At 60.8% G+C, this 57,277-nt stretch carries 52 protein-coding genes (2 of these 52 only partly in view); 16 read left to right on the plus strand and 36 right to left on the minus strand.

Annotation, left to right across the window (positions count from 1 at the left end):
- The 5 genes from GV819_RS18155 to GV819_RS18175 all read left to right on the plus strand — a co-directional run.
- Window positions 1-1,089: the final stretch of a translocation/assembly module TamB domain-containing protein gene (locus GV819_RS18155; RefSeq protein ID WP_161757428.1), read on the plus strand. Its footprint begins 2,583 nt before the window's first position; the window shows 1,089 of its 3,672 coding nt (coding positions 2,584-3,672); the start codon falls outside the window, past its left edge; it ends in the stop codon at window positions 1,087-1,089.
- Window positions 1,090-1,405: 316 nt separating this feature from the next.
- Complete coding sequence (locus GV819_RS18160; RefSeq protein ID WP_161757429.1) at window positions 1,406-1,879, plus strand: MarR family winged helix-turn-helix transcriptional regulator; 474 nt, start codon at window positions 1,406-1,408, stop codon at window positions 1,877-1,879.
- On the plus strand, window positions 1,876-3,345 hold the full coding sequence (locus GV819_RS18165) for an efflux transporter outer membrane subunit (RefSeq protein WP_161757430.1): 1,470 nt from the start codon (window positions 1,876-1,878) through the stop codon (window positions 3,343-3,345). Before GV819_RS18160 ends, GV819_RS18165 begins: the two co-directional genes overlap by 4 nt.
- A gap of 15 nt (window positions 3,346-3,360) precedes the next feature.
- The gene (locus GV819_RS18170; RefSeq protein WP_161757431.1) at window positions 3,361-4,560 is read left to right on the plus strand and encodes an efflux RND transporter periplasmic adaptor subunit; all 1,200 of its coding nucleotides are present in this window, start codon (window positions 3,361-3,363) and stop codon (window positions 4,558-4,560) included.
- A 68-nt stretch (window positions 4,561-4,628) separates the two neighbouring features.
- Window positions 4,629-6,158, plus strand: a complete 1,530-nt coding sequence (locus GV819_RS18175) for a DHA2 family efflux MFS transporter permease subunit (protein WP_161757432.1) — start codon at window positions 4,629-4,631, stop codon at window positions 6,156-6,158.
- Between the two features lie 483 nt (window positions 6,159-6,641).
- Here GV819_RS18175 and lpxH read toward each other — a convergent pair whose 3' ends face one another.
- On the minus strand, window positions 6,642-7,394 hold the full coding sequence (lpxH, locus tag GV819_RS18180; protein WP_161757433.1) for a UDP-2,3-diacylglucosamine diphosphatase: 753 nt from the start codon (window positions 7,392-7,394) through the stop codon (window positions 6,642-6,644).
- Window positions 7,391-7,894: a peptidylprolyl isomerase gene (locus GV819_RS18185; RefSeq protein WP_161757434.1), complete on the minus strand. Its 504-nt coding sequence runs from the start codon at window positions 7,892-7,894 to the stop codon at window positions 7,391-7,393. Before GV819_RS18185 ends, lpxH begins: the two co-directional genes overlap by 4 nt.
- Window positions 7,895-8,164: 270 nt before the next feature.
- Here GV819_RS18185 and GV819_RS18190 point away from each other — a divergent pair, with 270 nt between their 5' ends.
- Window positions 8,165-9,862 (plus strand): glutamine--tRNA ligase/YqeY domain fusion protein, encoded by a 1,698-nt coding sequence (locus GV819_RS18190; RefSeq protein WP_161757435.1) that lies wholly within the window; start codon window positions 8,165-8,167, stop codon window positions 9,860-9,862.
- An 18-nt stretch (window positions 9,863-9,880) separates the two neighbouring features.
- Window positions 9,881-11,263, plus strand: a complete 1,383-nt coding sequence (gene cysS / locus GV819_RS18195) for a cysteine--tRNA ligase (RefSeq protein ID WP_161757436.1) — start codon at window positions 9,881-9,883, stop codon at window positions 11,261-11,263.
- 72 nt (window positions 11,264-11,335) lie between these two features.
- On the opposite strand, the gene GV819_RS18200 is transcribed toward cysS, so the two are convergent.
- From GV819_RS18200 to GV819_RS18315, 24 genes are all read right to left on the minus strand, one after another.
- Window positions 11,336-11,653: a helix-turn-helix domain-containing protein gene (locus GV819_RS18200; protein ID WP_161757437.1), complete on the minus strand. Its 318-nt coding sequence runs from the start codon at window positions 11,651-11,653 to the stop codon at window positions 11,336-11,338.
- Window positions 11,640-11,990: a toxin gene (locus GV819_RS18205; RefSeq protein WP_161757438.1), complete on the minus strand. Its 351-nt coding sequence runs from the start codon at window positions 11,988-11,990 to the stop codon at window positions 11,640-11,642. Before GV819_RS18205 ends, GV819_RS18200 begins: the two co-directional genes overlap by 14 nt.
- Window positions 11,991-12,227: 237 nt before the next feature.
- Window positions 12,228-13,691 carry an NADH-quinone oxidoreductase subunit NuoN gene (nuoN, locus tag GV819_RS18210; RefSeq protein ID WP_161757439.1) on the minus strand — a complete coding sequence of 488 codons (1,464 nt, stop codon included), beginning with the start codon at window positions 13,689-13,691 and terminating at the stop codon, window positions 12,228-12,230.
- Between the two features lie 7 nt (window positions 13,692-13,698).
- On the minus strand, window positions 13,699-15,231 hold the full coding sequence (nuoM, locus tag GV819_RS18215) for an NADH-quinone oxidoreductase subunit M (protein ID WP_161757440.1): 1,533 nt from the start codon (window positions 15,229-15,231) through the stop codon (window positions 13,699-13,701).
- 39 nt (window positions 15,232-15,270) lie between these two features.
- Window positions 15,271-17,124: an NADH-quinone oxidoreductase subunit L gene (gene nuoL / locus GV819_RS18220; protein ID WP_161757441.1), complete on the minus strand. Its 1,854-nt coding sequence runs from the start codon at window positions 17,122-17,124 to the stop codon at window positions 15,271-15,273.
- Window positions 17,121-17,429 carry an NADH-quinone oxidoreductase subunit NuoK gene (gene nuoK, locus GV819_RS18225; protein WP_161757537.1) on the minus strand — a complete coding sequence of 103 codons (309 nt, stop codon included), beginning with the start codon at window positions 17,427-17,429 and terminating at the stop codon, window positions 17,121-17,123. The genes nuoL and nuoK overlap by 4 nt, the downstream gene beginning before the upstream one ends.
- A 19-nt stretch (window positions 17,430-17,448) precedes the next feature.
- Entirely contained in the window at window positions 17,449-17,949 is a 501-nt protein-coding gene (gene nuoJ, locus GV819_RS18230) for an NADH-quinone oxidoreductase subunit J (protein ID WP_161757442.1), read from the minus strand.
- A 9-nt stretch (window positions 17,950-17,958) separates the two neighbouring features.
- Entirely contained in the window at window positions 17,959-18,507 is a 549-nt protein-coding gene (gene nuoI, locus GV819_RS18235; RefSeq protein ID WP_003223795.1) for an NADH-quinone oxidoreductase subunit NuoI, read from the minus strand.
- 11 nt (window positions 18,508-18,518) lie between these two features.
- Window positions 18,519-19,526 carry an NADH-quinone oxidoreductase subunit NuoH gene (nuoH, locus tag GV819_RS18240; protein ID WP_161757443.1) on the minus strand — a complete coding sequence of 336 codons (1,008 nt, stop codon included), beginning with the start codon at window positions 19,524-19,526 and terminating at the stop codon, window positions 18,519-18,521.
- Window positions 19,523-22,237 (minus strand): NADH-quinone oxidoreductase subunit NuoG, encoded by a 2,715-nt coding sequence (nuoG, locus tag GV819_RS18245; protein WP_161757444.1) that lies wholly within the window; start codon window positions 22,235-22,237, stop codon window positions 19,523-19,525. Before nuoG ends, nuoH begins: the two co-directional genes overlap by 4 nt.
- Before the next feature lie 135 nt (window positions 22,238-22,372).
- Entirely contained in the window at window positions 22,373-23,728 is a 1,356-nt protein-coding gene (gene nuoF / locus GV819_RS18250; protein ID WP_161757445.1) for an NADH-quinone oxidoreductase subunit NuoF, read from the minus strand.
- Window positions 23,725-24,222, minus strand: a complete 498-nt coding sequence (nuoE, locus tag GV819_RS18255) for an NADH-quinone oxidoreductase subunit NuoE (RefSeq protein ID WP_161757446.1) — start codon at window positions 24,220-24,222, stop codon at window positions 23,725-23,727. The genes nuoF and nuoE overlap by 4 nt, the downstream gene beginning before the upstream one ends.
- Before the next feature lie 2 nt (window positions 24,223-24,224).
- Complete coding sequence (nuoC, locus tag GV819_RS18260; protein WP_161757447.1) at window positions 24,225-26,006, minus strand: NADH-quinone oxidoreductase subunit C/D; 1,782 nt, start codon at window positions 26,004-26,006, stop codon at window positions 24,225-24,227.
- A 65-nt stretch (window positions 26,007-26,071) separates the two neighbouring features.
- Window positions 26,072-26,746 carry a NuoB/complex I 20 kDa subunit family protein gene (locus GV819_RS18265; RefSeq protein WP_123335519.1) on the minus strand — a complete coding sequence of 225 codons (675 nt, stop codon included), beginning with the start codon at window positions 26,744-26,746 and terminating at the stop codon, window positions 26,072-26,074.
- Window positions 26,747-26,756: 10 nt separating this feature from the next.
- Window positions 26,757-27,170: an NADH-quinone oxidoreductase subunit A gene (locus GV819_RS18270; protein ID WP_011062185.1), complete on the minus strand. Its 414-nt coding sequence runs from the start codon at window positions 27,168-27,170 to the stop codon at window positions 26,757-26,759.
- Between the two features lie 627 nt (window positions 27,171-27,797).
- On the minus strand, window positions 27,798-29,123 hold the full coding sequence (gene aceA, locus GV819_RS18275; RefSeq protein ID WP_161757448.1) for an isocitrate lyase: 1,326 nt from the start codon (window positions 29,121-29,123) through the stop codon (window positions 27,798-27,800).
- A 516-nt stretch (window positions 29,124-29,639) separates the two neighbouring features.
- Entirely contained in the window at window positions 29,640-30,395 is a 756-nt protein-coding gene (locus GV819_RS18280) for a secretin N-terminal domain-containing protein (RefSeq protein ID WP_161757449.1), read from the minus strand.
- 177 nt (window positions 30,396-30,572) lie between these two features.
- Window positions 30,573-30,995 (minus strand): GNAT family N-acetyltransferase, encoded by a 423-nt coding sequence (locus GV819_RS18285; RefSeq protein WP_161757450.1) that lies wholly within the window; start codon window positions 30,993-30,995, stop codon window positions 30,573-30,575.
- Window positions 30,988-32,154 (minus strand): cupin domain-containing protein, encoded by a 1,167-nt coding sequence (locus tag GV819_RS18290; protein ID WP_161757451.1) that lies wholly within the window; start codon window positions 32,152-32,154, stop codon window positions 30,988-30,990. Before GV819_RS18290 ends, GV819_RS18285 begins: the two co-directional genes overlap by 8 nt.
- An 83-nt stretch (window positions 32,155-32,237) precedes the next feature.
- Complete coding sequence (gene purB, locus GV819_RS18295; protein ID WP_161757452.1) at window positions 32,238-33,608, minus strand: adenylosuccinate lyase; 1,371 nt, start codon at window positions 33,606-33,608, stop codon at window positions 32,238-32,240.
- A gap of 130 nt (window positions 33,609-33,738) precedes the next feature.
- Window positions 33,739-34,362 (minus strand): high frequency lysogenization protein HflD, encoded by a 624-nt coding sequence (gene hflD, locus GV819_RS18300; protein WP_161757453.1) that lies wholly within the window; start codon window positions 34,360-34,362, stop codon window positions 33,739-33,741.
- Window positions 34,359-35,492 carry a tRNA 2-thiouridine(34) synthase MnmA gene (gene mnmA / locus GV819_RS18305; protein ID WP_161757454.1) on the minus strand — a complete coding sequence of 378 codons (1,134 nt, stop codon included), beginning with the start codon at window positions 35,490-35,492 and terminating at the stop codon, window positions 34,359-34,361. Before mnmA ends, hflD begins: the two co-directional genes overlap by 4 nt.
- Before the next feature lie 71 nt (window positions 35,493-35,563).
- Window positions 35,564-36,010: an NUDIX hydrolase gene (locus tag GV819_RS18310; RefSeq protein ID WP_161757455.1), complete on the minus strand. Its 447-nt coding sequence runs from the start codon at window positions 36,008-36,010 to the stop codon at window positions 35,564-35,566.
- A 173-nt stretch (window positions 36,011-36,183) separates the two neighbouring features.
- Window positions 36,184-38,409, minus strand: a complete 2,226-nt coding sequence (locus tag GV819_RS18315) for an NADP-dependent isocitrate dehydrogenase (protein ID WP_161757456.1) — start codon at window positions 38,407-38,409, stop codon at window positions 36,184-36,186.
- 504 nt (window positions 38,410-38,913) lie between these two features.
- Between GV819_RS18315 and icd the strand changes: the two genes are divergently transcribed.
- Window positions 38,914-40,170 (plus strand): NADP-dependent isocitrate dehydrogenase, encoded by a 1,257-nt coding sequence (gene icd, locus GV819_RS18320; RefSeq protein WP_161757457.1) that lies wholly within the window; start codon window positions 38,914-38,916, stop codon window positions 40,168-40,170.
- Between the two features lie 79 nt (window positions 40,171-40,249).
- Here icd and cspD read toward each other — a convergent pair whose 3' ends face one another.
- Entirely contained in the window at window positions 40,250-40,507 is a 258-nt protein-coding gene (gene cspD, locus GV819_RS18325) for a cold shock domain-containing protein CspD (RefSeq protein ID WP_161757458.1), read from the minus strand.
- 224 nt (window positions 40,508-40,731) lie between these two features.
- Between cspD and clpS the strand changes: the two genes are divergently transcribed.
- Window positions 40,732-41,094 (plus strand): ATP-dependent Clp protease adapter ClpS, encoded by a 363-nt coding sequence (gene clpS, locus GV819_RS18330; protein WP_011062173.1) that lies wholly within the window; start codon window positions 40,732-40,734, stop codon window positions 41,092-41,094.
- A gap of 29 nt (window positions 41,095-41,123) precedes the next feature.
- A complete protein-coding gene (clpA, locus tag GV819_RS18335) occupies window positions 41,124-43,394 on the plus strand; it encodes an ATP-dependent Clp protease ATP-binding subunit ClpA (protein ID WP_161757459.1) in 2,271 nt (756 codons plus the stop codon).
- 209 nt (window positions 43,395-43,603) lie between these two features.
- Here the strand turns inward: clpA and infA are convergent, their stop codons facing one another.
- The 4 genes from infA to trxB form a co-directional block, all read right to left on the minus strand.
- The gene (gene infA / locus GV819_RS18340) at window positions 43,604-43,822 is read right to left on the minus strand and encodes a translation initiation factor IF-1 (RefSeq protein ID WP_002553999.1); all 219 of its coding nucleotides are present in this window, start codon (window positions 43,820-43,822) and stop codon (window positions 43,604-43,606) included.
- 100 nt (window positions 43,823-43,922) lie between these two features.
- Window positions 43,923-44,630: an arginyltransferase gene (locus GV819_RS18345; protein WP_161757460.1), complete on the minus strand. Its 708-nt coding sequence runs from the start codon at window positions 44,628-44,630 to the stop codon at window positions 43,923-43,925.
- Window positions 44,631-44,688: 58 nt separating this feature from the next.
- Entirely contained in the window at window positions 44,689-45,369 is a 681-nt protein-coding gene (aat, locus tag GV819_RS18350) for a leucyl/phenylalanyl-tRNA--protein transferase (protein WP_161757461.1), read from the minus strand.
- A gap of 72 nt (window positions 45,370-45,441) precedes the next feature.
- Complete coding sequence (gene trxB, locus GV819_RS18355; protein ID WP_161757462.1) at window positions 45,442-46,392, minus strand: thioredoxin-disulfide reductase; 951 nt, start codon at window positions 46,390-46,392, stop codon at window positions 45,442-45,444.
- Between the two features lie 295 nt (window positions 46,393-46,687).
- Between trxB and GV819_RS18360 the strand changes: the two genes are divergently transcribed.
- The 6 genes from GV819_RS18360 to cysG all read left to right on the plus strand — a co-directional run bounded on the left by GV819_RS18360 (window position 46,688) and on the right by cysG (window position 54,210).
- Window positions 46,688-49,096, plus strand: a complete 2,409-nt coding sequence (locus tag GV819_RS18360) for a DNA translocase FtsK (protein ID WP_161757463.1) — start codon at window positions 46,688-46,690, stop codon at window positions 49,094-49,096.
- 68 nt (window positions 49,097-49,164) lie between these two features.
- On the plus strand, window positions 49,165-49,788 hold the full coding sequence (gene lolA, locus GV819_RS18365) for an outer membrane lipoprotein chaperone LolA (protein ID WP_161757464.1): 624 nt from the start codon (window positions 49,165-49,167) through the stop codon (window positions 49,786-49,788).
- Between the two features lie 33 nt (window positions 49,789-49,821).
- Window positions 49,822-51,147 (plus strand): replication-associated recombination protein A, encoded by a 1,326-nt coding sequence (locus GV819_RS18370; RefSeq protein WP_161757465.1) that lies wholly within the window; start codon window positions 49,822-49,824, stop codon window positions 51,145-51,147.
- On the plus strand, window positions 51,144-51,518 hold the full coding sequence (gene crcB / locus GV819_RS18375) for a fluoride efflux transporter CrcB (RefSeq protein ID WP_161757466.1): 375 nt from the start codon (window positions 51,144-51,146) through the stop codon (window positions 51,516-51,518). Before GV819_RS18370 ends, crcB begins: the two co-directional genes overlap by 4 nt.
- Window positions 51,519-51,534: 16 nt before the next feature.
- Window positions 51,535-52,815, plus strand: coding sequence for a serine--tRNA ligase (gene serS, locus GV819_RS18380; RefSeq protein ID WP_161757467.1), 1,281 nt, complete (start codon window positions 51,535-51,537; stop codon window positions 52,813-52,815).
- Complete coding sequence (cysG, locus tag GV819_RS18385; RefSeq protein ID WP_161757468.1) at window positions 52,816-54,210, plus strand: siroheme synthase CysG; 1,395 nt, start codon at window positions 52,816-52,818, stop codon at window positions 54,208-54,210.
- A 66-nt stretch (window positions 54,211-54,276) separates the two neighbouring features.
- Here the strand turns inward: cysG and GV819_RS18390 are convergent, their stop codons facing one another.
- The 5 genes from GV819_RS18390 to tusC form a co-directional block, all read right to left on the minus strand.
- On the minus strand, window positions 54,277-55,278 hold the full coding sequence (locus tag GV819_RS18390; protein ID WP_161757469.1) for a glutathione S-transferase family protein: 1,002 nt from the start codon (window positions 55,276-55,278) through the stop codon (window positions 54,277-54,279).
- An 88-nt stretch (window positions 55,279-55,366) separates the two neighbouring features.
- Window positions 55,367-56,368 carry a glycosyl transferase family protein gene (locus tag GV819_RS18395; RefSeq protein WP_161757470.1) on the minus strand — a complete coding sequence of 334 codons (1,002 nt, stop codon included), beginning with the start codon at window positions 56,366-56,368 and terminating at the stop codon, window positions 55,367-55,369.
- Window positions 56,365-56,700: a TusE/DsrC/DsvC family sulfur relay protein gene (locus GV819_RS18400; RefSeq protein ID WP_161757471.1), complete on the minus strand. Its 336-nt coding sequence runs from the start codon at window positions 56,698-56,700 to the stop codon at window positions 56,365-56,367. The genes GV819_RS18395 and GV819_RS18400 overlap by 4 nt, the downstream gene beginning before the upstream one ends.
- The gene (tusB, locus tag GV819_RS18405; RefSeq protein WP_161757472.1) at window positions 56,697-56,993 is read right to left on the minus strand and encodes a sulfurtransferase complex subunit TusB; all 297 of its coding nucleotides are present in this window, start codon (window positions 56,991-56,993) and stop codon (window positions 56,697-56,699) included. The genes GV819_RS18400 and tusB overlap by 4 nt, the downstream gene beginning before the upstream one ends.
- Window positions 56,993-57,277 carry the 3' portion of a sulfurtransferase complex subunit TusC gene (tusC, locus tag GV819_RS18410; RefSeq protein ID WP_161757473.1) on the minus strand. It continues 78 nt past the right edge of the window, so only the last 285 of its 363 coding nucleotides appear in the window; its start codon lies off the right edge, out of view; the stop codon is at window positions 56,993-56,995. Before tusC ends, tusB begins: the two co-directional genes overlap by 1 nt.

The raw sequence follows: 57,277 nt of genomic DNA on the forward strand, positions 1-57,277 counted from the left end.
AGTGGCGGACAGGTTTCAGGCTCCGAATTGCCTACCAGTCTCGAAGACTTGCAACTGACCGCGCAGATCGTCGGTGAAAGCGTGCAGCTCAACGGTGGCTGGAAAGCTGGCAAGGCCGGGCAGGGCAGTCTCAGTGGCAGCATCGCCTGGGGCCATGCGCTGATGGTCGACCTGAGCCTCAAGGGCTCGCAGTTACCCGTCACCGTCGAGCCTTATGCGGCACTGGAAGTTGCTCCGGACCTGAAGATCTCGCTGCAGGGCGACAAGCTGGCGATCGACGGCAAGGTGCTGATTCCCAAGGGCCAGATCACCGTGCGTGAACTGCCGCCGTCAACGGTCAAGGTTTCCGATGACACGGTCATCGTCGGCCAGCAGACCGACGAGGGCAAGAAACCCATGGCGATGGCGATGAACATCGATGTGGAAGTCGGTCAGGACAAGCTCAGCTTCGCCGGCTTCGGCCTCACCGCCAACTTGCAGGGGCATGTGCACATTGGCGACAACATGGACACCCGCGGCGAGCTGTGGCTCAACGACGGGCGTTATCGAGCCTATGGCCAGCGCCTGACCGTGCGTCGTGCGCGCCTGCTGTTTGCCGGCCCCATCGACCAGCCGTACCTGGATATCGAAGCGGTGCGCCAGACTGACGACGTGATTGCCGGCATCCGCCTGAGCGGCAGTGCCGAGCAACCGGCGACACAGATCTTCTCTGAGCCGGCCATGAGCCAGGAGCAGGCGCTGTCCTACCTGGTGCTGGGACGGCCACTGAGCTCCACAGGTGAAGATAACAACGTGCTGGCCCAGGCCGCACTTGGTCTGGGATTGATGGGCAGCTCGGAGATCACCGGCGACATCGCGAAGAGCCTGGGGATCCAGGATTTCCAGCTGGATACGCAAGGCAGTGGCAACAACACCAGTGTGGTGGCCAGCGGCAATATTTCCGAGAAGCTCAGCCTGCGTTATGGGGTTGGGGTCTTCGAGCCGGCCAGTACCATCGCCTTGCGCTACAAGCTGAGCAAGAAGGTCTATCTGGAGGCCGCCAGTGGCGTTGCCAGCTCTCTGGACATCTTCTACAAACGCGATTTTTGAGCCTCTGGTGCAGGTAGCGATACACGCGCTACTGCCTGCGGGGTCGGGGCGTGCCGCCCAGCAGGGCCTTTCGAGGCCCTGAGGGCCGCGCCTGCTACCCAGCCAATCAGCGCCGGTGACAGCCGGCAGGGTTTGTCACGGACCCATTCATCAGGTTTGCCTTTCTCGAACATGATCTCCACCGGCTTGCAGGCCGGTGGCGCTGGGCCTTTTGTCGTGAAAATAAATAGCATGCTAATTATTGCGTTGACATTGGCTGCTTAGGCAGTAATATTTCGACACATTCTCCCTGCCTAGGCAGCTAATGGGTGGTCAGATGAAGCACTTCGAACCAGTCGACTTTCACAATTGCCACCTTGGTCTGCTGTTGGGGCGCGCCGCCTTGCTCAAGGACCGGATCCTCGATACCCACATGGAACCCCACGGCATTACCGCCGCGCAGTTCAAGGTGCTGATCATCATGGCCCAGTTCGGCGTCGATACTCCGGCCGAGTTGTGCCGCCACCTGTCCCTGGACAGTGGTTCCATGACCCGGATGCTTGACCGCCTGGAGCAGAAGGACTTTCTCGCCCGTCGGCGCTCCGAAGGTGACCGCCGCCAGGTGCAGCTTGTATTGACGGAAGAAGGGCAGAAGCTCGCCGACCGGTTGCCGCAGATCGGTGCCGACGCGATGAACGAGCTGGCCGGCGCCATTACTCACCAGGAACTGCGGACCCTGGAACAGATTCTCAAGAAAATTTTGCTGGCAGCCGGTGACCCGATCACCGTATTGCGGGTAGGTGATAAATGAGCAGTAGAACCTTGCGTACGCGGGCCAGCCTGGTGCTGCTGGCCATGAGCCTGGCCGGGTGTGCCAGTTACAGCGGCCTGAACACCGAAGGCGTCAGCCTGGAAGCGAAAAGCCTCAAGGCCGGGCAGTCTCTCAGCGGTGTGGCCCTGTCGCCGGCGGCCTGGCCGCAAAGTGACTGGTGGAAAAGCCTTGGCGACAGCCAGCTCGACGGCCTGATCCAGGAAGCCCTGCGGGACAGCCCGGACATGCAGATCGCCAGTGCCCGGGCTCATCAGGCTAGCGCAGCGGCCTACGCCGCAGATGCCGAGCGGATGCCGACCCTGGATGCCAGTGCCGGCATCAGCCGTTCGCGCCTGGCCCGCGATCAAGACCCCTCGGGCATCGGCGGTACCTACGCCACCGTGCGCAATATCGGCGCCAGCTTCAATTACAACTTCGACCTCTGGGGTGGCCAGCGTGCTGCCTGGGAAGCGGCGTTGGGCCAGGCCCGGGCTGCGGAAGTCGATCGTCAGGCCGCCAGCCTGACCCTGGCCGCCGACGTGGCCCGGGCCTACAGCGATCTGGGACGTGCGCACATCGTCCATGACCTGGCGGCCGAAGACCTCAAGCGTACCCGGCAGATGCTCGACCTGAGCCAGCGGCGCTTGAGCTCGGGGATCGACAGCCAGTACCAGTACCAACAGACCGAAAGTCTTGATGCCAGCGCCCAGGCCAGTTTGATCGATGCTGAAAAGCAGCTGCAGAGTGCCAAGATCGCCCTCGCAGTGTTACTGGGCAAAGGACCGGACCGGACCAACGACATTCCCCGGCCCAAGGTGCTGCAAGCCAGCGCAGTGGCGTTGCCATCAACCCTGCCTGCCGAGCTGCTGGGACGTCGCCCGGACCTGATCGCTGCACGTTGGCGGGTCGAGGCCGCGAGCAAGAGCATCGACGCCAGCAAGACCCGCTTCTATCCCAATCTCAACCTGAGTGCCAGTGCGGGTGCCGAGTCGTTGCTGGGGGACGCGATGTTCGGCTCTGCCAGCCGTTTCTTCAGCATTGCGCCGACGATTTCCCTGCCAATTTTCGATGGGGGTCGTCTACGCGCCAGCCTGGATGCGCGGGACGCCGACTATGACCTTGCCGTAGCGCAGTACAACAAGACGCTGGTCACGGCCCTGGGAGATGTCAGCGACAGCATCTCCCAACTGCGTGATATCGGCCGGCAGATTGCTGCCCAGCAGCACGCCACTGATATCGCCCAGGACTCCTACAACACTGTGGTCCAGCGCTTCGGTTCCGGTATCGGCAACTACCTGGACGTGCTGAGCATCGAGCAGCAACTGCTGCAGGCCCAGCGCCAGCTAGCCACGTTGAATGCTCAGCAGATCGACCTGTCGATCCAACTGATGCAGGCGTTGGGGGGCGGTTTCAATACCCAGAACCTGGCCTCGGCCAACTCGACCCCAGCCCCGCAGACTAAATAATTCGAGGTATTTGTCATGGCCACCGCCGACACTCAAGTAACTGAAAACACCCCGGACGCTGGTAATTCCCGCAAGCGCAAAGTCATGCTGCTGGGGCTGGCAGCCATCGTCATACTCGGCGGCCTGGGCGTGTTCGCCTGGCATGAACTCTACGGACGCTGGAATGAAAGTACCGACGATGCCTATGTGAACGGCAACGTGGTGGAAATTACTCCACTGGTCAGCGGCACCGTGGTCAGCATTGGTGCCGATGACGGTGACCTGGTGCATGAAGGCCAGGTGCTGATCAACTTCGACCCCAATGATGCCCAGGTTGGCCTGCAAAGCGCCGAGGCCAATCTGGCCCGCACCGTGCGCCAGGTGCGCGGCCTGTACAGCAATGTCGATGGCATGCGTGCCCAAGTGGCGGCGCAGAAGGCCGCGGTGCAGAAAGCCCAGGACAACTTCAACCGGCGCAAGAACCTGGCCGCCAGCGGGGCGATTTCCCAGGAAGAGCTGTCTCACGCACGTGATGACCTGACTACGGCGCAGAACGCCCTGGCCAATGCCCAGCAGCAACTCAACACCACCAATGCCTTGGTGGATGACACGGTGGTCTCCAACCATCCAGATGTGCAGGCCGCGGCCGCGCAACTGCGCCAGGCCTACCTGACCAATGCCCGCAGCACCCTGATTGCACCGGTTACCGGTTATGTGGCCAAACGCACCGTGCAACTGGGCCAGCGGGTCCAGCCGGGCACCGCGTTGATGGCGGTGATTCCTCTGGACCAGCTGTGGATCGATGCCAATTTCAAGGAAACCCAGCTGCGTGACATGCGCATTGGCCAGCCGGTGGACATCGAAGCGGACATCTACGGCAGTGAGGTGAAATACAGCGGCACTATCGACAGCCTCGGCGCCGGTACTGGCAGTGCCTTTGCCCTGCTGCCGGCGCAGAACGCCACCGGCAACTGGATCAAGATCGTGCAGCGGGTGCCGGTGCGTATTCACGTGAATGCCGAAGAGCTGGCCAAGCACCCGCTACGGGTCGGCCTGTCGACCCTGGTGAAGGTCAACCTGCGGGATCAGAGTGGCCCGGTATTGGCCCAGCAGCCACCGCAAAAAGCCTCTTTCAGCACCAACGTATATGACCGTCAGCTGGGTGAGGCCGATACCCTGATCGCCCGCCTGATCCACGACAACAGCGCGACCATTGGCAAGACTGCCCAGCGCTGATTCGCTAATCCGTCAGCCCCGGCCTCGTCTAGAGGCCGGGGTGCCAGCCTAGCTCCAAAGGATTCGCGATGAGCAATAACGCGTCTTTCACGCCTCCCAGCCTGCTACTGAGTACCATCGGCCTGTCCCTGGCGACCTTCATGCAGGTGCTCGACACCACCATCGCCAACGTGGCGTTGCCGACCATCTCCGGTAATCTCGGGGTGAGTTCGGAGCAGGGCACCTGGGTCATTACCTCGTTCGCCGTGAGCAACGCGATTGCCTTGCCGCTGACCGGCTGGCTGAGCCGGCGTTTCGGTGAGGTGAAGCTGTTTATCTGGGCCACCATCCTGTTTGTGCTGGCCTCGTTTCTCTGTGGTATTGCCACTTCGATGCCGGAGTTGGTGGGTTTTCGTGTGCTGCAAGGGGTGGTGGCGGGGCCGCTGTACCCAATGACCCAGACGTTGCTGATCGCTGTCTATCCGCCAGCGAAAAGGGGCATGGCCCTGGCATTGCTGGCGATGGTCACAGTGGTGGCGCCGATTGCCGGGCCGATACTCGGCGGCTGGATCACCGATAGCTATAGCTGGCCGTGGATCTTCTTCATCAACGTGCCAATTGGCCTGTTTGCCGCGTGGGTAGTCAGGCAGCAATTGAAGGCGCGACCGGTGTTCACCAGTCGTCAGCCTATGGACTACGTCGGATTGCTGAGCCTGATCGTCGGCGTGGGCGCCTTGCAGATCGTCCTCGACAAGGGCAACGATCTGGACTGGTTCGAATCCAACTTCATCATCATCGGCAGCCTGATTTCGGTGATCGCCCTGGCGGTGTTCGTGATCTGGGAAATGACTGATCGTCATCCGGTGGTCAACCTGCGGCTGTTCGCCCACCGCAATTTCCGCATCGGCACCATTGTGCTGGTGGGCGGTTACGCCGGCTTCTTCGGGATCAACCTGATCCTGCCGCAGTGGTTGCAGACGCAGATGGGCTACACCGCGACCTGGGCCGGCCTGGCGGTGGCGCCGATCGGTATCCTGCCGGTGCTGATGTCACCCTTTGTCGGCAAGTACGCCCACAAGTTCGACCTGCGCCTGCTGGCTGGCCTGGCGTTCCTGGCCATCGGTTTGAGCTGCTTCATGCGTGCCGGCTTTACCAGTGAAGTGGATTTCCAGCACATCGCCCTGGTGCAGCTGTTCATGGGGATTGGCGTGGCGCTGTTCTTCATGCCGACCCTGAGCATCCTGATGTCGGACCTGCCGCCACAGCAGATTGCCGATGGTGCGGGGCTGGCGACCTTCCTGCGGACTTTGGGCGGGAGTTTTGCCGCGTCGCTGACGACCTGGATCTGGATTCGCCGGGCGGATCAGCATCATGCCTACATGAGTGAAAGCATGAGCACCTTCGACCCGGTCACTCGGGAGGCACTGAACAATCTTGGTGGTGCCAGCACCAAGGCTTATGCACAACTGGACCAAGTCCTCACCAGCCAGGCGTACATGCTCTCGACGGTGGACTACTTCACCTTGTTGGGGTGGGTGTTCATGGGGCTGATTTTGCTGGTCTGGCTGGCCAAGCCGCCGTTCGCCGCCAAGGCTGGTCCGGCGTCGGCGGGGCATTGATAGTCTTCGTCGCAGGCGCTGGCGTGCGACCGGGCAATGCAAGGCTTTCTGGCCCCTTCGCCGGCAAGCCGGCTCCTACGGTAGGGAATCTGTTGTAGGAGCTGGCTTGCCAGCGAAGGCGTCCGATAGGGCAGTGCAAGGCTTGCGGCCTCTTCGCCGGCAAGCCGGCTCCTACGGTAGGGAATCTTTTGTAGGAGCTGGCTTGCCAGCGAAGGCGTCCGACAGGGCAGTGCAAGGCTTGCGGCCTCTTCGCCGGCAAGCCGGCTCCTACGGTAGGGAATCTGTTGTAGGAGCTGGCTTGCCAGCGAAGGCGTCCGACAGGGCAGTGCAAGGCTTGCTGGCCTCTTCGCCGGCAAGCCGGCTCCTACGGTAGGGAATCTGTTGTAGGAGCTGGCTTGCCAGCGAAGGCGTTCGACAGGGCAGTGCAAGGCTTGCTGGCCTCTTCGCCGGCAAGCCGGCTCCTACGGTAGCGAAGACGTCCGTTCAGGGCGAACCGGGCAACGCCAGTTGCGTCGGTACAAAATCGAACGCTGCCAGCTGAAAACCCTGTTCATCCACCTGCAACGCCCAACCTTGACGGTCCCAGTCCCCCAGCACGATGCGCTTGGCGGCTTGCTCACCAATCTGCAGCTTGTGAATCGCCGGGCGGTGGGTGTGGCCGTGCACCAAGGTGCGTACGCCATGCTCTTGCATCACCCGCGGCACTTCGTCCGGGGTCACGTCGACAATGTCGTTGGCTTTCATGCGGGTCTGGGCGCGGCTCTCGTTACGCAGCTTGCGCGCCAGTTTGCGCCGGGTACGCAGCGGCAGATGCCGCAGAATCCACAGGCTCAGCGGGTTGCGCAGGTAACGACGCATGCGCATGTAGGCCTCGTCACGGGTGCACAGGCTGTCGCCGTGCATCAGCAATACCGGCTCACCGTAGAAGTCGACGACGCTGGGGTCTTTGAGCAGGGTGGCGCCCGCCGCCTTGCAAAAGGCCTGGCCGAGCATGAAGTCGCGATTGCCATGCATCAGGAATACCTGTGTACCGCTGTCGCTGAGCTCGCGCAGTGCCTGGCAAATGGAAAGCTGGTAGGGGGTCATGGCATCGTCGCCGATCCATACCTCGAAGAAGTCCCCGAGGATGTACAGCGCCTCGGCGGCGCGGGCGCGCCCACCGAGTAAATCCAGAAACGCCCGGGTAATATCCGGGCGCGCATCGATCAGATGCAGATCTGAAATCAGCAATATCACTCAACGATCTCGGCTTTCTCGATGATCACGTCGTCTGCTGGTACGTCCTGGTGGCCGGACTTCATGGTGGTGGCCACGCCCTTGATCTTGTCGACCACTTCAGTGCCGGCGATCACTTTGCCGAATACCGCATAGCCCCAGCCCTGTACGGTCTTGCCGCTGTGGTTGAGGAAGCTATTGTCGGCAACGTTGATGAAGAACTGCGCGGAAGCCGAATGCGGCTCCATGGTGCGAGCCATGGCAACGGTGTACTTGTCGTTGGAGAGGCCGTTGTCAGCTTCATTCTGGATGCTTGGGCGCTTGTCTTTCTTTTCCTTCATGCCAGGTTCGAAGCCGCCGCCCTGAACCATGAAGTTACCGATGACGCGGTGAAATACGGTGTTCTCATAGTGACCGGCTTTCACGTACTCGATGAAGTTGGCCACGGTCAACGGGGCTTTCTCGGCGTTCAGTTCCAGCACGATTTCGCCGTGGTTGGTGGTCAGTTTGACTTGGGTCATGGTCGGTACTCTTTATAAGGAAAAGCGTTTTCAAGAAAATCCTGGGTGTCGGGACACGCGAGTGCTCCGAGCCGGTATGGCCATCCTGCAGCCAAGGAGCGCAGTTTAGCGTGACAGCCACGAATTTCGAGGCTGTTTTTTCACTTGCCGGCTATTAATCGCCGCAGTTTTAAAGTTCCGCTCTGTCAGGCGCTTGACAGCATCGGCTATGATATCCGTTTTGATTTGTCAGGCCGCATCCGGCCGCGCACTTGTACGTTCAAGGATCCTATGAGCAAGCCCACTGTCGACCCTACCTCGAATTCCAAGACTGGACCGGCCGTTCCGGTCAACTTCCTGCGCCCGATCATCCAGGCGGACCTGGACTCGGGTAAGCACACGCAGATCGTGACCCGCTTCCCGCCGGAGCCCAACGGCTACCTGCACATCGGTCACGCCAAGTCGATCTGTGTGAACTTCGGTCTGGCCCAGGAATTCGGCGGCGTCACTCACCTGCGTTTCGACGACACCAACCCGGCCAAGGAAGACCAGGAATACATCGACGCCATCGAAAGCGACGTCAAGTGGCTGGGCTTCGAATGGTCCGGCGAAGTGCGCTATGCCTCGCAGTATTTCGACCAGTTGCACGACTGGGCGGTGGAGCTGATCAAGGCGGGCAAGGCCTATGTCTGCGACCTGACCCCTGAGCAAGCCAAGGAATACCGCGGCAGCTTGACCGAGCCGGGCAAGAACAGCCCGTTCCGCGAGCGCTCGGTAGAAGAGAACCTGGACTGGTTCGCACGCATGCGTGCCGGTGAGTTCGCTGATGGCGCACGGGTACTGCGGGCCAAGATCGACATGGCTTCGCCGAACATGAACCTGCGCGACCCGATCATGTATCGCATCCGTCACGCTCACCACCACCAGACCGGTGACAAGTGGTGCATCTACCCGAACTATGACTTCACCCACGGCCAGTCGGATGCCATCGAAGGCATCACCCACTCGATCTGCACCCTGGAGTTCGAAAGCCATCGCCCGCTGTACGAATGGTTCCTCGACAGCCTGCCGGTACCGGCGCACCCGCGCCAGTATGAGTTCAGCCGCCTGAACCTGAACTACACCATCACCAGCAAGCGCAAGCTCAAGCAATTGGTGGACGAGCAGCACGTCAACGGTTGGGACGACCCACGCATGTCGACCCTGTCGGGTTTCCGTCGTCGTGGCTACACGCCCCAATCCATCCGCAACTTCTGCGAGATGATCGGCACCAACCGTTCCGACGGCGTGGTGGACTTCGGCATGCTGGAATTCAGCATCCGTGACGATCTGGACCACAGTGCGCCGCGCGCCATGTGCGTGCTGCGTCCGCTGAAAGTCGTGATCACCAACTACCCGGAAGGCCAGGTCGAGAACCTCGAACTGCCGCGTCATCCGAAAGAAGACATGGGCGTGCGTGCACTGCCATTCGCCCGTGAGATCTATATCGACCGTGACGACTTCATGGAAGAGCCGCCAAAGGGCTACAAGCGCCTGGAGCCGGCCGGTGAAGTGCGCCTGCGTGGCAGCTACGTGATCCGTGCCGACGAGGCGATCAAGGATGCCGACGGCAATATCGTCGAGCTGCGTTGCTCGTATGATCCGGACACCCTGGGCAAGAACCCTGAAGGCCGCAAGGTCAAGGGCGTGGTTCACTGGGTGCCGGCTGCCGCCAGCGTCGAGTGTGAAGTGCGCCTGTACGATCGTCTGTTCCGTTCGGCGAACCCTGAAAAGGCCGAAGACAGCGCCAGCTTCCTCGACAACATCAACCCTGACTCCCTGCAAGTGCTCACTGGTTGTCGTGCTGAACCCTCCCTGGGCAACGCACAGCCGGAAGACCGTTTCCAGTTCGAGCGCGAAGGCTACTTCTGCGCGGATATCAAGGACTCGAAACCAGGTGCTCCGGTATTCAACCGTACTGTGACCCTGCGCGACTCCTGGGGTCAGTGATTCAGTCAAGGAACTAACGTGCTTACGATCTACAACACGCTCACCAAGAGCAAAGAAGTCTTCAAGCCGCTGGATGGCAACAATGTGCGCATGTATGTCTGCGGGATGACCGTGTACGACTACTGTCACATCGGCCATGGCCGCAGCATGGTGGCGTTTGACCTGGTAACCCGCTGGCTGCGGTTCAGCGGTTACAACCTGACCTATGTGCGCAACATCACCGACATCGAAGACAAGATCATCAATCGGGCCCGCGAGAACGGCGAGCCGTTCGATGTGCTGACCGAGCGCATGATCACCGCGATGCACGAGGACGAGGCGCGCCTCAACATCCTCAAACCGGACATGGAGCCGCGGGCCACGGATCATATCCCGGGCATGTTGACGATGATCCAGACCCTGATCGACAAGGGTTACGCATATGCTCCAGGGAATGGCGACGTGTACTACCGCGTCGCCAAGTTCATGGGCTACGGCAAGCTGTCGCGCAAGAAGATCGAAGACCTGCGCATTGGTGCACGGATCGAAGTCGACGAGTCGAAACAGGACCCGCTGGACTTTGTACTGTGGAAAGCCACCAAGCCGGGCGAGCCGAGCTGGGAGTCGCCGTGGGGCGCCGGACGTCCGGGTTGGCACATCGAATGCTCGGTGATGTCCACCTGCTGCCTGGGCGAGACCTTCGACATTCATGGCGGCGGCAGCGACCTGGAATTCCCGCACCATGAAAACGAAATTGCCCAGAGCGAAGCGGCCACCGGCAAGACCTACGCCAACGCGTGGATGCACTGCGGGATGATTCGCATCAATGGCGAGAAGATGTCCAAGTCCTTGAACAACTTCTTCACCATTCGCGATGTGCTCGCCAAGTACCATCCGGAAGTGGTGCGTTACCTGCTGGTAGCCAGCCACTACCGCAGCGCCATCAACTACTCGGAAGACAACCTCAAGGACGCCAAGGGCGCCCTCGAGCGTTTCTACCACGCGCTCAAGGGCCTGCCGAAAGTGGCGCCGGCCGGTGGTGAAGCCTTTGTCGAACGTTTCACCCAGGTGATGAACGACGACTTCGGCACCCCGGAAGCCTGCGCCGTGCTGTTCGAAATGGTGCGCGAGATCAACCGCCTGCGCGAGAGTGATGTCGATGCGGCGGCCGGTCTGGCGGCTCGCCTGAAAGAGCTGGCCAGCGTCCTGGGCGTGCTGCAACTGGAGGCCGATGATTTCCTGCAGGCCGGTGCCGAAGGCCGGGTCGATGCTGCAGAAGTCGAGGCGCTGATTCAGGCTCGCCTGGCGGCCCGTGCCAACAAGGACTGGGCCGAGTCCGACCGGATCCGTGACCAGATCACCGCAATGGGTGTGATCCTGGAAGACGGCAAGGGCGGCACTACCTGGCGTCTGGCTGACTAAGCCGACGTTTGCTGCAACAAGAAACCCGCCTGGTGCGGGTTTTTTGTTGCCCGTAGAACAGTGCCTGCTTGCTCAGGCCAGCGAAGCGAGGCGCTCCACCGTGTCGGGGTAGCGCTCCACCAGGCGTATCAGGGTCGTGGCCTGGGCATTGGGTGTGGCGCGGCCCTGTTCCCAGTTTTCCAGGGTGCGGGTGTTGGTACGCAGGTACATGGCGAATACCGAGCGCGAGAGGTTGAGTTGCTGGCGGATGTGCATCACCTCGGCGGCGGTAATGGGCGGCAGTTTGTCGAGCTTCACTTTATGGCTGCGCAGGGTGATCTTGCCCTGACGTTCCTGGGTGAGGGCGTCGATGCCTTCTACCAGTTCGGAAAAGATGTCACGTTTGGTCATGTCTTCTGGCCTCGATTTCACGTTCCAGCAGTTGTTTGAGCTGTTGTCGCTGCTGCGGTAGCAGGTCGTCCATCTGGTCCTTGTCGAACAAGGTAAAGAGCCAGAACTGCGCTCCTCCGGACCACCAGTAATAAATCACCCTAAGCCCGCCACGCTTGCCCTTGTTGCGTCGCTCATCGACGAAACGCATCTTGCGCAAGCCAGCGGTGCCTTGAATGAGATCACCCGCGTGCGGGTGTTGCAGCAACTCGATCTGCAGTTCGCAGAACAACTCGTCATCAAGGAAGTCCTTTCGGTATCGCTGAAATGCCGGCAGTTCAATAAACAAAGCATTCATATACTACGCTTCCTGCGTACACATTGGAGGGTGCTGCAGCTTTGGTCAACCCCCGCTGAGCGCCGCGTTTGATCTGGCAACAGTTTATGCCGCCAGCCTCTGGCTGAATCTCGGACCAGGCCGCTGCGACAGGAAAGGCAATTCCGAGTTTTGCCGGGAAGAGGGCAGGGCAGGGCCCAGAAACGCAAAACGGCACCCGAAGGTGCCGTTCTGTTTGGTGCGCTGAAGCCTAGGCGATCAACCCGCCAGACCGGAGTGCTGGACCAGGGTCAACAGCGGCTGCGGATAGACGCCGAGGAAGAACGCCAGGACCGCGATGGCCAGCAGCATGACGCCACCGGCTTTCTGTTCCCAGTGCAGTTGTGCATCGACGCGACGCAGGTTCGGCTCGATCAGGAACAGCGTCACCATTACCCGCAGGTAGTAGAAGACGCCGATCGCGCTACCCATGACCAGAGAGCCTACCAACCACCATTGGTGTGCTTCGACACCAGTGGCAATGATGTAGAACTTGCCGATAAAGCCTGCAGTCAGCGGAATGCCGGCCAGGGACAGCATCATCACGGTGAGCACGGCGGTCAGGTACGGACGGCGCCAGAACAGGCCGCGGTATTCGTACAGGGCGTCGGCGTCACGGCCTTTGTACGGTGAAGACATCAGGGTAATTACGCCGAAAGCACCGAGGCTGGTGATCACGTAAGTGACCAGGTATACGCCGATGGCTTCCATCGCCAGGCCCTTGCTTGCCACCAGGGCGATCAGCAGGTAGCCGAAGTGGGCGATGGACGAGTAACCCAGCAGACGCTTGAGGTTGCTCTGGGTCAGCGCCAGCAAGTTGCCTACCAGGATCGACGCAATGGCAATCACCGTCAGCACGTCGCTCAGGATACCGCTGCTGGCCACTGGCGAGAGCTGGAACAGACGCACCAGCACCGCGAACACCGCGACCTTGCTGGCGGTTGCCAGGAAGGCTGCCACTGGGGCTGGAGCGCCTTCGTAGACGTCCGGGGTCCAGAGGTGGAAAGGCACCAGCGACAGCTTGAACGCCAGGCCGATCAGCATCATGCCCAGACCCAGTTGCGCCAGCGGGCTTGGCAGCCCGGTGGCAGCGAGGGCGTGGCCGATGCCGCTGAAGCTCAGGCTGCCGGCTTCGGCGTAGAGCAGTGCCATGCCGAACAACAGGAAGCCTGAGCCGGCGGCCGACAGCACCATGTACTTGATGCCGGCTTCCAGCGAGCGCTTGTTGAAGAAGGCATAGGCTACTAGGCCGTAGACCGGTACCGAGAGCAGTTCCAGGCCGATGAACAGGCCAGCCAGGTTCTGCGCACTGACCAGCACCAGACCACCAGCGGCGGCCAGCAGGATCAGCAGATACAGCTCTTCACGGTTGCCTGGGTAACCGCTGCTGCCATCGCCCAGGTAGGCGTGGGCGAGGGTAACGCAGGCCAGAGTGGCCACCAGGATCAGGGCCATGTACAGGCAGGCGAACTGGTCGATCTGCAGCAGGGGCGTTACTGCCAGTGGTGCGACTTTCAGCACCGGGAAGATCGACAGCAATGCCAGGTTCAGGCCCGCCACTGAAAGCAGGAAGGTCTGGGCGTGGTTGCGACGCCAGGCGATCGCCAACATCACCACCACAAGGGTGGCGCTGGTGATCAACAGCGGCGCCAGGGCGATAAAGTGTTGAATGGTAAAGTCCATAGCGCTCTTACCGGGCCGAAGCGAGTTGAGTGAAGGCGGTGCTGAGCCATTGCTGCACGCCATGCATGGTGGCGGCAGAGGTATCGAGGAACGGTTGCGGGTACACGCCGAGATAGATCAGCAGTACCGCCAGTCCCAGCACCATGATCAGTTCGCGAGCATCCATGCCATGTAGCACGGCGTCCGATTTGGACGGGCCGAAGTAGGCACGGTGGATCATGATCAGCGAGTAGACCGAACCGAACACCAGACCAGAGGTGGCGATCGCGGTGATCCACGGTGCGCTGGCGAAGGTTCCGATCAGGATCAGGAATTCGCCGACGAAGTTGCCGGTGCCCGGCAAGCCCAGGGACGCCGCCGCAAAGAACAGGCTGATGGCTGGCAGGTAGGCAATCTTCGACCACAGGCCGCCCATTTCACGCATGTCGCGAGTATGGGTGCGCTCGTACAACTGGCCGCTGAGAATAAACAGTGCGGCTGCCGAAACACCGTGAGCCAGCATCTGGATCACCGCGCCCTGCAGGGCCAACTGGCTGCCGGAGTAGATGCCGATCAGCACGAAGCCCATGTGGGAAACGCTGGAGAAGGCGATCAGGCGCTTGATGTCGGTCTGAGCGAAGGCCAGGAAGGCCCCGTAGAAGATCCCGACCAGACCCAGGGTCATGGCGATCGGTGCAAACTCAGCCGAAGCATTGGGGAACAGCGGCAGGGCAAAGCGCAGCAGGCCGTAGGCCGCAGTCTTCAGCAGGATACCGGCCAGGTCCACGGAACCGGCGGTCGGTGCCTGGGCGTGAGCGTCAGGCAACCAGGAGTGGAACGGTACCACCGGCAGCTTCACCGCGAAGGCGATGAAGAAGCCGAGCATCAGGATGTACTCGGTGGTGGTCGACATCTTGGTTTTCAGCAACTGGGCGTAATCGAAAGTGATCACCCCGGTGTTGTTGAAGTTGACCAGCACCAGGCCAAGGATCGCCACCAGCATGATCAGGCCGGAAGCCTGGGTGAAGATGAAGAACTTGGTCGCCGCGTAGATCCGGGTTTTCTTGCCGTCCGCCGAGCTGTGACCCCAGAGCGCGATGAGGAAGTACATCGGCACCAGCATCATTTCCCAGAAGAAGAAGAACATGAACAGGTCGAGGGCCAGGAACACGCCGACAACACCGCCCAGAATCCACATCAGGTTCAGGTGGAAGAAGCCCACGTGACGCTGGATCTCTTTCCAGGAGCAGAGTACCGAGAGGATACCCAGCAGGCCGGTCAGCAGGATCATCAACAACGACAGGCCGTCCAGGGCCAGGTGCACGTTGATGCCGAAGCGTTCGATCCAGACATGCTTGAACTCGAGGGCCCAAGTCGGATCGACGCCAGGTGCCGGAGCGAATGAATAATTACCGTGGGACCACAGCCAGAGGCCGAGGGCGAGTTCCAGGGTCATGGTCAACAGCGCAATCCAGCGCGGGAGGGTGGCGCCGAAGCGCTCAGCCATCCAGCACAGCAGGCCGCCGATGAAGGGGATCAGGATTAGCCAAGGCAGAATCATGACGGGCTCAATTCCTTTCGCAAGTTCGCAAGGTTCATATCAGACCGCTACCAGCACGATGGCGCCGATGACCAGCACGGCACCAGCTGCCATCGAAGCGGCGTACCAACGCAGTTGACCGGTTTCGGTACGGCTCAGGGAGTTGTGGCCCCCTTTGGCTATACGCGGGATCAAACCGATGGTTTGATCGAACGGGTCCTTGCGCAGTACATGGCTGATGGCCAGGTATGGCTTGACGAACAGTTTGTCGTAGATCCAGTCGAAGCCCCAGGCGGCGAACCACCAGGCCGAGAGCAGACGCCCAATGCCGCTGTTGGCGATGGCAGTGACGACGCGACGCTTGCCGAGGAACAACAGGGCTGCCAGCAGGATACCGGCCAGGGCGATGGCGCCCGAGGCGATTTCCAGGCTGTGCTTGGCTTCGCCGCCGGCATGCCCAATGCTTTGCGGCAGTACGCCGTGCAGCGGTGGGGTGATCATGGCGCCGATGGCGGTGGACAGGATGATCAGCACCGACAGGGGCAGCCAGTGGGAGATCCCGTGACCGGCGTGGGCTTCAGTCTTGGCTTCACCGTGGAAGGTGATGAAGATCAGGCGGAAGGTGTACAGCGAGGTCATGAACGCACCCACCAAGCCGGCGTACAGCAGGCCATGGTTGCCGCTGGCGAAGGCTTCCCAGAGGATCTCGTCCTTGGAGTAGAAGCCCGCAGTCACCAGTGGCAGGGCCGCAAGGGCCGCGCCGCCGACGATGAAGCTGGCATAGGCCAGTGGCAGCTTTTTCCACAGACCGCCCATCTTGAAGATGTTCTGCTCGTGGTGGCAGGCAACGATCACCGCACCGGAAGCAAGGAACAACAGGGCCTTGAAGAAGGCGTGGGTCATCAGGTGGAAGATCGCGCCATCCCAGGCACCAACGCCCAGGGCCAGGAACATGTAGCCGATCTGGCTCATGGTCGAGTAGGCAAGGATGCGCTTGATGTCGGTCTGTACCAGCGCGGCGAAGCCGGCCAGTACCAGGGTCACACCGCCGACCACGCCCACCAGGTGCAGGATGTCCGGCGCCAGGGTGAACAGGCCGTGGGTCCGGGCGATCAGGTAGACGCCAGCAGTCACCATGGTTGCAGCGTGGATCAGTGCCGATACCGGGGTCGGGCCGGCCATCGCATCCGCCAGCCAGGTTTGCAGTGGCAGTTGTGCCGATTTACCGACAGCACCGCCCAGCAGCATCAGGGTCGCCAGGGTGATCCAGAAGTCGCCGGCCTGGAATTTCTGCGGTGCCAGCACCAGCAGTTCCTGGATGTTCAGCGTGCCCACCTGTTGGAACAGGATGAACAGGCCGATGGCCATGAACACGTCGCCGATACGGGTAACGATAAAGGCCTTGAGTGCAGCGTTACCGTTGTTGCGGTTGCTGTAGTAGAAACCGATCAACAGGTAGGAGCACAGACCCACGCCTTCCCAGCCGAAGTACAGGAACAACAGGTTATCGCCCAGGACCAGGAACAGCATGCTGGCGATAAACAGGTTGGTGTAGGCGAAGAACCGCGAGTAACCGGCTTCACCGCGCATGTACCAGGAGGCAAACAGGTGGATCAGGAAGCCGACACCGACCACGACGCCGAGCATGGTGATCGACAGACCGTCGATATACAGGGCGAAGTTCGGGGTGAAACCCTCTACTGCCATCCACTGCCACAACACCAGGGTGTAGTGGCCACCTTCAGGAGGCGCGACGTTGAATTGCCAGATCACATAGGCGGCCACGATGGCCGAGAGGCCGATGGAGCCGACGCCGATCAGGGCCGCAAGGTTTTCCGAGATGCGTCCACGGGAGAACGACAGCAGCAGAAAGCCGATCAGGGGGAATAGGAAAGTCAGAAAGATAAGGTTCATCCGCGCATCTCGCTGGCAGCGTCGATATCAAGCGTATGGAAGCGGCGATACAGTTGCAGCAGGATCGCCAGGCCAATACTGGCTTCGGCGGCTGCGAGGCTGATCACCAGGATGAACATGACTTGTCCATCCGGCTGCGCCCAGCGGGCGCCGGCAACGATGAAGGCCAATGCAGAGGCATTCATCATTACTTCCAGGCTCATCAATACGAAGAGAATGTTGCGGCGGACCATCAGGCCGACCAGACCGAGGCAGAACAGGATGCCGGCAACTGCCAGGCCATGTTCCATTGGGATAGTACCCAGAGAGATATCAGGCATGGGGTTACTCCTTCGCCTCGTTGCGGCCCAGGTGGAACGCCGTGACGGCTGCAGCGAGCAGCAGCATCGAGGCGAGTTCGACCACCAGCAGATAAGGGCCGAACAGGCTGATGCCCACGGCCTTGGCGCTGACGGTGGTGTGGCCGATGCCGGCACCGCTCTGGTGGCTGAACAGTACGTACAGCAGTTCAGCCAGCAGCAGGGCACCGAGAATCACCGGACCGATCCAGATGCCCGGCGTGAGCCAGATGCGCTCTTGCTGGGCGGCGGCCGGGCCGAGGTTGAGCATCATCACCACGAACACGAACAGCACCATGATGGCGCCGGCGTAGGCGATCACTTCCAGGGCACCGGCGAACGGCGCGCCGAGGCTGAAGAAGGTCATCGCCACGGCGATCAGCGAAATGATCAGGTAGAGCAGGGCGTGCACAGGGTTGGTGTTAGTCACCACTCGAAGCGTGGAAACCACTGCAACACCTGACGCGAAATAGAAAGCGAATTCCATCTTTCTTCCTTAAGGCAGCAAGCTCTTCACGTTGATCGGTTCGGCTTCATTCTGCGCGGAGCCCTTCGGCTTCCCGGCAATGGCCATACCTGCAACACGATAGAAGTTGTAATCAGGGTTCTTTCCGGGACCGGAGATCAGCAGATCTTCTTTCTCGTAAACCAGATCCTGACGTTTGAACTCGGCCATCTCGAAATCCGGTGTCAGCTGGATCGCGGTGGTCGGGCAGGCTTCCTCGCAGAGGCCGCAGAAAATGCAGCGCGAGAAGTTGATGCGGAAGAAGTCCGGGTACCAGCGACCGTCTTCGGTTTCAGCTTTCTGCAGCGAGATGCAACCCACCGGGCAGGCCACGGCGCACAGGTTGCAGGCTACACAGCGCTCTTCGCCATCGGGGTCGCGGGTCAGCACGATGCGGCCACGGTAGCGCGGCGGCAGGTAGACCGGCTCTTCGGGGTATTGCAGGGTGTCGCGCTTGCGAAAGCCATGGCCGAAGACCATCACCAGGCTGCGCAACTGGGTACCAGTACCCTTAACGATGTCGCCAATATATTTGAACATGGGTCAAATCCTCACTGAACCGCGCCCGCTGGCGTGTTCAACAACACGACCGCAGCGGTCACCAGCAAATTGATCAGGGTCAGCGGCAGGCAGAATTTCCAGCTGAAATCCATCACCTGGTCATAACGCGGACGCGGGATGGAGGCGCGCAGCAGAATGAACAGCATGATGAAGAACGCGGTCTTCAGGGCAAACCAGATGAACGACAGTTGCGGCAGGATGCCGAACGGACCGTGCCAGCCACCGAAGAACAGGGTGACCAACAGTGCCGAGATCAAGATGATGCCGATGTACTCGCCAACGAAGAACATGCCCCATTTCATGCCGGCGTATTCAATATGGTAGCCGTCGGCCAGTTCCTGTTCCGCTTCCGGCTGGTCGAAGGGGTGACGGTGAGTCACGGCCACGCCAGCGATGAAGAAGGTACAGAAGCCGAAGAACTGCGGAATGATGAACCACAGGTTCTGCGCCTGGTACTCGACGATGTCGCGCATGTTGAACGAACCGACCTGGACCACGATGCCCATCAGCGCCAGGCCCATGAACACTTCATAGGACACGGTCTGGGCCGAAGCCCGCAGGGCACCCAGCAAGGCGAACTTGTTGTTGCTCGACCAGCCGGCGAACAGCACCGCGTAGACCGACAGGCCGGCCATGGCGAAGAAGAACAGCAGGCCGATGTTCAGGTCCGCCACGCCCCAGGTCGGGGTGATCGGGATGATCGAGAAGGCGATCAGCAAGGCGCTCATGGCCACTACCGGCGCCAGGGTGAAGATCACCTTGTCGGCGAACGGTGGGGTCCAGTCTTCCTTGAAGAACATCTTCAGCATGTCGGCGGCGATCTGGAACATGCCGAATGGGCCAACGCGGTTCGGACCGTAACGGTCCTGCCACCAGCCCAGCAGGCGACGCTCGACAAAGCTCAACAGTGCACCTGCGACCACCACGGCCAGCAGAATGACGATGGCCTTGATCACGGTCAGGATCACGTCGATCACTTCAGGGGTAAACCAACTCATTGCGCCGCCTCCTGCAGACCGTCAACGGATTTGCCAAAGATAGCCGGAGGGATCCCCGGCAGACCGGCTGGCAGGCCTACCAGGCCGGCACCCAGCTCTTCGTTGATACGCAGCGGCAGACGCAGGGTCTGGCCGGCCACGTTCACCGCGAGCAAGGCGCCATCGTTGACACCCAGGCGATCGGCCTCGGACTTGGCCAGGGCCACATAGGCTGCAGGGATGCGTTCCTGCACCGGAGCGGCTTTCGAAGAGTTCTCCTCACTGCCGAACAGATGGTAGAACGGCACGGCTTGCCAGGTGCCCTGCGCCGGGGAGAAGGCCCGCGGTACGCTGGCGAACCAGCTGAGGCGGTCGCCCTGGCTTTCGATCAGGCGAGTACCCGGGTCACCGGCACGCAGGTGGCCACCGACTTCGTCCTGGAACTTGTTCCAGGCCTGTGGCGAGTTCCAGCCTGGCGACCAGGCGAATGGTACTTGCGAGCGCGGTTCGGCAGAGCCCGAGTAACCTTCCATGGAGTAGGCGAAGGCGGTATCCGGGTCTTGCGGGGTACGCGGTTCGTGCACGCTCTGGTTGGCGCGCATGGCGGTACGGCCGCTGTAGCGCAGCGGTTCGCGAGCCAGTTTCATGCCCTTGATACGGAACGCCGCGGAAGGTGCGGCTTCGACGATGCTGGCCAGTTGCGCAGTGCTCGCGGCGCAGGCAGCGGTCACGTGGTCCAGCTGGGTCCAGTCCACCGGCTTGTCCAGCAAGGTAGAGCGCAGGGCATGCAGCCAACGCCAGCCTTCGTGGACCATGATGCTGGCGTCCAGGTAGGTCGGGTCGAAGACCTGGAAGAAGCGCTGGGCGCGACCTTCCTGACTGACCAGGGTGCCGTCGCCTTCGGCGAAGCTCGCCGCCGACAGCACCAGGTGCGCACGCTCAAGGGTGGCGGTCTGTTGGTGATCGGCAACGATTACCACCTTCGCCGCGCTCAGCGCTGCATCCACCGTGGCCGCATCGGTGCGGGTGTACAGGTCGTTTTCCAGCACTACGATGGCGTCGGCACGGCCAGAGATCACCGCTTGCAGGGCTGCGTCCAGGGATTCGCCGCCGAGCATGGCCAGGCCGAGGCTGTTGGCCTCTGGCACCACCAGGCTGATGGAGCCGGCTTTCTCGCGCAGCTTCAGGGCCTTGGCGATGTTGGCCGCGGCTTCGATCAATGCCTTGGAACCCAGGGAAGTACCGGCAATGATCAGCGGACGCTTGGCTGCCAGCAGGGCATCGGCGATGCGCTTGGCCAGTTCCAGGGCGTCGCTGTCCAGGCCTTCCACGGCAGGGGCGCTGGCGTCGATGGCGTGGGCCACGGCGAAACCGATGCGCGCCAGGTCGTCGGGAGCGGCGTGTACACACTCCTCGGCGATGTCGTCGAGCTTGGTTTCAGCCAGGCTGGCAATGAACAGTGGGTTCAGTGCGTGCTGGCCGATGTTTTTAACGGCGGCGTCGAGCCACGGCTGAACGCGCATGGCGTCGGCCATTTCCTCGGCCTTGCCCTTGACCGACTGGCGCAGGGCCAGGGCCATGCGGGCGGCGGTCTGGGTCAGGTCTTCGCCAAGGACGAAGACCGCGTCGTGGTCTTCGATGTCGCGCATGTTCGGAACCGGCAGCGGGCTGTCGTTCAGAACCTGCAGCACCAGGCGGATGCGCTCCAGCTCGGAGGCCTCGATACCCGAGTAGAAGTGCTCGGCGCCCACCAGTTCACGCAGTGCGTAGTTGCTTTCCAGGCTGGCGCGAGGCGAGCCGATACCGACGATATTGCGACCGCGCAACAGATCGGCGGCCTGGTCCAGTGCCTGGTCCAGGGTCAGCTTGGTGCCGTCGGCCAGGCGGGGCTGGCGTGGACGGTCCTTGCGGTTGACGTAGCCATAACCGAAACGGCCACGGTCGCAGAGGAAGTACTGGTTCACCGAGCCGTTGTAGCGGTTCTCGATGCGGCGCAGCTCGCCGTAGCGCTCGCCCGGGGAGATGTTGCAACCGCTGGAGCAGCCATGGCAGATGCTCGGTGAGAACTGCATGTCCCACTTGCGGTTGTAGCGCTCGGAGTGAGTCTTGTCGGTGAACACACCGGTCGGGCAGACCTCGGTGAGGTTGCCGGAGAACTCGCTTTCCAGCACGCCGTCTTCAACGCGCCCGAAGTACACGTTGTCGTGGGCGCCGTACACACCGAGGTCAGTGCCGCCGGCGTAGTCCTTGTAGAAGCGCACGCAGCGATAGCAGGCGATGCAGCGGTTCATCTCGTGGGAAATGAACGGGCCGAGGTCCTGGTTCTGGTGGGTACGCTTGGTGAAGCGATAACGGCGCTCGTTGTGGCCGGTCATCACTGTCATGTCTTGCAGGTGGCAGTGACCGCCTTCCTCGCAGACCGGGCAGTCGTGCGGGTGGTTGGTCATCAGCCATTCTACGACGCTGGCGCGGAAGGCCTTGGACTCTTCATCGTCGATGGAGATCCAGGTGTTGTCGGTGGCTGGGGTCATGCAGGACATGACGATACGACCACGGGTGTCGTTCTCGTCGGTGTATTGCTTGACCGCGCACTGGCGACATGCGCCGACGCTACCTAAAGCTGGGTGCCAGCAGAAATAAGGGATGTCGAGGCCTAGTGACAGACATGCCTGTAACAGGTTGTCTGCCCCATCGACTTCGAGCGCTTTGCCGTCTACGTGGATAGTGGCCATGGTTCAAAGTTCTTCGTTGGCCCGGTGTCAGCGGGCGTGGCTAATGGAATCTTGTTATCCGTACGAGTCAACACAGCCGTTCACGGCGTCATCGCACGTCAAGCGCAGGGCACGGGCCCGGCGCCTTTATAGGTGTTACGCGCCGACTACGATCGGACGTGCCAGAGGCGGGACAGCAGCGCTGGTGGGCGCAATGCCGGCTTCGAACTCTGGACGGAAATACTTGATGGCGCTGCCCAATGGTTCCACGGCACCCGGTGCGTGAGCACAGAAGGTCTTGCCCGGGCCGAGGAAACCCACCAGACCCAGCAGGGTCTCGATGTCGCCGGGTTGACCTTCGCCGTTCTCGATGGCCATCAGCAGCTTGACGCTCCAGGGCAGGCCGTCGCGGCAAGGGGTGCAGAAGCCGCAGGATTCGCGGGCGAAGAACTGTTCCATGTTGCGCAGCAGGGACACCATGTTGACGCTGTCGTCCACGGCCATGGCCAGGCCGGTACCCATGCGGGTGCCCACCTTGGCGATGCCACCGGCGTACATTTGTGCGTCCAGGTGCTCCGGCAACAGGAAGCCGGTACCAGCGCCGCCAGGTTGCCAGCACTTGAGCTTGAAGCCGTCGCGCATGCCGCCGGCGTAGTCTTCGAACAGCTCGCGCGCGGTGACGCCAAATGGCAGCTCCCACAGGCCAGGGTTCTTCACTTTGCCGGAGAAGCCCATCAGCTTGGTGCCGTGGTCCTCACTGCCTTCACGGGCCAGGGATTTGTACCACTCCACGCCGTCGCCGATGATCGCCGGCACGTTGCACAGGGTCTCGACGTTGTTCACGCAAGTCGGCTTGCCCCACACGCCCACGGCGGCAGGGAAGGGCGGCTTGGAGCGCGGGTTGGCGCGGCGGCCTTCCAGAGAGTTGATCAGTGCGGTTTCTTCACCGCAGATGTAACGTCCGGCGCCGGTATGGACGAACAGCTCGAAATCGAAACCGCTGCCGAGGATGTTCTTGCCCAGCAGGCCGGCGGCCTTGGCTTCTTCCACGGCGCGACGCAGGTTCGCGGCGGCGGTGGTGTACTCGCCACGCAGGAAGATGTAGCCGCGGTAGGTCTTCAATGCGCGAGCACTGATCAGCATGCCTTCGATCAGCAGATGGGGCAGTTGCTCCATCAGCATGCGGTCCTTCCAAGTGTTGGGCTCCATTTCATCCGCGTTGCACAGCAGGTAGCGGATGTTCATGGATTCGTCTTTGGGCATCAGGCCCCACTTCACCCCAGTGGGGAAGCCTGCACCGCCGCGACCCTTGAGGCCCGCGTCCTTGACGGTCTGCACAATGTCGTCCTGGGACAGGTCGGCAAAGGCCTTGCGGGCCGCTGCGTAGCCGTTCTTCGTCTGGTACTCGTCGAGCCACACGGGCTCGCCGTCGTCACGCAGGCGCCAGGTCAGGGGGTGGGTTTCTGCGCTGCGCTGGATGCGGTTTGCAGGACCGAAAGAGGTCAGGGTCATACGTAGCCCTCCAACAGTTTGGCCACGCCAGCAGGCTGTACGTCGCCGAAAGTGTCGTCATCGATCATCAGTGCCGGGGCCTTGTCGCAGTTGCCCAGGCAGCACACCGGCAGCAGGGTGAAGCGGCCGTCGCTGGTGGTCTGGCCGAGGCCGATGCCCAGCTCGCTCTGGATCTGGCTGACTACCGATTCATGGCCGCCGATGTAGCAGACCATGCTGTCGCAGACGCGAATGATGTGGCGGCCTACCGGCTGACGGAAGATCTGGCTGTAGAACGTCGCCACGCCCTCCACGTCGCTGGCCGGAATGCCGAGGATCTCGCCGATGGCGTAGACCGCGCCATCTGGCACCCAGCCCCGCTCCTTCTGGACGATCTTCAGGGCTTCGATCGACGCCGCGCGCGGGTCTTCGTAGTGATGCATCTCGTGCTCGATGGCCGAGCGCTCGGTTTCGCTCAGGGCGAAACGGTCTGTCTGGATAAGCGTGCTGTTCATGCTTAGCGGTCCACGTCGGCCATAACGAAGTCGATACTACCCAGGTACGCGATCAAGTCCGCGACCATGCTGCCTTTGATCACCGAAGGGATCTGCTGCAGGTGCGGAAAGCTTGGGGTACGGATCCGGGTGCGATAGCTCATGGTGCCGCCATCGCTCGTCAGGTAATAACTGTTGATGCCCTTGGTCGCTTCGATCATCTGGAAGGATTCGTTGGCCGGCATTACCGGGCCCCACGAAACTTGCAGGAAGTGCGTGATCAAGGTCTCGATGTGCTGCAGGGTGCGCTCTTTCGGTGGCGGCGTGGTCAGCGGGTGATCCGCCTTGTACGGGCCTTCCGGCATGTTGCGCATGCATTGGTCGATGATCTTGATGCTCTGGCGCATTTCTTCGACGCGAACCATGCAACGGTCGTAGGCATCGCCATTGGCCGCCAGCGGCACTTCGAACTCGAAATTTTCGTAGCCGGAGTAAGGGCGGGCCTTGCGCAGGTCGAAATCGCAACCGGTGGAGCGCAGGCCGGCACCGGTGACGCCCCATTCCAAGGCTTCCTTGGTGTTGTAGGCGGCAACGCCGATGGTCCGGCCCTTGAGGATACTGTTCTGCAGGGCAGCCTTGGTGTATTCGTCGAGGCGCTTGGGCAGCCATTCGACGAAGTCCTTGACCAGCTTGTCCCAGCCGCGCGGCAGGTCGTGGGCGACGCCACCGATGCGGTACCAGGCCGGGTGCAGACGGAAACCGGTGATGGCTTCGATCACCGTGTAGGCCTTCTGGCGGTCGGTGAAGGTGAAGAACACCGGAGTCATGGCGCCGACGTCCTGGATGTAGGTACCCAGGAACAGCAGGTGGCTGGTGATACGGAAGAACTCGGCCATCATGATGCGGATGACGTCGACCTTCTCCGGCACCTTGATGCCGGCCAGCTTCTCTACCGACAGAACATACGGCAGGTTGTTCATCACCCCACCGAGGTAGTCGATACGGTCGGTGTAGGGGATGAAGCTGTGCCACGACTGGCGCTCAGCCATCTTCTCGGCGCCACGGTGGTGGTAGCCGATGTCCGGTACGCAGTCGACGATCTCTTCGCCGTCCAACTGCAGGATGATACGGAAGGCACCGTGGGCCGAAGGGTGGTTCGGGCCCAGGTTGAGGAACATGTAGTCCTCGTTGGCGCCGGAGCGTTTCATGCCCCAGTCTTCCGGACGGAAGCGCGCAGCTTCTTCTTCCAGCTGTTGCTTGGCCAGGTTCAGGGTGAACGGATCGAACTCGGTAGCCCGGGCAGGGAAGTCCTTGCGCAGCGGGTGACCTTCCCAGGTCGGCGGCATCATGATGCGCGACAGGTGCGGGTGGCCGGCAAAGTCGATGCCGAACATGTCCCAGACTTCACGCTCGTACCAGTTGGCGTTGGGCCAGATACCGGTCACGGTCGGCAGGCTGAGGTCGCTCTCGGACAAGGCAACCTTGATCATCACGTCGCTGTTACGTTCGATCGACAGCAGGTGATAGAAGACGCTGAAGTCGGCACCTGGCAGGCCTTGGCGCTTGGTGCGCAGGCGCTCGTCCACGCCGTGCAGGTCATAGAGCATGACGTACGGCTTGGGCAGGTTGCGCAGGAAGGTCAGGACTTCGACGAGTTTGGCGCGGGTAACCCAAAGCACCGGCATGCCGGTGCGGGTGGCCTGGGCGGTGAACGCCTCAGGGCCAAAACGGTTATTCAGTTCGACGACCACATCCTGGTCGTCAGCCTTATAAGGCGGGATGTACAGAGCACTGCCTGTAGTCATGATTTTTTATCGCTTTCGGTCAACGTAAAGAGTGAAGCCAGTGTCGTTTCGAGAACGGATCTGGATCAGACTTCGTCAGGGCTGCGCAGGTTGGTGACCTGAATACGCTGTTCGCGGCGCTGCTCCTTTTGCGAAGGCATCTCGGCGCGATACACGCCTTGATCACCGACGACCCAGGAAAGTGGGCGACGCTCCTTGCCAATCGACTCTTGCAAGAGCATCAGACCTTGCAGGAAAGCTTCAGGGCGGGGCGGGCAGCCAGGCACGTAGACGTCCACGGGCAGGAACTTGTCCACCCCCTGAACCACGGAGTAGATGTCGTACATGCCACCGGAGTTGGCGCACGAACCCATGGAGATAACCCATTTTGGCTCGAGCATTTGCTCATAGAGACGCTGAATGATCGGCGCCATCTTGATGAAGCAGGTACCGGCAATAACCATGAAGTCCGCCTGACGCGGCGAAGCCCGGATCACCTCGGCGCCAAAGCGCGCGATGTCGTGGGGCGCCGTGAAGGCGGTGGTCATTTCCACGTAGCAGCAGGACAGGCCGAAGTTGTATGGCCACAGGGAGTTCTTACGCCCCCAGTTGACCGCGCCGCTCAGCACGTCTTCCAGCTTGCCCATGAAGATGTTTTTGTGGACCTGATCTTCTAACGGATCGGAAACGGTTTCCCGTTCGCCGATCGGGTACTGATCGTTAGGAGCATCGGGGTCGATCCTGGTGAGATTGTATTGCATCGCCAAAGCCTCATTGTTTTAGCTTCGCCTGCCGCTTACGACGACCTTCCGGAGCCCAATCAAGAGCCCCCACCCGCCAAAGGTAGACAAGACCTGCCAACAGAATTGCTATGAAAACGAGAGCTTCGACGAATCCGGTCCAGCCACTTTCGCGGACGGACACAGACCAGGCAAAGAGAAAGAGGGCTTCGATATCGAAGATCACGAAGAGCATCGCGACCAGATAGAATTTGGCTGAGAGCCGCAAGCGGGCGCCACCGGTAGGTAGCATGCCGGACTCGAACGGTTCATTTTTGCTGCGGCCCCAGGCTTTTGATCCGAGGAGGCTGGAGACACCGAGCATGAAGGCGCAAAGGCCGACAACACCCAGAAGGAAAATGGCAAAGCCCCAGTTGTGGGCCATGAGTCCTGTCGCTTCGGGCATGCTGGTAATCCTTAACAGAGAGCAAGAGTCTCTGAGCTTGATAAAGAAATAAAGCAGTGACGATATGTCGCAGCGCAATCAATCGCGCTGATTTTATGGCTAAACACCGGGCAAGTAAAATTTCTAAAGCGAAATTGTTTATCGTAATAAGGACATAGCTCACCTATGTAGCCCCGTAAGCCGCGGCCTGCGGGCATTAGCGGAGGTTTTGTTAATTATGTTTTGTTGCCTCTGTAACGAAAGTTACATTAGCTAAATGATAATCAATATTGTTTGGGTGGCTTTTTAAACTGCTTTCCTCTGGCAAGTGGGAAAGTTGCTTCTTACATGGCTGTTACTGCAAGTAGCAGGGGCGCACCTTTTAACCTGTTTTGCTCCTCGCGACCCCGCTCTGGATCAATGTTTTTTACGCTTTTTTTGCTATGAGCCGGTTGATGGCGAATTTTTGCCGCGTGGGGCGGTGTTGTGGGAAAGAGGGAGGATGTCGGCAAGTCAGCGCCTGCAGGCGAAGACGAAAAAGCCCAGGCAAAAAAACGCCCCGAACCAGTCGGGGCGTCAGTTGTACGGCAATGCAGTTAGCTTTCTACCGGGTCTGCATTGGCCGCTCGATCAAGCCGTGAGGCTGAATCAGTGGAACTGTTCTTCTTCGGTGGAACCTGTCAGTGCGGTCACCGAGGACGAGCCGCCCTGGATCACGGTAGTCATGTCGTCGAAGTATCCGGTGCCCACTTCCTGCTGGTGCGCCACGAAGGTGTAGCCCTTGGCGGCGTCAGCGAATTCCTGCTCTTGCAGCTTCACGTAGGCGGTCATGTCGTTGCGGGCGTAATCGTGCGCCAGGTTGAACATGCTGTGCCACATGTTGTGGATGCCAGCCAGGGTGATGAACTGGTGCTTGTAGCCCATGGCGGACAGCTCGCGCTGGAACTTGGCGATGGTCGCGTCGTCCAGGTTCTTCTTCCAGTTGAAGGAAGGCGAGCAGTTGTACGACAGGATCTGGTCCGGGTATTCCTTCTTGATCGCTTCAGCGAAGCGACGAGCCTCGTCCAGGTCCGGCTTGGCGGTTTCGCACCAGATCAGGTCGGCATAGGGGGCGTAAGCCAGGCCGCGGGCGATAGCTTGGTCCAGGCCTGCGCGTACCTTGTAGAAGCCTTCCGGGGTGCGGGTGCCCGTCACGAACGGCTGATCGTAAGGGTCGCAGTCCGAAGTCAGCAGGTCGGCGGCGTTGGCGTCGGTACGGGCCAGGATGATGGTCGGTACGCCGGCAACGTCGGCTGCCAGGCGGGCAGCGGTCAGTTTCTGCACGGCTTCCTGAGTCGGCACCAGTACCTTGCCGCCCATGTGGCCGCATTTCTTCACCGAAGCCAGCTGGTCTTCGAAGTGCACGCCGGCAGCGCCTGCCTCGATCATGCTCTTCATCAGCTCGTAGGCGTTCAGTACGCCGCCGAAACCGGCTTCAGCATCGGCAACGATTGGCGCGAAGTAGTCGATGTAGCCCTCGTCGCCCGGGTTCTTGCCGGCTTTCCACTGGATCTGGTCGGCGCGACGGAACGAGTTGTTGATGCGCTTGACCACGGTTGGCACCGAGTCCACCGGGTACAGCGATTGGTCGGGGTACATGGATTCGGCGGAGTTGTTGTCCGCAGCCACTTGCCAGCCGGACAGGTAGATCGCCTGGATACCGGCTTTAACCTGTTGCACAGCCTGGCCGCCGGTCAGGGCGCCCATGCAGTTGACGAAATCTTTCTCAGGACGGAAGGACGGCTTGGCGCCTTGGGTGACCAGGTTCCAGAGCTTCTCGGCGCCCATGCGTGCCAGGGTGTGCTCGGGTTGAACCGAGCCACGCAGACGGACCACGTCGGCAGCGGAGTAGGCGCGAGTCACGCCTTTCCAGCGCGGGTTTTCAGCCCAGTCTTTTTCAAGGGCTGCAATTTGCTGTTCGCGTGTCAGTGCCATGGAGATAAACCTCGTCGCGTCTTGGGTGAAAGTCGTTCTTGAGTGGAAAATTCTCGCTCCACCAGTTACGCAGCTTTGAAAGGTGCGTAGTTGGCTGTTCGCTGACCAGGAAGCTTAGGTGGTCAAGTCGGGTCTGGCGGGGATGGCGACGGGTGAACGATGGGCTCGAGGTGGAAAGTGAGCAGGTGAAGGCTGGCTGCGGTGCGCATTCCGGCGTCGTGGGCCTTCATACGTTCCATCAGTGTGTTGCCGATCGACCTAATTACGCTTCCGTCCCTCGGGACAACTTCGTTCCAGTCGCAATCTCGTCAAACACACCTTGTGGGCGGTACAGACACGAATCGGCTCAGGTGGGTAGGTTAGAGCGACGATCCGAAGGCCCTTGCCAGGGCCCCTGATTAGCGGGAGCGAGGCCATCATGCCCGCGGTTTTTTGGCTCGTCAAATGTTTTGTAGTGCTTTTTTTGTGGCACTACATCTTTGGTCTAATACGACTAATCAGTCAGTTTTTGGTGCTTTAGTCCAGGGCGTCGACCTTGACTCGCAAGGTCATGTCATCCCGGCCTTGAGTCGAGTAGCTGCGGCCCAGGCCCTGTTTGTCGGCCTGAGTCTGACGATTGACCCCGGCCAGGGTGATCCATTCGCCAAGGCGGCCGCTGACGGTTGTGTCGGTGCTTTGCACGTTCACTACATCCGGGCGTTCCTGGCTCATGCGATCACGGTTGGTGCTGATGCTCAGGTGTACGGTTTCACCCGTCACGCTGGCGGTGACATAGAAGCCCTGGGTGACATTGCGATACTGGGTCTGGTTCTGCAGGCGTCCATAAGGATCGGTCTGGGTGGTAGTCAGGGGCACGCTCTGGCCAACCTGGATCAATGCCGGCACGCCCTCGCTGGCCTGAACCTGCTGGATACCGCCGTCACGGCTCTCGGTGCTGCGATTGATGATCCGCGTTTGCGGCGCGCCGTTGACCGAGTAGCCCTGGTTGTCCTGGAAGTTGTTTTCGTTGGTGTCGACGGTGATCAGCAAGCGTTTGGCGGCGGTGTCCAGTTGGGCGATGAAGGCGCGCAACTCGGCGATCTTTCCCGGTTCGGCGTTGACGATCAGCTGGTTGCCATAAGCGCTGACCTTGCCGTCCTTGCCAAGAAAGTTCTGTGCTACCGGCAGCAGGTCGGCGCTGGTGCGGTTATTGAGGGGCACGATCTCGGTGGCGGCCATGACCGAGCAACTGAGGGTCATTAACAGCGTCGTGAGCAGGGTGCGTAGGGACATATCCGTTATCTCCGCGAATAGCTGGCGTAAAGCCTTGAGTTTGACACTTTGTCGGCTTTGGGTGGGGCAAGTTGAATCCTAGACGGCAAAACGCCCCGGCATCCTGGTCTTGCGCCTGGTAGGCGCAAGGGGATGACGGGGCGTTTTGTCTGGCCGTCGCCGAAAAGGGCGTAGCGGTCAGGCGCCGCGAACCATGTCGACGTGAGGAATCCCTGCTTCGAGGAATTCCTCGCTGACAATCGAGAAGCCCAGGCGCTCGTAGAACGGCGTGGCTTGCACCTGTGCGCTGAGCATCTGCTGCTTCAGGCCGCGTTTCTCGGCCTCGTCAATCACTGCGCGCATCAGTGCGTCGCCGACTTTCAGGCCGCGCCAGTCCTTGAGCACCGAGACTCGGCCGATATGGCCATCGGGCAGCAGGCGTGCGGTGCCGATGGGAAAGTCGCCCTCGAAGGCCAGGAAGTGCACCGCGCTATCATCGTCGGCATCCCATTCCAGCTCAGGCGGAACAGATTGCTCGGCAATGAACACCGCTTCACGAATGCGCCGAATCTCGGCGTTATCCTTTTGCCAGTCTGCGACACGTACGTGAATCTTATTCATCGGCAAACCCCAGGCTCCCTTGCTTGACCAGTTCACACAACAGGCCGCGCCCTTCGTCATCCGCCAGCCAAGGGCCGAGGTTGTCGATATGCAGGGCGTCAGCGGCGCAGATCATTTTCAGCAGTTCGCGCAGTTTACCGGGAAGCAGGCGGCTTTGGCCGCTGGCAAACAGCAACAGGTCATCATCGACCTCGGACCAGGCCAGGCGCGCGCTCGGATTGCGGATCAATATTGCGCCTTGTTCCAGGCTATCCAGCAGGTCGCCGTCTTCCAGTTCCGGACCCACGACCAGTTCCGGGTAGCGGGGCTCGGTCATGAACTGGCCGAACCAGGTCAGCAGCAGGCGCTCATCGCTCATGTGCTCGGCCAGCAAGGCCTTGAGGCGATCGAGGGCGTCGTGCTGGATCTGGTGCGGATCGCTGACCGGCTGGGCATCGGCGTCGGTGTAGCGCTCTTCGTCGGACAGGAACTGGCTGAGGAAGTCGGTGAAGTGGGTCAGAACCTCAGAGGCGCTCGGGGCACGGAAGCCCACCGAGTAGGTCATGCAGTCGTTCACCGCAATGCCGCAGTGGGCCAGGCGCGGCGGCAGGTAGAGCATGTCGCCGGGTTCCAGGACCCAGCTTTCGGTTTCTTCGAATTCGGCGAGGATGCGCAGGTCCGCGTGCTGCAGCAGTGGGCTCTCGGAGTCGCACATCTGGCCGATCTTCCAGTTGCGCTTGCCATGGCCTTGCAGCAGGAATACGTCGTAGTTGTCGAAGTGCGGGCCGACGCTGCCACCAGGAGCGGCGAAGCTGATCATCACATCGTCGACGCGCCAGCTCGGCAGGAAGCGGAAGTGCTCCAGCAGCTCGGCGACTTCCGGGACGAACTGGTCAACCGCCTGCACCAGCAGGGTCCAGTCGCGCTCCGGCAGCTTGCTGAACTCGTCCTCGGCGAATGGGCCGCGGCGCAGTTCCCACGGACGTTCGCCGTTCTCGATCACCAGGCGTGATTCGACTTCTTCTTCCAGGGCCAGGCCGGCCAGTTCGTCGGCGTCGATCGGGCTTTCGAAATCAGGCAGGGCCTGACGCACCAGCAGGGGTTTCTTCTGCCAGTAGTCACGCAGGAATTCCCGTGCGGTGAGGCCGCCCAGAAGTTGCAGAGGAGTATCAGGATTCATGTGTAACCTATTGAAAAAATGTACTTTTCGAGCAGGAATAAAAACGCCCGGCGCGGCCGGGCGTCAGAACGTCGTGCAGTCGGTCAGATGCGCTTGGCCTGGGCCACGGCATTGCCGATGTAGCTGGCCGGGGTGAGCTTTTTCAGCTCGGCCTTGGCCTCGGCGGGCATATCCAGCCCGTCGATGAAAGTCTGCAGTGCTTCAGGGCTGATGCCCTTGCCACGAGTCAGTTCTTTGAGCTTTTCGTAGGGGTTTTCGATGTTATAGCGGCGCATCACGGTCTGGATCGGCTCGGCCAGGACTTCCCAGCAGGCGTCCAGGTCGGCGGCGATTTTCTGCTCGTTCAACTCCAGCTTGCTGATGCCCTTGAGGCTGGCTTCGTAGGCGATGACGCTGTGAGCGAAACCCACGCCCAGGTTGCGCAGCACGGTGGAGTCGGTCAGGTCGCGCTGCCAGCGGGAGATCGGCAGTTTGCTTGCCAGGTGCTGGAACAGTGCGTTGGCGATCCCCAGGTTGCCTTCGGAGTTTTCGAAGTCGATCGGGTTGACCTTGTGCGGCATGGTCGAGGAACCGATTTCGCCGGCAATGGTGCGTTGCTTGAAGTAGCCCAGGGAGATGTAGCCCCAGATATCGCGATCGAAGTCGATCAGGATGGTGTTGAAGCGGGCGATCGCATCGAACAGCTCGGCAATGTAGTCGTGCGGCTCGATCTGCGTGGTGTAGGGGTTGAAGGCCAGGCCCAGTTCATCTTCGATGAAGGCGCGGGCATTTTCTTCCCAGTCGATGTCCGGGTAGGCCGACAGGTGGGCGTTGTAGTTGCCTACGGCGCCGTTGATCTTGCCCAGCAGCGGTACGGCGGCGACCTGAGCGATCTGACGCTCCAGGCGGTACACCACGTTGGCCAGTTCTTTGCCCAGGGTGGTCGGCGAAGCCGGCTGACCGTGGGTACGCGAGAGCATCGGCACTTCGGCGAAGCGGATCGCCAGCTCGCGGATGGCATTGGCGGTCTGGCGCATCAACGGCAGCATCACCTCATCACGGCCTTCGCGCAGCATCAGCGCGTGGGACAGGTTGTTGATGTCCTCGCTGGTGCAGGCAAAGTGGATGAACTCACTGACATTGGCCAGCTCAGGCAGCTTGGCGGCTTGTTCCTTGAGCAGGTACTCGATGGCCTTGACGTCGTGGTTGGTGGTGCGCTCGATCTCTTTGACGCGCTCGGCGTGCTCCAGGGCGAAGTTTTCCGCCAGGGTATTGAGTACCGCATTGGCTTCGGCGGAGAACGCCGGCACTTCGCTGATGGCGCTGTGGGCGGCCAGGCGCTGGAGCCAGCGCACTTCAACCAGAACACGAGCACGGATCAGGCCGTACTCGCTGAAAATAGGGCGCAGGGCCTGGGTTTTGCCGGCGTAGCGGCCGTCAACAGGGGAAACCGCAGTGAGCGAAGAGAGCTGCATGGGGTGTTCTCGGACAGTCGGGCAACGAAATGGGGCGCGTATCATACATGAAAATTTCCGCCGGTCCGTTGCCAACTGACCAGCGTCTTACGCGTAGCGCTTGAAAAAAAGCAGGTGAAGCCAGCGCAGCTCAGCTGCTGCGCATTAACGGATAGAGTTCTTTGAGCAATTTGCGCCGGCTGATCACCAGTTGCCAGCGATGACCGCCCAGTTGGCGCCACAGTCGGGCCGAACGGATACCAGCCAGCAGCAGGGCGCGGATCTTCGAGGCGTTGCTCGGCTGTTGCAGGTTGCGCATGTCGCCGTGCACCTGGATGCGTTGGCGCAGGGTACTCAGCGTGTCCTGATAAAGCGCGCCACAGGCGGCAATGACGTTTTCGTGGGCTGGGCCGAAGTGTTCTACCTGGGACTGAATCTGCGGCAGGCGTTTGCCGATGGTCTCCAGCAAGTCGTCACGCTTGGCCAGCTGGCGCTCAAGGCCGAGCATCGACAGGGCGTAGCGCAGCGGTTCCCGTTGCAGGGTAGTGGGGTCGCGTTCCAGTGCGCCGATCAGTGCCCGGTAGCCTTCGCGCAGGTTGATGTCGTCACCGCCGTAGACTTCCAGGGTGTCTTTCGGGTCGCGGATCAGCAGGCTGCCGAGCATGCAGCTCAAGGCTGCCTCGCTGACCTGGCCGGTCTTGGCGATGCGGTCCACCAGGACTGCCGCCAGAAACACGCCGCCCAACGCCGTCAGTTGTTCCTGAATCGGGCTCATGGACGGACGTCCTTGCTGCTCCAAGGCTCGGCCACTTCGATCACGCCGCCGCCGAGGCAGATTTCGCCGTCGTAGAACACCACGGACTGGCCGGGAGTCACTGCACGTTGCGGGTCGTCGAAGGTGGCACGGTAGCCACTGGCAGTCTTTTCCAGGGTGCAGGGCTGGTCGCTCTGGCGGTAGCGCACCTTGGCGGTCAGGCGTCTTGGCTGGTCGAGATCGATGGGGTTGACCCAGTAGATGTCGGAGGCGAGCAGGGCGCGGGAGAACAGCCACGGATGGTCGTTACCCTGGCCAACGATCAGCTCGTTGTGCTCCAGGTCCTTGATCAGCACGTACCACGGCTCGTCGCCAGCGTCTTTCAAGCCGCCAATGCCCAGGCCCTGGCGCTGGCCGATGGTGTGGTACATCAGGCCGTGGTGGCGACCGATGACCTCACCTTCGGTGGTCTTGATCTCACCGGGCTGGGCCGGCAGGTATTGCTTGAGAAAGTCGCTGAAGCGCCGCTCACCAATAAAGCAGATCCCGGTGGAGTCTTTTTTCTTTGCCGTGGCCAGGTCGTGCTTCTCGGCAATGGCGCGCACTTCGGGCTTTTCCAGCTCGCCTACCGGGAACAGAGTCTTGGCAATCTGCTCGCCGCCGACGGCATGCAGGAAGTAGCTCTGGTCCTTGTTCGGGTCGAGGCCCTTGAGCAGTTCGGTGCGGCCGTCGATGTCGCGGCGGCGCACGTAGTGGCCGGTGGCAATCAGGTCGGCACCAAGCATCATGGCGTAGTCGAGGAACGCCTTGAACTTGATTTCACGGTTGCACAGGATGTCCGGGTTCGGCGTGCGCCCGGCCTTGTATTCGGCCAGGAAGTGCTCGAACACGTTGTCCCAGTACTCGGCGGCGAAGTTGGCGGTGTGCAGCTTGATACCGATCTTGTCGCACACGGCCTGGGCGTCTGCGAGGTCGTCCATGGCGGTGCAGTATTCGGTTCCGTCGTCTTCCTCCCAGTTCTTCATGAACAGGCCTTCCACCTGGTAACCCTGCTCCATCAGCAGGAGGGCGGATACGGAAGAGTCCACGCCGCCGGACATGCCGACGATGACGCGCTTCTTTTGGGTGTCAGAAGGGGCTGGATCACGCATAGGAATTCAATGGGTGTCTTGAAAAAGGACGCGATTCTAACAGGCTGAGGCCTGCAAGGCTAAAACTGCGGTTAAAGCGACGGACGGATCAGCGCCAGGCTGTGCAGTTGGCCGTCCAGGTAATCGTCCAGGCACTGCAGAATCAACTCGCTGCGCCAGTTGGCCCGCTGCTCCAGCAGCTCGCTGCGGCTGAGCCAGCGCGGACCGATGATGCCGTCGTCCAACGGGTAGTCCGGATGATGGTGCAATGGCTTGGCGGCAAAGCACACGCGCTGGTAGGTGACGCCATTGCTCGGGGCGGTGTAGAGGTAGATGCCGACCACGCCGGTCAACTCCACGTCCCAGCCGGTTTCTTCCAGGGTTTCACGCACGGCCGCCTGAAGCAGGCTTTCATTGGCATCCAGGTGCCCGGCGGGCTGGTTGAGCACGGCTTGTTCGCCCTGATACTCCTCGACGAACAGGAAGCGACCCTGGTCCTCGACGATGGTGGCGACAGTGATATGGGGTTGCCATTCCATAAAGGCACTCCTTTATAAAGGGTGAGCATTGAGCATTGTAGGAGCCGGCTTGCCGGCGAAGCGAGCGCCGCATTTTTGGCGTGGGGGAGGGGCATTCGCCGGCAAGCCGGCTCCTACAGGCTCTATAAGCACAAACCCCGGCGCGAGGCCGGGGTTTGTGTGTTCGGTAGTGCTTACACCAGTGCCGCGATCGCCGCGTTGAGGGTGGCACTTGGGCGCATGGCCTTGCTCACCAGCTCAGGATTGGCGCTGTAGTAGCCGCCGATGTCCACGGGCTTGCCCTGTACGGCGTTGAGCTCGGCGACGATGGTCGCTTCGTTCTCGCTCAGGGTCTTGGCCAGGGTGCTGAACTGCGCTTGCAGAGCAGCGTCCTCGGTCTGGGTGGCCAGGGCTTGTGCCCAGTACAGTGCCAGGTAGAAGTGGCTGCCGCGGTTGTCGATGTTGCCGACCTTGCGCGATGGCGACTTGTTGTTGTCGAGGAACTGACCGGTCGCCTGGTCCAGGGTCTTGGCCAGTACCAGGGCTTTGGGGTTGTTGTAGGTGTTGCCCAGGTGCTCCAGGGAAGCGGCCAGGGCCAGGAACTCGCCCAGGGAGTCCCAGCGCAGGAAGTTTTCTTCCAGCAGCTGTTGCACGTGCTTCGGAGCCGAACCGCCGGCGCCGGTTTCGAACAGGCCGCCACCGTTCATCAGCGGCACGATCGACAGCATCTTGGCGCTGGTGCCCAGTTCCATGATCGGGAACAGGTCGGTCAGGTAGTCGCGCAGTACGTTGCCGGTCACCGAGATGGTGTCCTTGCCTTCGCGGGTGCGGGCCAGGGTGAACTTCATGGCGTCAACCGGGGACATGATGCGGATGTCCAGGTCGCTGGTGTCGTGATCCTTCAGGTAGGCCTGAACTTTCTCGATCATCACGCCGTCGTGGGCGCGCATTGGGTCCAGCCAGAAGATCGCTGGGGTGCTGCTGGCGCGAGCACGGTTGACTGCCAGCTTGACCCAGTCCTGGATCGGCGCGTCTTTGGTCTGGCACATGCGGAAGATGTCGCCGGCTTCGACTTTCTGCTCCAGCAGCAGGCCGCCTTTGCCATCGGTGACGCGAACTACGCCGTCTGCCTTGATTTCGAACGTCTTGTCGTGGGAGCCATATTCTTCGGCTTTTTTCGCCATCAGGCCAACGTTCGGCACGCTGCCCATGGTGGTCGGATCGAAAGCGCCGTTGGCTTTGCAGTCTTCGATCACCGCCTGGTAGATGGTGGCGTAGCAGCGATCCGGGATCACGGCCTTGGTGTCGTGCAACTGGCCATCGGTGCCCCACATCTTGCCGGAATCACGGATCATGGCCGGCATCGAGGCGTCGACGATGACGTCGCTCGGCACGTGCAGGTTGGTGATGCCTTTGTCGGAGTTGACCATGGCCAGGGCCGGGCGGGCAGCGTAAACGGCCTGGATGTCGGCTTCGATCTGTGCTTGTTGCTCGGCTGGCAGGGCCTTGATACGGGCGTACAGGTCGCCGATACCGTTGTTCAGGTTGAAGCCGATTTGCTTCAGCACGGTGGCGTGCTTGGCCAGGGCATCCTGATAGAACTCGGCAACGATCTGGCCGAACATGATCGGGTCGGAGACCTTCATCATGGTGGCTTTGAGGTGCACCGAGAGCAGTACGCCTTGTTGCTTGGCGCTTTCGATTTCAGCGGCGATGAAGGCGCGCAGGGCCTTTTTGCTCATGACTGCGCAATCGAGGATCTCGCCGACTTGCACGGCGGTTTTTTCCTTCAGGACGGTGGCAGTGCCGTCTTGAGCGATCAGTTCGATTTTGACGCTGTCGGCGGCGTCGATCAGCGCGGCTTTTTCACTGCCGTAGAAGTCGCCGTTGTTCATGTGGGCAATGTGGGACTTGGAGTCTTTGGCCCAGGCGCCCATTTTGTGCGGGTGCTTGCGTGCGTAGTTCTTTACCGACAGCGGTGCGCGGCGGTCGGAGTTGCCTTCACGCAGGACCGGGTTCACGGCGCTGCCCTTGATCTTGTCGTAGCGCGCCTTGGCGTCTTTATCGGCGTCGCTGGTCACGGCTTCCGGATAGTCCGGCAAAGCGTAGCCCTGAGCTTGCAGCTCTTTGATCGCGGCTTGCAGTTGCGGTACCGAAGCGCTGATGTTCGGCAGCTTGATGATGTTGGCTGCCGGGGTGACCGCCAGTGCGCCCAGTTCGGCGAGGTGGTCCGGCACCGCTTTGGCGCCCAACTGCTCGGGGAAGCTGGCGAGGATGCGGCCGGCCAGGGAGATGTCGCGGGTTTCCACGGCGATATCAGCCGAAGCGGTGAAGGCTTCTACGATAGGCAGCAGGGAATAGGTGGCGAGGGCCGGAGCTTCGTCGGTGAAGGTGTAGATGATCTTCGAGCGGGTGGGCATATTCGGATTAACTCTCTTCTTTGCTAAAGCGTGCGCAGAAACTCGAGGTGCGCCGGGTAAGCGCTTTCGTTCAAAGGTCGTCCATGAGCCGAATGTCGAGATTTCTTCGCGGTGATGTTGGGTGCATCAGTCGAGCGTCAAGCGGGTGGGCTGCGGTAACAACCCGGCTTTTGGCGGAAGGTCTCGGCTACATTTGCCTGTAGCAGAGGGGGCCTGCCGTCGTGACTCTGTGGTCAGCGGCGGCATTATACATAGGTAGCTAGCAAAGCGCCGATGCTTCATAAGCACCGACTCTCGTCCATTGGTCTAAAGGTCGCAGGCAGGGTGCAGGCGTAGAGTCGTTCGAGGTGCTCGAGTTTGGCACTTTTCCCTTTGCTTTCAGGCTTGTAGGCCGCGAACTGCGCAGCTTCGCGACCGATGAGTGGAACATGAGGTTCCCGTCCAGATTCAACTGGGGTACGCTCGAACGCAGCCAGATGTTCAATCCACACAACGGAGTTCAGCATGGGATACAAGAAGATTCAGGTTCCAGCAGTCGGCGACAAAATCACCGTCAACGCAGACCATTCTCTCAATGTTCCTAACAACCCGATTATTCCTTTCATCGAAGGCGACGGTATTGGCGTTGATATCAGCCCGGTCATGATCAAGGTTGTCGATGCTGCGGTTAAGAAGGCTTACGGCGGCGAACGCAAGATTTCCTGGATGGAAGTGTATGCCGGGGAAAAAGCGACTCAAGTGTACGACCAGGACACCTGGCTTCCTCAGGAAACCCTGGACGCGGTAAAGGATTACGTGGTTTCCATCAAGGGCCCATTGACCACTCCGGTCGGTGGTGGCATTCGTTCCCTGAACGTGGCCCTGCGTCAACAACTCGACCTGTATGTGTGCCTGCGTCCGGTGCGCTGGTTTGACGGCGTGCCTAGCCCGGTGAAGAAGCCAGGCGATGTGGACATGACCATCTTCCGTGAGAACTCCGAAGACATTTACGCTGGCATCGAGTGGAAAGCCGGTTCGGCTGAAGCCACCAAGGTCATCAAGTTCCTTAAAGAAGAAATGGGCGTCACCAAGATCCGTTTCGACGAAAACTGCGGCATCGGCGTCAAGCCGGTTTCCCTGCAGGGCACCAAGCGTCTGGCGCGCAAGGCGCTGCAATATGTAGTGGATAACGATCGCGACTCGCTGACCATTGTGCACAAAGGCAACATCATGAAGTTCACCGAAGGTGCCTTCAAAGAGTGGGCCTATGAAGTGGCGGCCGAAGAGTTCGGCGCGACCCTGTTGGACGGCGGTCCGTGGATGCAGTTCAAGAACCCGAAAACCGGCAAGAACGTCATCGTCAAGGACGCCATCGCCGATGCCATGCTCCAGCAGATCCTGCTGCGGCCGGCGGAATACGATGTGATCGCTACCCTCAATCTCAACGGTGACTACCTGTCCGACGCCCTGGCGGCGGAAGTGGGCGGTATCGGTATTGCGCCAGGTGCCAACCTGTCCGACACCATCGCAATGTTCGAGGCCACCCACGGTACCGCGCCCAAGTATGCGGGCAAGGACCAGGTAAACCCGGGCTCGCTGATTCTTTCGGCTGAGATGATGCTGCGTCACATGGGCTGGACCGAAGCTGCGGACCTGATCATCAAGGGCACCAATGGCGCCATCTCGGCCAAGACCGTGACCTATGACTTCGAGCGTCTGATGGATGGCGCGACCCTGCTGTCTTCGTCGGCATTCGGCGATGCACTGATCTCGCACATGTAAGCTGATTCACGAGCAAAGCAAACCGGCCGACTCAATCCCTTGAGTCGGCCGGTTTTTTTATGACTGGATGTTGGGTAAATCAGCTCAGTGCGCTTTCATGCTGGGTCTCTGGGGTGAGGATTTCACCGGGGACTTTCAGGGCGCTGATCTTGATCGCGTGCAGCCCCTTGGGGCCTTGGATGATCTCGAAGCTCACAGCCTGTCCGGCTTTCAAGGTCTTGTAGCCATCCATGTCGATGGCTGAGTAATGGGCAAACAAATCATCACTCTTGCCCTCCTCATTAATAAAGCCATATCCCTTGGCATTGTTGAACCACTTGACCTTACCGCTAGCCATACTCATATCCCTCTGCAACAGACTCCATCACTGGAGTATCATCCAGTTCATCCGCCATCAAACTTAGTAAAAAGGTTGACGCCGCGGACGTTTATTACCCAATGTGGGCCCTATTGGTTGTAACACCGTTTTGCCGATAGTCAAGGTGACCCGGCGGTCGGAGTTGAATTCCATCCAGGGCGCCCCCACCACTGTATTTGCACAACTGACGAACCTTTCTTTCCATGCATGCAATCAGCCAGATTCGACTAACATTCAATCAGGATCGCCCGGACTTGCACGACGACGATTCCGCTGGCTTGGCTGTACAGGAGGCCAAGCCCGCGTTACAGGCACCGCCAATGTACAAGGTGGTTTTGTTCAACGATGACTACACCCCGATGGATTTCGTCGTCGAAGTGCTCGAGATGTTTTTTAACCTGAATCGCGAGCTGGCGACCAAGGTCATGCTGGCCGTCCATACCGAAGGGCGGGCAGTGTGTGGATTGTTTACCCGCGACATCGCCGAGACCAAGGCCATGCAGGTCAACCAGTACGCCCGGGAAAGCCAGCATCCGCTACTCTGTGAAATCGAGAAGGACGGTTAACGCCGACCACTTGGGTATGAGGTGAAGCTATGTTAAACCGCGAGCTCGAAGTCACCCTCAATCTCGCCTTCAAGGAGGCCCGTTCGAAGCGTCATGAATTCATGACCGTCGAGCACCTTCTGTTGGCTCTTTTGGATAATGAGGCCGCCGCCACTGTTTTACGTGCCTGCGGAGCAAACCTCGACAAACTCAAGCATGACCTGCAGGAGTTCATCGACTCCACCACGCCATTGATTCCCGTGCATGACGAGGATCGCGAGACTCAGCCAACCCTGGGTTTCCAGCGTGTACTGCAGCGTGCTGTCTTTCACGTACAGAGCTCGGGCAAGCGTGAAGTCACCGGCGCCAATGTGCTGGTGGCAATTTTCAGTGAGCAAGAGAGTCAGGCGGTGTTCCTGCTGAAACAGCAGAGCGTTGCCCGTATCGACGTGGTCAATTATATCGCTCATGGCATCTCCAAGGTGCCTGGGCATGGTGATCATTCTGAAGGTGAGCAGGATATGCAGGACGAAGAAGGCGGTGAGCCGTCTTCTTCCAGTAATCCTCTGGATGCCTATGCCAGCAACCTCAATGAGCTGGCCCGTCAAGGGCGCATTGATCCGCTGGTAGGTCGCGAGCAGGAGGTCGAGCGCGTTGCCCAGATCCTCGCTCGTCGGCGCAAGAACAACCCGCTGTTGGTGGGGGAGGCCGGTGTCGGCAAGACTGCGATTGCCGAAGGTTTGGCCAAGCGCATTGTCGACAATCAAGTACCGGACCTGCTGATCAATAGCGTTGTCTATTCCCTCGATCTTGGGGCCTTGCTGGCGGGTACCAAATACCGCGGCGACTTCGAGAAGCGCTTCAAGGCGTTGCTGGGCGAGTTGAAGAAGCGCCCTCAGGCGATTCTGTTCATAGATGAAATCCACACCATCATTGGTGCTGGTGCGGCATCTGGCGGGGTGATGGACGCCTCTAATCTGCTCAAGCCGCTGCTGTCTTCGGGTGATATCCGTTGCATCGGCTCGACCACGTTCCAGGAGTTCCGCGGTATCTTCGAGAAGGATCGGGCCCTGGCTCGGCGCTTCCAGAAGGTCGACGTGTCCGAGCCTTCGGTCGAGGACACCATCGGTATCCTGCGTGGTCTCAAGGGGCGCTTCGAGCAGCATCACGGTATCGAATACAGTGATGAAGCCCTGCGCGCCGCTGCGGAGCTGGCTTCGCGCTATATCAATGACCGGCATATGCCAGACAAGGCCATCGACGTCATCGATGAGGCGGGTGCCTATCAGCGTCTGCAGCCGGTGGAGAAACGCGTGAAGCGCATCGAGGTGGCTCAGGTCGAGGACATCGTGGCAAAAATTGCCCGTATTCCGCCGAAGCATGTCACCAGTTCCGACAAAGAGCTGCTGCGTAATCTTGAGCGCGATCTCAAGCTGACCGTGTTCGGTCAGGATGCGGCGATCGATTCGCTGTCCACGGCGATCAAGTTGTCCCGTGCAGGCCTGAAGTCACCGGACAAACCAGTCGGTTCCTTCCTGTTCGCCGGTCCTACTGGTGTCGGCAAGACCGAGGCGGCGCGACAGTTGGCCAAGGCCATGGGGATCGAGTTGGTGCGCTTCGACATGTCCGAGTACATGGAGCGGCATACTGTTTCACGCTTGATCGGTGCGCCTCCCGGCTATGTCGGTTTCGACCAGGGTGGCTTGCTGACCGAGGCGATCACCAAGCAGCCGCATTGCGTATTGCTGCTCGATGAAATCGAGAAGGCGCATCCGGAAGTCTTCAACCTGCTGCTGCAGGTAATGGACCACGGCACCCTGACTGACAACAACGGGCGCAAGGCGGATTTCCGCAACGTGATCGTCATCATGACCACCAACGCCGGTGCTGAAACCGCGGCGCGAGCTTCCATTGGTTTCACTCATCAAGATCACTCTTCCGATGCCATGGAAGTGATCAAGAAGAGCTTCACGCCGGAGTTCCGCAACCGTCTGGACACCATTATCCAGTTTGGTCGCCTGAGTCACGAAGTGATCAAGAGCGTGGTGGACAAGTTTCTTACCGAGCTTCAGGCGCAGCTGGAAGACAAGCGCGTGCAGCTGGAAGTGACCGATGCCGCTCGCAGCTGGCTGGCCGCTGGTGGTTACGATGTGGCCATGGGCGCACGTCCGATGGCGCGCTTGATCCAGGACAAGATCAAGCGTCCACTGGCCGAGGAGATCCTGTTTGGCGAGTTGTCCGATCATGGCGGTGTGGTACACATCGACATCAAGGATGGCGAGTTGACCTTCGACTTCGAAACTACGGCGGAAATGGCTTGAAGGTCGCGTGACGCTGTACAGCCAAAGGCACCGAAAGGTGCCTTTGTGCTATCTGGGGTTGGTGATTTGAGTGTGCGGCGTGCTGGTGAAGAGGCATTCAAGCTCGGCGCCTTTTTTGGGAGGCGCTTTTGCTGGCAAGCCAATTTCGGAGGTTTTTTTCGAGACGAACAAAAACGCCCGGCATAACCGGGCGTCTTGTATTGACTTGATTAGCGAGCGCGGTAAGTGATGCGCCCTTTGCTCAAGTCATAGGGCGTCAGCTCGACGCGCACTTTGTCACCGGTAAGAATACGAATGTAGTTCTTGCGCATCTTGCCGGAAATATGCGCGGTTACGACGTGCCCATTTTCCAACTCCACACGAAACATGGTGTTGGGCAGGGTGTCGACGACAGTGCCTTCCATTTCGAAGCTGTCTTCTTTCGACATGCAGTAAAGCCCTCGGTGTCCAATGAATGGCCCGGTGCAACTGCGCCAGGCAAAAGCGGCGTGCATTGTGCCCGAAAAATGGGGTTCAAGCCAAGACCTTCTAGTTGAGGATCACCCATCTCTGGTTAACCAGCAGCTCTATAGGGCGATATTGGGTCTTGTAGTTCATCTTTTTGCAGTTCTTGATCCAGTAGCCGAGGTACACCGCATCCAGTCCCAGGCGCAGGGTTTCGCCAATTTGCCAGAGAATCGCGTAGCGCCCCAAGCTGCGGCGCTCTTCGTCGGGTTCATAGAAGGTGTAGACCGCCGAAAGGCCATTGGGCAGCAGGTCGGTGACCGCTACCGCGAGCAAGCGGCCGTCCAGGCGGAACTCGTAGAAGCGCGAGAACGGCAGGTCGCGTACCAGAAAGGTCGAGAATTGGTCGCGGCTGGGCGGGAACATGTCGCCGTCGGCGTGGCGTTGCTCGATGTAGCGTTGGTACAGGTCGAAGTATTCTTCGCTGAAGCCGGGTTTGGCCGCATGTACGCTCAAGTCGCTGTTGCGTTTTACAATGCGTTTTTGCTGGCGATTGGCCAAGAACTGGGCCACAGGAATGCGTGCCGGTACGCAAGCGTTGCAGTTCTGGCAATGCGGCCGGTACAGGTGATCACCGCTGCGACGAAACCCCATCTCCGACAGATCTGCGTAGACATGCACGTCCATGGGCTGGCTAGGATCGAGAAACAGGGTGGTTGCCTGTTCATCGGGCAGGTAGCTGCAAGAGTGGGGTTGAGTCGCATAAAACTTCAGGCGCGCTAACTCGGTCATGAGTCAACCCTCGGAGTAAGCTTTGCAATTAAGTGTAAGCCACAGCCGTCAAGCCCGCCTAGGAAACCCATATGGCACGGCTCTGTTGATCCAGATGACGCTTAAGGTAGTCGGCGAATTCCACTCGGGAAATGGACCGGGCTCCCAGGCTGTGTAGGTGTTCGGTAGGCATCTGGCAGTCGATCAAGACAAATCCCCATTCCTTCAGCCGCTCCACCAGGGTGGCAAAACCGAACTTCGAGGCATTGTCGGCGCGGCTGAACATCGATTCGCCGAAGAACAGCTGCCCCATGGCCAAGCCATACAGGCCGCCCACCAGCACGCCCTGATCCCAGACTTCCACGGAGTGAGCATGGCCGCGCTGATGCAGTTGCAGATAGGCCTGTTGCATGGCCTCGCTGATCCAGGTGCCATCGGCATAGGCTCGGGGTGCTGCGCAGGCGCTGATGACCGCAGCGAAATCCTGATCGAAGGTCACTTGGTAGCGCTGTTGGCGCAACAGTTTGCCCAGGCTGCGGGAGACATGCAGTTCGTCAGGAAGTAGCACGGTGCGTGGGTCGGGGGACCACCAGAGGATCGGCTGACCCTCGGAGAACCAGGGGAAGCAGCCGTGACGATAAGCCTGGATCAAGCGATCGGCAGACAAATCACCGCCCGCAGCCAGCAGGCCGTTGGGCTCGCGCATGGCTTTTTCCAGTGGCGGGAAGTCGAGTGTGTTGCGTTGTAACCAGGTCAGCATGGCATCCAGACTTGTGGCGGGGGAGGGCGGTGGCGAGCCATTGACGGCCCGCGACAAGCGTAGGGCGAGGGCTTAGTTGTCGTCGAGGTATTTTTCTGCGTCCAGGGCGGCCATGCAGCCGGCACCTGCAGAAGTAATGGCCTGGCGATAGACATGATCGGCCACATCGCCAGCAGCGAACACGCCTTCGATGCCGGTGGCCGTGGCATTGCCCTCGCTGCCACCCTTGACCAGCAGGTAGCCGTCGCGCATTGGCAGTTGTCCCTGGAACAAGTCGGTATTGGGCTTGTGGCCAATGGCGATAAACACCCCGGCCAGCGCCAGGTCGGTGGTTTTACCGCTAGTAGTGTCCTTGAGCCGGGCTCCGGTCACGCCACTGGCATCCCCCAGCACTTCCTCCAGATGCTGGTTCCAGTGCAGGCGAATGTTGCCATTGGCGGCTTTGTCGAACAGCTTGTCCTGAAGGATCTTCTCCGCCCGTAGTTTGTCGCGGCGGTGCACCAGATGGACCTCCTTGGCGATGTTGGCCAGGTACAGCGCTTCTTCAACGGCGGTGTTGCCGCCGCCGATCACGGCCACCACCTGGTTGCGATAGAAGAAACCGTCACAGGTGGCGCAGGCCGAGACGCCTTTGCCGGCAAAGGCTTCTTCGGAGGGCAGGCCCAGATACTGCGCTGAGGCGCCTGTGGCAATGATCAGCGCATCACAGCTATAGGTGCCGCTGTCGCCGATGAGGATAAACGGCCGCTGCTGCAACTGTGCGGTGTGAATGTGGTCATAAACGATCTGGGTATCGAAGCGCTCGGCGTGTTTCTGCATGCGTTCCATCAGTACCGGGCCGGTCAGGCCTTCGACATCCCCTGGCCAGTTATCAACTTCGATGGTGGTGGTCAGTTGGCCGCCTGCTTGCAAGCCGGTGATAAGTGTCGGTTTGAGGTTGGCGCGGGCGGCATAAACAGCGGCGCTGTAACCGGCCGGGCCGGAGCCCAGAATGATCAGGCGTGAATGCTTCGCATCGTTCATGAAAACTCCTCATAAGCCTTTGTCACAAAAGAGAATGCATGCTCCAATTAAGCAGTGCGTAACAGCTAAATAGCTATGCTAAGCAGACTGTTCTGACGTGGCATGCCGTGAACAAACCCGTACAATGCGACGATGTAACCGGTTTATTCAGAATTGCACTGTTTCAGAAGCAAGGGGCAGAGTGTTAAAAGTAGCCCCAGTTACGCCGGTCAACTTTATTTACCTGCTCGGATTGAGCAGTATCTTGTAGTCAATCACCCGTTGGACGCGCCCATGGCGCAGGAAAAGACGCGTTTTGAAGAAATCCACCGCAGCACCTAAACCTGTTGTTCCGCTCTGGCGTCAACAATTGCACTACCGGCTCAGGGAAGGTGCGTTGATCGCCATTGGAGCCCTGTGCCTGTTCTTGATGATGGCTCTTCTGACCTACGGTAAAGATGATCCGGGTTGGAGTCATAACAGCAAGATAGAGGATGTACAGAACTTCGGTGGTCCCGCCGGTTCTTACAGCGCCGATATCCTATTTATGGTGTTGGGTTACTTCGCCTATATCTTCCCTCTGTTATTGGCGGTCAAGACCTACCAGATCTTCCGTCAGCGGCATGAACCCTGGCAGTGGAGTGGCTGGCTGTTTTCCTGGCGGCTGATCGGCCTGGTGTTCCTGGTGTTGTCCGGTGCCGCGCTGGCGCACATCCATTTCCATGCGGCCACCGGCTTGCCGGCCGGTGCGGGCGGGGCACTGGGCGAAAGCCTGGGCGACCTGGCCAGGAACGCGCTGAACATCCAGGGCAGCACCCTGATGTTCATTGCCCTATTCCTGTTTGGCCTGACGGTGTTCACCGACTTGTCCTGGTTCAAGGTGATGGACGTCACCGGCAAGATCACCCTCGATCTGTTCGAGCTGTTCCAGGGCGCCGCCAATCGTTGGTGGGATGCTCGCGTGGAGCGCAAGCAACTGATGGTGCAACTGCGCGAGGTGGATGCCCGGGTCGATGAGGTCGCGCCGTCGAGCGTTGCCGACAAGCGTGAGCAGGCCAAGGTCAAGGAGCGCCTGATCGAGCGCGAGCAGGCTCTGAGCAAGCATATGTCGGAGCGCGAGAAGCAGGTGCCGCCGGTGATCACCCCGATTGCCACCAAGCCGCCGGAGCCAAGCAAGCGCGTGCAGAAAGAGAAGCAAGCGCCGTTGTTCATCGACAGCGCCGTGGAAGGCACCTTGCCACCGATCTCGATTCTCGACCCGGCGGAAAAGAAACAGCTGAATTATTCCCCCGAGTCCCTGGCGGCTGTTGGCCACCTGTTGGAAATCAAGCTCAAGGAATTCGGGGTCGAGGTGTCGGTGGACTCCATCCACCCGGGCCCGGTGATCACCCGTTACGAAATCCAGCCTGCGGCAGGGGTGAAGGTCAGTCGTATCTCCAACCTGGCCAAGGACCTGGCCCGCTCCCTGGCCGTGACCAGCGTGCGGGTGGTGGAAGTGATTCCTGGCAAGACCACCGTAGGTATCGAGATTCCCAACGAAGACCGGCAGATCGTGCGCTTCTCCGAGGTCCTTTCGACTCCGGAATACGACAACTTCAAGTCCCCGGTGACCCTGGCCCTGGGGCATGACATTGGTGGCCGGCCGGTGATTACCGACCTGGCGAAGATGCCGCACCTGCTGGTGGCCGGTACCACCGGTTCCGGTAAGTCGGTGGGGGTCAACGCGATGATCCTGTCGATCCTGTTCAAGTCCGGCCCGGAAGACGCCAAGCTGATCATGATCGACCCGAAGATGCTCGAACTGTCGATCTACGAAGGCATTCCGCACCTGCTGTGCCCGGTAGTGACCGACATGAAGGACGCCGCCAACGCCCTGCGCTGGAGCGTGGCGGAGATGGAGCGGCGCTATAAGCTGATGGCCAAGATGGGCGTGCGTAACCTGTCGGGCTTCAACGCCAAGGTCAAGGAAGCCCAGGACGCCGGCACACCGCTGACCGACCCGCTGTACAACCGCGAAAGCATCCACGACGAAGCGCCGCTGTTGAGCAAGCTGCCGACCATCGTGGTGGTGGTGGACGAATTCGCCGACATGATGATGATCGTCGGCAAGAAGGTCGAAGAGCTGATCGCGCGTATCGCGCAGAAAGCCCGTGCTGCCGGCATCCACTTGATCCTCGCGACCCAGCGGCCGTCGGTGGACGTGATCACCGGCCTGATCAAGGCCAACATTCCGACCCGCATGGCGTTCCAGGTGTCGAGCAAGATCGACTCACGGACCATCATCGACCAGGGCGGCGCCGAGCAACTGCTGGGCCACGGTGACATGCTCTACATGCCGCCAGGCACCAGCCTGCCGATCCGCGTACACGGCGCCTTCGTCTCCGACGATGAAGTGCACCGGGTAGTGGAAGCCTGGAAACTGCGCGGCGCGCCTGAATACAACGACGACATCCTCAACGGTGTCGAAGAGGCGGGCAGCGGTTTTGATGGCGGCAGTGGCGGTGGTGATGGCGATGATGCCGAAACCGACGCGCTCTACGATGAAGCCGTGCAGTTCGTCCTGGAGAGCCGTCGGGCGTCGATCTCCGCCGTGCAGCGCAAGTTGAAAATCGGCTACAACCGCGCCGCGCGGATGATCGAGGCCATGGAAATGGCCGGCGTGGTCACCTCGATGAACACCAACGGCTCCCGCGAAGTGCTGGCGCCGGGTCCCATGCGCGACTGATCCCTGTTTCGATACCCGCGACGTGATCACACGTCGCTCGCACACCCATTCACTTTATGAGGAATTCCATGCGCCTGATTCGCATGTTGCTACTGCCGGTATTGGCTGTGACCACTTTGTCGGCCCATGCCGACCCGAAAGACGTAGCGCGCCTGACCCAGTTGCTGGAAAAATCCCAGACCCTGACCGCACGTTTCTCCCAGCTGACCCTCGACGGCGGCGGCACCCAGTTGCAGGAAACCGCCGGCGAGATGTCGCTGCAGCGTCCTGGCCTGTTCTACTGGCACACCGATGCACCACAAGAGCAACTGATGGTCTCCGATGGCCAGAAAGTCTCGCTGTGGGACCCGGACCTGGAGCAAGTGACCATCAAGAAGCTCGACCAGCGCCTGACCCAGACCCCTGCGCTGCTGTTGTCCGGTGACGTGTCGAAGATCAGCGAAAGCTTCGATATCACCTCCAAGGAGGCCGGTGGCGTGATGGACTTCACCCTCAAGCCGAAAACCAAGGACACCCTGTTCGACAGCCTGCGCCTGTCGTTCCGCAACGGCATGATCAACGACATGCAACTGATCGACAGTGTCGGCCAGCGCACCAATATCCTGTTCACTGGGGTCAAGGCCAACGAGCCGATCCCGGCGTCCAAGTTCAAGTTCGACATCCCCAAGGGTGCCGATGTGATCCAAGAGTAAAAATCTGTAGCCGCGAGGTTTCGAAGGTAGTCCATGGACCTGTTTCGTAGTGCCCCGATCGCCCAGCCCTTGGCTGCGCGTTTGCGTGCCGCCAATCTGGATGAGTACGTCGGCCAGCAGCACCTGCTGGCCCGGGGCAAGCCGCTGCGCGAAGCCCTGGAGCAGGGCGCTTTGCATTCGATGATCTTCTGGGGCCCGCCCGGGGTCGGCAAGACCACCCTGGCGCGGCTGTTGGCGGAAGTCTCGGACGCGCACTTCGAAACCGTTTCGGCGGTATTGGCCGGGGTCAAGGAGATTCGTCAGGCGGTGGAAATCGCCAAGCAGCAGGCCGGGCAATACGGTCGGCGGACCATTCTCTTCGTCGACGAAGTGCACCGCTTCAACAAGTCGCAACAGGACGCCTTCCTGCCTTACGTGGAAGACGGCACGCTGATCTTCATCGGTGCCACCACGGAAAACCCCTCGTTTGAATTGAACAACGCCTTGCTCTCCCGGGCTCGGGTCTATGTGCTCAAGAGCCTGGATGAGACGGCCCTGGGAACCCTGGTGCAGCGCGCCTTGAGTGAGGAGCGTGGCCTGGGCAAGCGTCAACTGAGCCTTAGCGACGAAGGCTTCCAGATGCTGCTGTCGGCGGCCGATGGCGATGGCCGGCGCATGCTCAACCTGCTGGAAAACGCCTCGGACCTGGCGGAAGACGGCGGCGAGATCGGCGTCGACCTGCTGCAAAGCCTGCTGGGGGATACCCGTCGGCGCTTCGACAAGGGCGGCGAAGCCTTCTACGACCAGATCTCCGCGCTGCACAAGTCGGTGCGCGGCTCCAACCCCGATGGCGCGCTGTACTGGTTCGCGCGCATGCTCGACGGCGGCTGTGATCCGCTGTACCTGGCCCGGCGCGTGGTGCGCATGGCCAGCGAAGACATTGGCAACGCCGACCCTCGTGCCCTGAGCCTGTGCCTGGCGGCCTGGGACGTGCAGGAACGCCTGGGCAGCCCCGAAGGCGAGCTGGCGGTGGCCCAGGCGATCACCTACCTGGCCTGCGCGCCGAAAAGCAACGCCGTGTACATGGGCTTCAAGGCCGCCATGCGCGCCGCCGCCGAGCACGGCTCCCTGGAAGTGCCGATCCATCTGCGCAACGCCCCGACCAAGCTGATGAAGCAGTTGGGTTACGGCGACGAATATCGCTATGCCCACGATGAGCCGGATGCCTACGCCGCCGGCGAAGACTACTTTCCCGAAGAGCTCGAACCCCTGGCCCTCTACCAGCCGGTGCCCCGAGGCCTGGAGTTGAAGATCGGCGAGAAGCTCAAGCACCTCGCGGCCCTTGACCGGGCCAGCCCCATCCGGCGGAGAAAACCTTGATCCCGTTGATCCTTGCAGTCTCCGCCGGCGGCATCGCCGGCACCCTGTTGCGCTTTGCCACTGGCAACTGGATCAACGCCAATTGGCCGCGGCACTTCTATACCGCGACGCTGGCCGTTAATATCGTGGGCTGCCTGCTGATCGGCGTGTTGTACGGACTGTTCCTGATTCGTCCGGAAGTGCCGATCGAAGTGCGTGCCGGATTGATAGTGGGCTTCCTCGGTGGCCTGACGACTTTTTCATCCTTTTCACTGGATACCGTGCGTCTGCTGGAAAGCGGACAAGTGGCGCTGGCCCTGGGCTATGCGGCACTGAGTGTATTCGGCGGGCTGCTTGCTACTTGGGCCGGCCTGTCCTTGACCAAACTTTGATAAACGAGAGAACGACATGCTCGATTCCAAACTGTTACGTAGCAACCTCCAGGACGTAGCGGATCGTCTGGCATCCCGCGGCTTTGCCCTGGATGTGGCACGCATCGAAGCGCTGGAAGAACAGCGCAAGACCGTGCAGACCCGCACCGAACAACTGCAGGCTGAACGTAACGCGCGCTCCAAATCCATTGGCCAGGCCAAGCAACGTGGCGAAGACATTGCCCCGCTGATGGCTGATGTCGAGCGCATGGGGAACGAGCTGACCTCCGGCAAGGCCGAACTGGAAACCATTCAGAGCGAGCTGGATTCGATCCTGTTGAGCATTCCCAACCTGCCTCATGAGTCGGTGCCGGTGGGCGAAGACGAAGATGGCAACGTCGAAGTGCGCCGCTGGGGCACGCCGACCACCTTTGATTTTCCGATCAAGGATCACGTGGCCCTGGGCGAAACCCATGGCTGGCTGGACTTTGAAACCGCCGCCAAGCTGTCCGGTGCGCGCTTCGCTCTGCTGCGTGGCCCGATTGCCCGTCTGCACCGCGCCCTGGCGCAGTTCATGATCAACCTGCACACCGGCGAGCATGGCTACGAAGAAGCCTACACCCCGTACCTGGTGCAGGCGCCGGCGCTGATGGGCACCAGCCAGCTGCCGAAATTCGAGGAAGACCTGTTCAAGATCACCCGCGAAGGCGAGGCCGATCTGTACCTGATCCCGACTGCCGAAGTGTCGCTGACCAACATCGTTGCCGGTGAGATCCTCGATCCGAAGCAACTGCCGCTGAAGCTGGTTGCCCACACCCCGTGCTTCCGCAGTGAGGCCGGTGCCTCGGGCCGCGACACCCGCGGGATGATCCGCCAGCACCAGTTCGACAAGGTCGAGATGGTCCAGGTGGTCGAACCTTCGACGTCCATGGACGCCCTGGAAGGCCTGACCGGCAACGCCGAGAGAGTCCTGCAACTGCTGCAACTGCCGTACCGCGTGCTGGCCCTGTGCACCGGCGACATGGGTTTCAGTGCGGTGAAGACCTACGACCTGGAAGTCTGGGTGCCGAGCCAGGACAAGTATCGCGAGATCTCCTCGTGCTCCAACTGCGGTGATTTCCAGGCCCGGCGCATGCAGGCGCGTTTCCGCAACCCGGAAACCGGCAAGCCTGAGCTGGTGCACACCCTCAACGGTTCTGGCCTGGCCGTAGGCCGGACCCTGGTGGCGGTGCTGGAAAACTACCAGCAGGCCGACGGTTCGATCCGTGTGCCGGACGTGCTGAAACCGTACATGGCTGGCCTTGAGGTCATCGGCTAAATGGAATATCTGCCGCTGTTTCACAAGCTTCGCGGCAGTCGTGTGTTGGTGGTCGGTGGAGGGGAAATTGCCTTGCGCAAATCCCGTCTGCTGGCCGATGCCGGTGCGCAGCTGCGGGTAGTCGCACCTGAAATAGAAGCGCAATTGCAGGAACTGATCGTCGCCAGCGGCGGTGAGTCGCTGCTGCGCGGGTATGCCGAAGGCGATCTCGACGGCTGCACCCTGATCATCGCTGCTACCGACGATGAAGCCCTCAACGCCCAGGTTTCGGCCGATGCCCACCGGCGTTGCGTGCCGGTCAATGTGGTGGACGCGCCGGCCCTGTGCAGCGTGATCTTCCCGGCGATTGTCGACCGTTCACCCCTGGTGATTGCGGTTTCCAGTGGCGGTGATGCACCGGTGCTGGCGCGTTTGATCCGGGCCAAGCTGGAAACCTGGATTCCTTCCACCTATGGGCAGTTGGCTGGTTTGGCTGCGCGCTTTCGCGCCCAGGTGAAACAGCTGTTTCCGAACGTGCAGCAGCGTCGGGCTTTCTGGGAAGACGTATTCCAGGGACCGATCGCTGATCGCCAGTTGGCCGGGCAGGGCGCAGAAGCCGAGCGCCTGCTGCAAGCCAAGATCGACGGGCAGGCCGTCCAGGCGACGGGCGAGGTGTATCTGGTGGGTGCTGGGCCGGGTGATCCGGACCTGCTGACCTTCCGTGCCCTGCGCCTGATGCAGCAGGCCGATGTGGTGCTCTACGACCGTCTGGTAGCACCGGCCATTCTTGAGCTGTGCCGCCGCGATGCCGAGCGCATTTATGTCGGCAAGCGCCGCGCCGATCACGCCGTGCCCCAGGACCAGATCAACCAGCAACTGGTGGACTTGGCCAAGCAAGGCAAGCGGGTAGTGCGGCTCAAGGGCGGCGATCCGTTCATCTTCGGTCGCGGCGGTGAAGAGATCGAGGAACTGGCGGCCCATGGCATTGCCTTCCAGGTAGTGCCGGGGATTACCGCGGCCAGTGGGTGCTCGGCTTATGCCGGGATTCCGCTGACCCATCGCGACTATGCGCAATCCGTGCGTTTTGTCACCGGCCATCTCAAGGACGGCAGCACCAACCTGCCTTGGAACGACCTAGTGGGCCCGGCCCAGACCCTGGTGTTCTACATGGGCCTGGTGGGCTTGCCGGTCATCTGCGAGCAGTTGATCAAGCACGGTCGCGGCGCCGACACTCCGGCGGCGTTGATCCAGCAGGGCACTACCAGCAACCAGCGAGTGTTTACCGGCACCCTGGCGAACTTGCCGCAACTGGTGGCGGAGCATGAAGTGCATGCGCCGACTCTGGTGATCGTCGGTGAAGTGGTGCAACTGCGCGAGAAGCTGGCCTGGTTCGACGGCGCCCAGTCCGAGGTCTGAAAGCTTCGCCGGCAAGCCGGCTCCTACATGATCTGCGTAGGAGCCGGCTTGCCGGCGAAAGCGTCCTCAATTCCTGCACCAAACCCCTAGTCCACTCAACCGTTGCCGATCATGGCTGCGGCCGAAATCCTGCTGCGGCCCCTTGGGCACAATCCCCGTCGGATTGATGGTGGTGTGGCTGGCGTAGTAGTGCCCCTTGATGTGGGTGAAATCCACGGTCTCGGCAATCCCCGGCCACTGGTACAGCTCCCGCAGCCAGTTCGACAGGTTCGGGTAGTCGGCGATCCGCCGCAGGTTGCATTTGAAGTGGCTGTAGTACACCGCATCGAAGCGAATCAGTGTGGTGAACAGGCGTACATCGGCTTCGGTCAGGTACTCGCCGGCCAGGTAGCGCTGCTGGCTCAAGTGCTGCTCCAGGTAGTCCAACTCGGCGAAGACATCATCGAAAGCTGACTCGTAGGCTTGCTGCGAAGTGGCGAACCCGGCGCGGTACACGCCGTTGTTCACTGCTGGGTAGATGCGTTGGTTGTGGGCCTCGATCTCGCTGCGCAGTGGCTGCGGATAGAAATCCAGGGTATTGCCGGTCAAGCCGTCGAAGGCGCTGTTGAACATGCGGATGATCTCCGCCGACTCATTGCTGACGATGCGTTTCTGCTGTTTGTCCCAGAGTACCGGCACGGTGACGCGGCCAGTGTAGTCGGCGGTGTCTGCGGTATAGCGCTGGTGCATGAAGTCCAACTGATCCAGCAGGTCGCCGCTGGAGCCGTGTTCCTTGTCGAAGGTCCAGCCGTTCTCGCGCATCAGCCAACTGACCACCGAGACCTCTATCAGGTTTTCCAGGCCCTTGAGCTTGCGCATGATCAAGGTGCGATGGGCCCAGGGGCAGGCCAGGGACACGTACAGGTGGTAGCGCCCGGCTTCAGCGACAAAGCCGCCTTCGCCCGTAGGACCGGGACGGCCATCGGCCGTCACCCAATGGCGTCGTTGCGCCTGTTCGCGCTGGAAGGCGCCGTCCTTGCTGCTTTCGTACCACTGGTCATGCCAGCGTCCTTCGATCAACAGGCCCATACAATGCTCCTCGGCTAATGTGCGTTGGAGTGCAGTCTATTGCCTTGACTTCGAACAAAAAGTGCAAAAACTGCGCGGTCAAGATCTATTAAATCGATCGATCCCGGGCATCCCAATAGTGCTGCGCCTGCTTGAAGGCCTGTTCCCGAGGCATGCCCAGCCCGCGCAAGGCCAAAGCCATGGTCGCCAGCAGGGCCAGTTGCGGGTAGCTGTCTTCGACCTCGCCGCGCCACAGCGCCTTGAGGTGTTCGGGGTCGAGGCTTGCCGGTTTGACGTGACGTTGTGCCGACAGCATCGGCCATTCCTCATCCCAACTGACGCCACCGGTGCTGCCATACAGGTGGCTGTCGGCGTCGGGGTTGATCTCGATCTCGCCGCCATCGCCCTTGATCACAATCACGTTGTCTCCCAGCAGGCCGCTGGCATCGCGGTGCACCGCCTGGTAGCCGGGGTGGAAGATGCTCTGCAAACCGCAACGGGCGCCGAGGGGATTAAGGATGCGTGCCAGGGAATGGATTGGCGAGCGCAGCCCGAGGATGTTGCGCAGGTCGATCATCCGTTGCATTTGCGGGGCCCAGTCGCCCAGGGGCATAAAGGCCAGGTTGCCCTGATCCAACGCCTCACCCACTGCTTGCCAGGTGCGGCACAGGGGAATGCCCAGCGGCTGCAGCAACTGCTCGGTGTACATGCGCCCGGCGGTGTGTGCACCACCGCCGTGGAGCAGGATGCGCACGCCGTTCTGCGCCAGGCACTTGGCCGCCAGCAGGTACCAGGGCAGGTGGCGCTTCTTGCCGGCGTAGGTCGGCCAGTCCAGGTCGAGGGGGATCGCCGGGGCATTCAAGCGCGCGCGCAGGGCCTCGGTGAAACCGGCGAGTTCTTCCGGGCTCTCTTCCTTGTGTCGCAGAAGCATAAGGAAGGCGCCGAGCTGGGTGTCTTCGACCTGCTCATCAAGGAGCATGCCCATGGCCTCCCGGGCTTCCTCGCGGGTCAGGTTGCGCGCGCCGCGCTTGCCTTTGCCAAGGATCCGCACGAACTGGGCGAAGGGATGCTCGGCCGGGGTTTCGGTGAGCAGCGGGGCAAATTCAGTCATAGACAATTGGTCGGCCTCGGCAGGCCCGCCAGCTTGGCGGCAAGTTTGGCGGGGGTGCCTTTGAACAGGCGGTTCAGGTGCAGGCTGTTGCCCTTGTCCGGGCCCAGCTTCAGTGCGCTGTACTTGATCAGCGGGCGGGTGGCAGGGGACAGTTGGAACTCCTGGTAGAAACCGCGCAGCAGTTCGAGGATCTCCCAGTGTTCCGCACTGAGTTCCAGCTCTTCCGCCGCAGCCAGGGCTTCGGCGACTTCGGCGGACCAGTCCTGCAGATTGACCAGGTAACCGTCCTTGTCCAGCTCGATGGCACGGGTGCCGACAGTCAGGGTGTTCATAGCCAGGTATTGACCTTGTCATGCTGGATCGACAGGTCGACAAAGCCCGGATAGTCCACGACCTTGGCCCAGCCTGGCAATACCAGGCCGCGGGCCTGGAGGTCTTCCTCCAGTACGTAGAGGTTCAAGCCGCTGCGGGCGCTCAACTCGCTGTAGGCGGCGCTGCCAGGTTGCAGGGCGTAGGCCGCGTCGCCGCACAGCAGCAAGGCATCGGCAGTTCCGAGCAGGCACAGGCAACTGCCCAGGCGCGTGTCGGTGAAGGGGGAATGGGACAACACATGCAAGGTCGACATCAGAGGGTGATCACCTGGTCGTAACGGTCAATGATCCCGGCCAGCTCCGGAGTGCTCAGCAACTGCACCTCATCGAGGTTCAGGGCGGCCGGGTCGAGGCCGCGCAGGTCCAGGCTGGCCTGGCAGGCGAACAGTTCCTCGACGCCGAACAGCGACAGCGCCTGCAGGTTGGCGCCGAGGTCCTTGAGCTGCAGGGCTGCGGGCTTCTGCCCGGGGGCCAGTTGCAGCACGCCGTCATCGAGGAACAGCACGCCGATGGGCAGGTCGAAAGCGCCGCCGGCAAG

Origin of the sequence: Pseudomonas sp. Fl5BN2 (genome assembly GCF_009908205.1) — a bacterium.
Lineage (GTDB): Bacteria > Pseudomonadota > Gammaproteobacteria > Pseudomonadales > Pseudomonadaceae > Aquipseudomonas.

Excerpts from the sequence above, each read along its gene's own strand:
- GV819_RS18160 (WP_161757429.1), top strand. The coding sequence starts at position 1,406 with ATGAAGCACTTCGAACCAGTCGACTTTCACAATTGCCACCTTGGTCTG.
- GV819_RS18165 (WP_161757430.1), top strand. The coding sequence starts at position 1,876 with ATGAGCAGTAGAACCTTGCGTACGCGGGCCAGCCTGGTGCTGCTGGCC.
- GV819_RS18170 (WP_161757431.1), top strand. The coding sequence starts at position 3,361 with ATGGCCACCGCCGACACTCAAGTAACTGAAAACACCCCGGACGCTGGT.
- GV819_RS18175 (WP_161757432.1), top strand. The coding sequence starts at position 4,629 with ATGAGCAATAACGCGTCTTTCACGCCTCCCAGCCTGCTACTGAGTACC.
- GV819_RS18185 (WP_161757434.1), bottom strand. The coding sequence starts at position 7,894 with ATGACCCAAGTCAAACTGACCACCAACCACGGCGAAATCGTGCTGGAA.
- GV819_RS18190 (WP_161757435.1), top strand. The coding sequence starts at position 8,165 with ATGAGCAAGCCCACTGTCGACCCTACCTCGAATTCCAAGACTGGACCG.
- GV819_RS18200 (WP_161757437.1), bottom strand. The coding sequence starts at position 11,653 with ATGACCAAACGTGACATCTTTTCCGAACTGGTAGAAGGCATCGACGCC.
- GV819_RS18205 (WP_161757438.1), bottom strand. The coding sequence starts at position 11,990 with ATGAATGCTTTGTTTATTGAACTGCCGGCATTTCAGCGATACCGAAAG.
- nuoN (WP_161757439.1), bottom strand. The coding sequence starts at position 13,691 with ATGGACTTTACCATTCAACACTTTATCGCCCTGGCGCCGCTGTTGATC.
- nuoM (WP_161757440.1), bottom strand. The coding sequence starts at position 15,231 with ATGATTCTGCCTTGGCTAATCCTGATCCCCTTCATCGGCGGCCTGCTG.
- nuoL (WP_161757441.1), bottom strand. The coding sequence starts at position 17,124 with ATGAACCTTATCTTTCTGACTTTCCTATTCCCCCTGATCGGCTTTCTG.
- nuoJ (WP_161757442.1), bottom strand. The coding sequence starts at position 17,949 with ATGGAATTCGCTTTCTATTTCGCGTCAGGTGTTGCAGTGGTTTCCACG.
- nuoI (WP_003223795.1), bottom strand. The coding sequence starts at position 18,507 with ATGTTCAAATATATTGGCGACATCGTTAAGGGTACTGGTACCCAGTTG.
- nuoH (WP_161757443.1), bottom strand. The coding sequence starts at position 19,526 with ATGAGTTGGTTTACCCCTGAAGTGATCGACGTGATCCTGACCGTGATC.
- nuoG (WP_161757444.1), bottom strand. The coding sequence starts at position 22,237 with ATGGCCACTATCCACGTAGACGGCAAAGCGCTCGAAGTCGATGGGGCA.
- nuoF (WP_161757445.1), bottom strand. The coding sequence starts at position 23,728 with ATGACCCTGACCTCTTTCGGTCCTGCAAACCGCATCCAGCGCAGCGCA.
- nuoE (WP_161757446.1), bottom strand. The coding sequence starts at position 24,222 with ATGAACAGCACGCTTATCCAGACAGACCGTTTCGCCCTGAGCGAAACC.
- nuoC (WP_161757447.1), bottom strand. The coding sequence starts at position 26,006 with ATGACTACAGGCAGTGCTCTGTACATCCCGCCTTATAAGGCTGACGAC.
- GV819_RS18265 (WP_123335519.1), bottom strand. The coding sequence starts at position 26,746 with ATGCAATACAATCTCACCAGGATCGACCCCGATGCTCCTAACGATCAG.
- GV819_RS18270 (WP_011062185.1), bottom strand. The coding sequence starts at position 27,170 with ATGCCCGAAGCGACAGGACTCATGGCCCACAACTGGGGCTTTGCCATT.
- aceA (WP_161757448.1), bottom strand. The coding sequence starts at position 29,123 with ATGGCACTGACACGCGAACAGCAAATTGCAGCCCTTGAAAAAGACTGG.
- GV819_RS18280 (WP_161757449.1), bottom strand. The coding sequence starts at position 30,395 with ATGTCCCTACGCACCCTGCTCACGACGCTGTTAATGACCCTCAGTTGC.
- GV819_RS18285 (WP_161757450.1), bottom strand. The coding sequence starts at position 30,995 with ATGAATAAGATTCACGTACGTGTCGCAGACTGGCAAAAGGATAACGCC.
- GV819_RS18290 (WP_161757451.1), bottom strand. The coding sequence starts at position 32,154 with ATGAATCCTGATACTCCTCTGCAACTTCTGGGCGGCCTCACCGCACGG.
- purB (WP_161757452.1), bottom strand. The coding sequence starts at position 33,608 with ATGCAGCTCTCTTCGCTCACTGCGGTTTCCCCTGTTGACGGCCGCTAC.
- hflD (WP_161757453.1), bottom strand. The coding sequence starts at position 34,362 with ATGAGCCCGATTCAGGAACAACTGACGGCGTTGGGCGGCGTGTTTCTG.
- mnmA (WP_161757454.1), bottom strand. The coding sequence starts at position 35,492 with ATGCGTGATCCAGCCCCTTCTGACACCCAAAAGAAGCGCGTCATCGTC.
- GV819_RS18310 (WP_161757455.1), bottom strand. The coding sequence starts at position 36,010 with ATGGAATGGCAACCCCATATCACTGTCGCCACCATCGTCGAGGACCAG.
- GV819_RS18315 (WP_161757456.1), bottom strand. The coding sequence starts at position 38,409 with ATGCCCACCCGCTCGAAGATCATCTACACCTTCACCGACGAAGCTCCG.
- icd (WP_161757457.1), top strand. The coding sequence starts at position 38,914 with ATGGGATACAAGAAGATTCAGGTTCCAGCAGTCGGCGACAAAATCACC.
- cspD (WP_161757458.1), bottom strand. The coding sequence starts at position 40,507 with ATGGCTAGCGGTAAGGTCAAGTGGTTCAACAATGCCAAGGGATATGGC.
- clpS (WP_011062173.1), top strand. The coding sequence starts at position 40,732 with ATGCATGCAATCAGCCAGATTCGACTAACATTCAATCAGGATCGCCCG.
- clpA (WP_161757459.1), top strand. The coding sequence starts at position 41,124 with ATGTTAAACCGCGAGCTCGAAGTCACCCTCAATCTCGCCTTCAAGGAG.
- infA (WP_002553999.1), bottom strand. The coding sequence starts at position 43,822 with ATGTCGAAAGAAGACAGCTTCGAAATGGAAGGCACTGTCGTCGACACC.
- GV819_RS18345 (WP_161757460.1), bottom strand. The coding sequence starts at position 44,630 with ATGACCGAGTTAGCGCGCCTGAAGTTTTATGCGACTCAACCCCACTCT.
- aat (WP_161757461.1), bottom strand. The coding sequence starts at position 45,369 with ATGCTGACCTGGTTACAACGCAACACACTCGACTTCCCGCCACTGGAA.
- trxB (WP_161757462.1), bottom strand. The coding sequence starts at position 46,392 with ATGAACGATGCGAAGCATTCACGCCTGATCATTCTGGGCTCCGGCCCG.
- lolA (WP_161757464.1), top strand. The coding sequence starts at position 49,165 with ATGCGCCTGATTCGCATGTTGCTACTGCCGGTATTGGCTGTGACCACT.
- GV819_RS18370 (WP_161757465.1), top strand. The coding sequence starts at position 49,822 with ATGGACCTGTTTCGTAGTGCCCCGATCGCCCAGCCCTTGGCTGCGCGT.
- serS (WP_161757467.1), top strand. The coding sequence starts at position 51,535 with ATGCTCGATTCCAAACTGTTACGTAGCAACCTCCAGGACGTAGCGGAT.
- cysG (WP_161757468.1), top strand. The coding sequence starts at position 52,816 with ATGGAATATCTGCCGCTGTTTCACAAGCTTCGCGGCAGTCGTGTGTTG.
- GV819_RS18390 (WP_161757469.1), bottom strand. The coding sequence starts at position 55,278 with ATGGGCCTGTTGATCGAAGGACGCTGGCATGACCAGTGGTACGAAAGC.
- GV819_RS18395 (WP_161757470.1), bottom strand. The coding sequence starts at position 56,368 with ATGACTGAATTTGCCCCGCTGCTCACCGAAACCCCGGCCGAGCATCCC.
- GV819_RS18400 (WP_161757471.1), bottom strand. The coding sequence starts at position 56,700 with ATGAACACCCTGACTGTCGGCACCCGTGCCATCGAGCTGGACAAGGAC.
- tusB (WP_161757472.1), bottom strand. The coding sequence starts at position 56,993 with ATGTCGACCTTGCATGTGTTGTCCCATTCCCCCTTCACCGACACGCGC.